The sequence below is a fragment of the Streptomyces sp. NBC_01551 genome, assembly GCF_026339935.1.
Lineage (GTDB): Bacteria > Actinomycetota > Actinomycetes > Streptomycetales > Streptomycetaceae > Streptomyces.
On the sequence record NZ_JAPEPX010000001.1, the window covers coordinates 6,014,019 to 6,070,930 of the forward strand.

General features: G+C 73.3%; 47 protein-coding genes (2 of these 47 cut by a window edge). 25 read left to right on the plus strand and 22 right to left on the minus strand.

What is annotated here, in order from left to right; genetic code table 11:
- Positions 1 to 302, minus strand: partial view of a TIGR02677 family protein gene (locus tag OG982_RS27155; RefSeq protein WP_266949514.1) — the start only. Its footprint begins 1,267 nt before the window's first position; the window shows 302 of its 1,569 coding nt (coding positions 1-302); its start codon is at positions 300 to 302; its stop codon lies beyond the left edge, outside the window.
- 1,394 nt (positions 303 to 1,696) lie between these two features.
- Between OG982_RS27155 and OG982_RS27160 the strand changes: the two genes are divergently transcribed.
- Together OG982_RS27160 and OG982_RS27165 are read left to right on the plus strand one after the other, a co-directional pair.
- Entirely contained in the window at positions 1,697 to 1,894 is a 198-nt protein-coding gene (locus tag OG982_RS27160) for an AlpA family transcriptional regulator (RefSeq protein ID WP_266949515.1), read from the plus strand.
- Positions 1,885 to 3,279 carry an integrase gene (locus tag OG982_RS27165; protein WP_266949517.1) on the plus strand — a complete coding sequence of 465 codons (1,395 nt, stop codon included), beginning with the start codon at positions 1,885 to 1,887 and terminating at the stop codon, positions 3,277 to 3,279. The genes OG982_RS27160 and OG982_RS27165 overlap by 10 nt, the downstream gene beginning before the upstream one ends.
- Positions 3,280 to 3,439: 160 nt before the next feature.
- On the opposite strand, the gene OG982_RS27170 is transcribed toward OG982_RS27165, so the two are convergent.
- From OG982_RS27170 to OG982_RS27185, 4 genes are all read right to left on the minus strand, one after another.
- Positions 3,440 to 4,963 (minus strand): aldehyde dehydrogenase family protein, encoded by a 1,524-nt coding sequence (locus tag OG982_RS27170; RefSeq protein ID WP_266949519.1) that lies wholly within the window; start codon positions 4,961 to 4,963, stop codon positions 3,440 to 3,442.
- A gap of 55 nt (positions 4,964 to 5,018) precedes the next feature.
- Positions 5,019 to 6,359 (minus strand): GAF domain-containing protein, encoded by a 1,341-nt coding sequence (locus OG982_RS27175; RefSeq protein ID WP_266949520.1) that lies wholly within the window; start codon positions 6,357 to 6,359, stop codon positions 5,019 to 5,021.
- Positions 6,360 to 6,466: 107 nt separating this feature from the next.
- Positions 6,467 to 7,864, minus strand: a complete 1,398-nt coding sequence (locus OG982_RS27180; protein WP_266949521.1) for an SWF or SNF family helicase — start codon at positions 7,862 to 7,864, stop codon at positions 6,467 to 6,469.
- A 5-nt stretch (positions 7,865 to 7,869) separates the two neighbouring features.
- Positions 7,870 to 10,257 carry a DEAD/DEAH box helicase gene (locus OG982_RS27185; RefSeq protein WP_323139284.1) on the minus strand — a complete coding sequence of 796 codons (2,388 nt, stop codon included), beginning with the start codon at positions 10,255 to 10,257 and terminating at the stop codon, positions 7,870 to 7,872.
- Positions 10,258 to 11,202: 945 nt separating this feature from the next.
- Here OG982_RS27185 and OG982_RS27195 point away from each other — a divergent pair.
- Positions 11,203 to 11,385 (plus strand): hypothetical protein, encoded by a 183-nt coding sequence (locus OG982_RS27195; protein WP_266949523.1) that lies wholly within the window; start codon positions 11,203 to 11,205, stop codon positions 11,383 to 11,385.
- A gap of 23 nt (positions 11,386 to 11,408) precedes the next feature.
- Positions 11,409 to 11,954 carry an MOSC domain-containing protein gene (locus OG982_RS27200; protein WP_266782455.1) on the plus strand — a complete coding sequence of 182 codons (546 nt, stop codon included), beginning with the start codon at positions 11,409 to 11,411 and terminating at the stop codon, positions 11,952 to 11,954.
- Positions 11,955 to 11,989: 35 nt separating this feature from the next.
- Here the strand turns inward: OG982_RS27200 and OG982_RS27205 are convergent, their stop codons facing one another.
- Together OG982_RS27205 and OG982_RS27210 are read right to left on the minus strand one after the other, a co-directional pair.
- Positions 11,990 to 12,454: an SAM-dependent methyltransferase gene (locus OG982_RS27205; RefSeq protein ID WP_266949524.1), complete on the minus strand. Its 465-nt coding sequence runs from the start codon at positions 12,452 to 12,454 to the stop codon at positions 11,990 to 11,992.
- Between the two features lie 58 nt (positions 12,455 to 12,512).
- The gene (locus OG982_RS27210; protein WP_266949526.1) at positions 12,513 to 13,301 is read right to left on the minus strand and encodes a hypothetical protein; all 789 of its coding nucleotides are present in this window, start codon (positions 13,299 to 13,301) and stop codon (positions 12,513 to 12,515) included.
- A gap of 135 nt (positions 13,302 to 13,436) precedes the next feature.
- Here OG982_RS27210 and OG982_RS27215 point away from each other — a divergent pair, with 135 nt between their 5' ends.
- On the plus strand, positions 13,437 to 14,345 hold the full coding sequence (locus OG982_RS27215) for an oxygenase MpaB family protein (RefSeq protein ID WP_266782449.1): 909 nt from the start codon (positions 13,437 to 13,439) through the stop codon (positions 14,343 to 14,345).
- Positions 14,346 to 14,445: 100 nt separating this feature from the next.
- Here the strand turns inward: OG982_RS27215 and OG982_RS27220 are convergent, their stop codons facing one another.
- Complete coding sequence (locus OG982_RS27220; protein ID WP_266782447.1) at positions 14,446 to 15,045, minus strand: class I SAM-dependent methyltransferase; 600 nt, start codon at positions 15,043 to 15,045, stop codon at positions 14,446 to 14,448.
- A gap of 160 nt (positions 15,046 to 15,205) precedes the next feature.
- On the opposite strand from OG982_RS27220, the gene OG982_RS27225 reads away from it, so the two are divergent.
- From OG982_RS27225 to OG982_RS27245, 5 genes are all read left to right on the plus strand, one after another.
- The gene (locus OG982_RS27225) at positions 15,206 to 15,985 is read left to right on the plus strand and encodes an MHYT domain-containing protein (RefSeq protein WP_266782445.1); all 780 of its coding nucleotides are present in this window, start codon (positions 15,206 to 15,208) and stop codon (positions 15,983 to 15,985) included.
- 178 nt (positions 15,986 to 16,163) lie between these two features.
- A complete protein-coding gene (locus OG982_RS27230; RefSeq protein ID WP_266949528.1) occupies positions 16,164 to 18,872 on the plus strand; it encodes a nitrate- and nitrite sensing domain-containing protein in 2,709 nt (902 codons plus the stop codon).
- Positions 18,869 to 19,312, plus strand: coding sequence for a roadblock/LC7 domain-containing protein (locus OG982_RS27235; RefSeq protein WP_266782441.1), 444 nt, complete (start codon positions 18,869 to 18,871; stop codon positions 19,310 to 19,312). The genes OG982_RS27230 and OG982_RS27235 overlap by 4 nt, the downstream gene beginning before the upstream one ends.
- Positions 19,313 to 19,329: 17 nt before the next feature.
- Positions 19,330 to 19,722, plus strand: a complete 393-nt coding sequence (locus OG982_RS27240; protein ID WP_266782439.1) for a DUF742 domain-containing protein — start codon at positions 19,330 to 19,332, stop codon at positions 19,720 to 19,722.
- Positions 19,722 to 20,366: an ATP/GTP-binding protein gene (locus OG982_RS27245; protein WP_266782437.1), complete on the plus strand. Its 645-nt coding sequence runs from the start codon at positions 19,722 to 19,724 to the stop codon at positions 20,364 to 20,366. The genes OG982_RS27240 and OG982_RS27245 overlap by 1 nt, the downstream gene beginning before the upstream one ends.
- Before the next feature lie 19 nt (positions 20,367 to 20,385).
- Here OG982_RS27245 and OG982_RS27250 read toward each other — a convergent pair whose 3' ends face one another.
- Entirely contained in the window at positions 20,386 to 20,823 is a 438-nt protein-coding gene (locus OG982_RS27250) for a PPOX class F420-dependent oxidoreductase (protein ID WP_266949530.1), read from the minus strand.
- A gap of 106 nt (positions 20,824 to 20,929) precedes the next feature.
- Between OG982_RS27250 and OG982_RS27255 the strand changes: the two genes are divergently transcribed.
- Complete coding sequence (locus OG982_RS27255) at positions 20,930 to 21,328, plus strand: roadblock/LC7 domain-containing protein (protein ID WP_266782433.1); 399 nt, start codon at positions 20,930 to 20,932, stop codon at positions 21,326 to 21,328.
- A gap of 93 nt (positions 21,329 to 21,421) precedes the next feature.
- Entirely contained in the window at positions 21,422 to 22,297 is an 876-nt protein-coding gene (locus OG982_RS27260) for a DUF6397 family protein (protein WP_266949532.1), read from the plus strand.
- Here OG982_RS27260 and OG982_RS27265 read toward each other — a convergent pair.
- From OG982_RS27265 to OG982_RS27275, 3 genes are all read right to left on the minus strand, one after another.
- Positions 22,261 to 22,662 (minus strand): YchJ family protein, encoded by a 402-nt coding sequence (locus OG982_RS27265; RefSeq protein WP_266782429.1) that lies wholly within the window; start codon positions 22,660 to 22,662, stop codon positions 22,261 to 22,263. The genes OG982_RS27260 and OG982_RS27265 overlap by 37 nt on opposite strands.
- 175 nt (positions 22,663 to 22,837) lie before the next feature.
- A complete protein-coding gene (locus OG982_RS27270) occupies positions 22,838 to 23,740 on the minus strand; it encodes an acyl-CoA thioesterase II (protein ID WP_266782427.1) in 903 nt (300 codons plus the stop codon).
- A 52-nt stretch (positions 23,741 to 23,792) separates the two neighbouring features.
- Positions 23,793 to 26,315: an RNA helicase gene (locus OG982_RS27275; protein WP_266782425.1), complete on the minus strand. Its 2,523-nt coding sequence runs from the start codon at positions 26,313 to 26,315 to the stop codon at positions 23,793 to 23,795.
- Positions 26,316 to 26,459: 144 nt separating this feature from the next.
- Here OG982_RS27275 and OG982_RS27280 point away from each other — a divergent pair, with 144 nt between their 5' ends.
- The gene (locus tag OG982_RS27280) at positions 26,460 to 27,251 is read left to right on the plus strand and encodes a metal-dependent hydrolase (protein WP_266782423.1); all 792 of its coding nucleotides are present in this window, start codon (positions 26,460 to 26,462) and stop codon (positions 27,249 to 27,251) included.
- 103 nt (positions 27,252 to 27,354) lie between these two features.
- Here the strand turns inward: OG982_RS27280 and OG982_RS27285 are convergent, their stop codons facing one another.
- The 4 genes from OG982_RS27285 to OG982_RS27300 all read right to left on the minus strand — a co-directional run bounded on the left by OG982_RS27285 (position 27,355) and on the right by OG982_RS27300 (position 34,600).
- A complete protein-coding gene (locus tag OG982_RS27285; protein WP_266949534.1) occupies positions 27,355 to 29,136 on the minus strand; it encodes an ABC transporter ATP-binding protein in 1,782 nt (593 codons plus the stop codon).
- On the minus strand, positions 29,133 to 31,001 hold the full coding sequence (locus OG982_RS27290) for an ABC transporter ATP-binding protein (RefSeq protein ID WP_266949536.1): 1,869 nt from the start codon (positions 30,999 to 31,001) through the stop codon (positions 29,133 to 29,135). The genes OG982_RS27285 and OG982_RS27290 overlap by 4 nt, the downstream gene beginning before the upstream one ends.
- Positions 31,002 to 31,158: 157 nt before the next feature.
- Positions 31,159 to 34,095, minus strand: coding sequence for an FAD-binding and (Fe-S)-binding domain-containing protein (locus OG982_RS27295; protein WP_266949538.1), 2,937 nt, complete (start codon positions 34,093 to 34,095; stop codon positions 31,159 to 31,161).
- 28 nt (positions 34,096 to 34,123) lie between these two features.
- Positions 34,124 to 34,600, minus strand: a complete 477-nt coding sequence (locus OG982_RS27300) for a MarR family winged helix-turn-helix transcriptional regulator (protein ID WP_266791684.1) — start codon at positions 34,598 to 34,600, stop codon at positions 34,124 to 34,126.
- A 142-nt stretch (positions 34,601 to 34,742) separates the two neighbouring features.
- Here OG982_RS27300 and OG982_RS27305 point away from each other — a divergent pair, with 142 nt between their 5' ends.
- Positions 34,743 to 36,614 carry an ABC transporter ATP-binding protein gene (locus OG982_RS27305; RefSeq protein ID WP_266949539.1) on the plus strand — a complete coding sequence of 624 codons (1,872 nt, stop codon included), beginning with the start codon at positions 34,743 to 34,745 and terminating at the stop codon, positions 36,612 to 36,614.
- 63 nt (positions 36,615 to 36,677) lie between these two features.
- Positions 36,678 to 37,538, plus strand: a complete 861-nt coding sequence (gene mltG / locus OG982_RS27310) for an endolytic transglycosylase MltG (RefSeq protein WP_266949540.1) — start codon at positions 36,678 to 36,680, stop codon at positions 37,536 to 37,538.
- A gap of 13 nt (positions 37,539 to 37,551) precedes the next feature.
- Here the strand turns inward: mltG and OG982_RS27315 are convergent, their stop codons facing one another.
- Complete coding sequence (locus tag OG982_RS27315; RefSeq protein ID WP_266949542.1) at positions 37,552 to 38,700, minus strand: NAD(P)-binding domain-containing protein; 1,149 nt, start codon at positions 38,698 to 38,700, stop codon at positions 37,552 to 37,554.
- A 148-nt stretch (positions 38,701 to 38,848) separates the two neighbouring features.
- Between OG982_RS27315 and OG982_RS27320 the strand changes: the two genes are divergently transcribed.
- Both OG982_RS27320 and OG982_RS27325 read left to right on the plus strand, forming a co-directional pair.
- The gene (locus OG982_RS27320) at positions 38,849 to 44,047 is read left to right on the plus strand and encodes a caspase family protein (protein WP_266949543.1); all 5,199 of its coding nucleotides are present in this window, start codon (positions 38,849 to 38,851) and stop codon (positions 44,045 to 44,047) included.
- Positions 44,044 to 44,910, plus strand: a complete 867-nt coding sequence (locus tag OG982_RS27325) for a hypothetical protein (RefSeq protein WP_266949545.1) — start codon at positions 44,044 to 44,046, stop codon at positions 44,908 to 44,910. Before OG982_RS27320 ends, OG982_RS27325 begins: the two co-directional genes overlap by 4 nt.
- A gap of 1 nt (position 44,911) precedes the next feature.
- Here the strand turns inward: OG982_RS27325 and OG982_RS27330 are convergent, their stop codons facing one another.
- Positions 44,912 to 45,589 (minus strand): HAD family phosphatase, encoded by a 678-nt coding sequence (locus OG982_RS27330; RefSeq protein ID WP_266782405.1) that lies wholly within the window; start codon positions 45,587 to 45,589, stop codon positions 44,912 to 44,914.
- A gap of 46 nt (positions 45,590 to 45,635) precedes the next feature.
- Positions 45,636 to 46,115 (minus strand): Lrp/AsnC family transcriptional regulator, encoded by a 480-nt coding sequence (locus OG982_RS27335; RefSeq protein WP_266782403.1) that lies wholly within the window; start codon positions 46,113 to 46,115, stop codon positions 45,636 to 45,638.
- 74 nt (positions 46,116 to 46,189) lie between these two features.
- On the opposite strand from OG982_RS27335, the gene OG982_RS27340 reads away from it, so the two are divergent.
- The 3 genes from OG982_RS27340 (at position 46,190) to OG982_RS27350 (ending at position 50,526) form a co-directional block, all read left to right on the plus strand.
- Positions 46,190 to 47,737, plus strand: a complete 1,548-nt coding sequence (locus OG982_RS27340; protein WP_266949546.1) for an SDR family oxidoreductase — start codon at positions 46,190 to 46,192, stop codon at positions 47,735 to 47,737.
- A gap of 288 nt (positions 47,738 to 48,025) precedes the next feature.
- Positions 48,026 to 49,402 (plus strand): deoxyribodipyrimidine photo-lyase, encoded by a 1,377-nt coding sequence (locus tag OG982_RS27345; RefSeq protein ID WP_266949547.1) that lies wholly within the window; start codon positions 48,026 to 48,028, stop codon positions 49,400 to 49,402.
- 65 nt (positions 49,403 to 49,467) lie between these two features.
- On the plus strand, positions 49,468 to 50,526 hold the full coding sequence (locus tag OG982_RS27350; RefSeq protein ID WP_266949548.1) for a MerR family transcriptional regulator: 1,059 nt from the start codon (positions 49,468 to 49,470) through the stop codon (positions 50,524 to 50,526).
- On the opposite strand, the gene OG982_RS27355 is transcribed toward OG982_RS27350, so the two are convergent.
- From OG982_RS27355 to OG982_RS27365, 3 genes are all read right to left on the minus strand, one after another.
- Complete coding sequence (locus OG982_RS27355; RefSeq protein WP_266949549.1) at positions 50,408 to 51,154, minus strand: RNA polymerase sigma factor; 747 nt, start codon at positions 51,152 to 51,154, stop codon at positions 50,408 to 50,410. The two genes, OG982_RS27350 and OG982_RS27355, sit on opposite strands and share 119 nt — an antisense overlap.
- A 203-nt stretch (positions 51,155 to 51,357) precedes the next feature.
- The gene (locus tag OG982_RS27360) at positions 51,358 to 51,981 is read right to left on the minus strand and encodes a YoaK family protein (protein ID WP_266949550.1); all 624 of its coding nucleotides are present in this window, start codon (positions 51,979 to 51,981) and stop codon (positions 51,358 to 51,360) included.
- Between the two features lies 1 nt (position 51,982).
- Positions 51,983 to 52,477: a hypothetical protein gene (locus OG982_RS27365; protein ID WP_266782391.1), complete on the minus strand. Its 495-nt coding sequence runs from the start codon at positions 52,475 to 52,477 to the stop codon at positions 51,983 to 51,985.
- 70 nt (positions 52,478 to 52,547) lie between these two features.
- Here OG982_RS27365 and OG982_RS27370 point away from each other — a divergent pair, with 70 nt between their 5' ends.
- From OG982_RS27370 to OG982_RS27390, 5 genes are all read left to right on the plus strand, one after another.
- The gene (locus OG982_RS27370; RefSeq protein ID WP_266782389.1) at positions 52,548 to 53,141 is read left to right on the plus strand and encodes a histidine phosphatase family protein; all 594 of its coding nucleotides are present in this window, start codon (positions 52,548 to 52,550) and stop codon (positions 53,139 to 53,141) included.
- 84 nt (positions 53,142 to 53,225) lie between these two features.
- A complete protein-coding gene (locus OG982_RS27375; RefSeq protein ID WP_266782387.1) occupies positions 53,226 to 54,737 on the plus strand; it encodes an APC family permease in 1,512 nt (503 codons plus the stop codon).
- Between the two features lie 24 nt (positions 54,738 to 54,761).
- The gene (locus tag OG982_RS27380; RefSeq protein ID WP_266782385.1) at positions 54,762 to 55,190 is read left to right on the plus strand and encodes a universal stress protein; all 429 of its coding nucleotides are present in this window, start codon (positions 54,762 to 54,764) and stop codon (positions 55,188 to 55,190) included.
- Positions 55,191 to 55,442: 252 nt separating this feature from the next.
- The gene (locus OG982_RS27385; RefSeq protein WP_266782383.1) at positions 55,443 to 56,105 is read left to right on the plus strand and encodes a DUF4142 domain-containing protein; all 663 of its coding nucleotides are present in this window, start codon (positions 55,443 to 55,445) and stop codon (positions 56,103 to 56,105) included.
- A 9-nt stretch (positions 56,106 to 56,114) separates the two neighbouring features.
- Positions 56,115 to 56,912, plus strand: partial view of a DUF1996 domain-containing protein gene (locus tag OG982_RS27390; RefSeq protein WP_266949551.1) — the 5' portion only. It continues 594 nt past the right edge of the window; only the first 798 of its 1,392 coding nucleotides appear in the window; the start codon lies at positions 56,115 to 56,117; its stop codon lies off the right edge, out of view.

The following is a 56,912-nucleotide window of genomic DNA, read 5'->3' on the forward strand; positions in this document are numbered from 1 at the left end:
ACCCGGTAGAGGACCTGCTCGTTGTCCGAGGAGAGGTTGTCGAGCATGGCCCGCAGGTTCAAGTCCGCGGCGGACGGCACCTCGACGTGCGCTGTCGCGAGCTCCTTCAGTGCGTTCGCCACGTCGTCGGGATGGACCTGCAACTGGTGTACGCCCCGCAGCACGTTCATGGCCCGCAGTACCCACAAATACGCCACATGCTCATCACGCTGAGTAAAGTTGAACAGTCGCAGGCGGTCGCCCACCGTCAATGAATCAAGATCGAATAACTCGGAGACTCCAGAGTCACCACGCTGGAACACCTATACCGCCCCTCGTCCCGCCACACATTGCGCATACCCTGACAGACGCCACTGACAATCGCCCCGCAGTTGGGAGAAGGAGCCGCCTCCACCCCTCTTCAGCGCTCTCGGGAGTGATACCTGTGCCGCACACTTCGTGAAGACGGGTCCTCGCCGGCGCATGCGTGCCGCCGCCCCTCGGGGGCTGGGTGGCGACCGTCACGCCTGACCATCGGCCGTAACAGGGTGGGGCCTTTGACGCCGCCTGCGCCGATTCCGGACCCACGTGCGGGCCCGGCCTGTCGCCGCACTGGCATAGGTTCAGGAAACGGAGCGTGACTCCCCCTGAAGGCCGGGCGGCGGCCGGCCCGAGTGGTTGAGGTAATTGCGCTTCATTGCCCCGGTTGGTCTGTGCACGCCGAGGTGCACGGTCGCAGTCCAGCGCGAGCCGGACTCGGAACGAGCGCACCCCCCGTCCCGTCCTTGAGCTCCACATGGGTAGTGGGTAGATGAGGTGAGATGGCCCTGGCGGCGGAGGGTGGACACGGCAACCTAGCCTCGGTATCCGCCTCCCACCAACCGGTCCAGGGACGGCCCTGCAACGACGACACTCTCCGAATTTGGCTGTGGCAGGGCGAAGGCTTCCACATGTGCACCAGGCCTACTGCCGCGGCCAGCCGATGGTCCTGATCCAGCTAGGTCCTGGAGAGGCTGCGAAGGTCCGCCCGCAGGTGCACACGAACGGTTCAACTGGCCCATGGTGAGGCGGCGGGGCCGCGTCAGCGGACGGCGCGTCAGACGTCGTGGTGGAGGCCCTGGGGATCCCGGGTGCCGAGCTGTCAGGGCTCGATCGCTCACGGCAGACAGCAAGCCCCTTGAAACAACTGGAACATCTCGTGGGGGCATGTCAACCTACAACACCCCTGATCAGAGGGGCGTACGCGAACTGCCTAACGCCCCCAGTACCCCAAGGAGTATGGCCGGCCAAGACGCTGTGGGACATGGGCCGTGACGAGTGCGTCCCGGCGTCTGTCGGTAACGCACCGGATCGCCATGCGAGCAGAGCTGCATGCAGCCTTGTGAGCGGGCCTCGTGTGATCGTCGGCAGCACTGAACGGCTTGCCAAGGAGGGGTTCGTGGAGTCGAAGGGCGACGGCATAACTCGGCCCGGCCCCTGGTTCCTCGGCTGACGGGCCCGGAGCTGCTGGGGGATATATAGCCGACGATCCCCGGTTTCCGAAACCGGGGATCGTCCGGACCATTGCTGGTGTTCGCGTCGCTGTACTTGGCGGTGGAGTGAAGCGAACGCAATGGTTCTTCGCCGAGAGGGTTGGTGGCTGGGGGCTGCGCCTCCATTAAGAGACGGCGTCCCCTGTCGAATCAGTCATGCTCGGCACCGCAATGAGAGGGAAGAAATGGCGCGTCCGCCCGCTTTGAAGCTAGCGGAAGTTCTGGCAGAAATACGCATGAGTCCGTCGGCGTTCTATCGCCTGCGCTCGCGGGGGATGGCGCCCCACATGGTCAAGCTTCCGAATGGTGAACTTAGGTGCCGTCGTGCCGATCTGGATGCCTGGTGGGAGGCGTGCGAAAGGGATTCTGACAATTGGCGCTGAGTTACAACGTCCGCTTCTGGGAGATACGTGAGCGTCCTGGACGGCGAAAGCCGTTCATGGTGCGGTGGACGGTAAGTGGACTCGAAAAATCTGAGTCCTTCATGACTTTCGGCCTTGCTGAGAGTCGGCGGTCGAAGCTGATGACAGCGGCTCGGGAAGGTGAAGCCTTTGACGAGGCGAGCGGGCTGCCGACGTCGGAGCTGCGAGCGCAGAAGCAGCGGACTACATGGTACGACCTCGCCCACGAGTACCTTGACCAGCGGTGGGCTCGAACGCCAGGGAACACGCGCCGCACCATTGCCGATGCACTTGCTACCGTCACGCCATCCTTGGTCCGGCCGGGCGCTTCCTACCCGGAGCCACGGGTGCTCCGGAGGGCGCTTTACTCCCATGCGTTCAACAAGAACGCATGGGGTCAGGAGCCGTCCGAGGAGTGGCGGAAAGCGCTGGACTGGATCAAGCGAAACTCTCTGCCTATTGGTTCACTCGCCGAGGCGGTCGTTGTGCGTCGTGCATTGGACGCTTTGTGTCTCAAGCTGGACGGCAAGCCTGCTGCCGCCAAGACTGCGCGCCGTAAGAGATCTGCCTTCAGTGAGGTGCTGAACATGGCGGTGGAGAATGGCTACTTCGTGGACAATCCCCTTGCGGGGATCAAGTGGACCGCCCCCTCGGTGGAGGACGAAGTAGACCCAGCTTCCGTGCCGAATCCACTTCAGATCGGTCGCTTGCTGTCAGGGGTGGCGCAGCAACCGGGCCGGGGCCCTCATTTGGAGGCGTTCTTCGGCTGTATGTACTACGCAGCCATGCGGCCGGCAGAGGTGATCCACCTTCGGCTCGAACAGTGCCACCTCCCCGAGGCGGGGTGGGGGTTGCTCAACCTGACCGGTGGCGTGGTCACCGCTGGCAAGGAGTGGACGGACGACGGTGAGGTCTACGAAGTCCATTCGCTCAAGCGTCGTGCCGCAACGGCGACCCGGCCTGTACCCATTCCGCCGCAGTTCGTGAGCATGCTTCGTACGCACATCGAGCGCTTCGGCGTTGCCCCGGACGGCAGGTTGTTCCGGAATCAGGCGGGCAATTACGTTGAGGCGGCGGCCTACGGAACAACATGGTCGCGGGCTAGGGAGTACGTGCTCACGCGCACCGAGCTTGCCGCCGGTCTGGCCAAACGGCCATACGACCTCCGGCATGCTGGGATCTCGTTCTGGCTCCACTCCGGCGTTGACCCCGCGGAGTGCGCACGGCGTGCCGGTCACAGCATCCATGTGCTGTTCAAGTACTACGCGAAATTCCTCGACGGCGTGCAGGAGCAGGCGAACCGTCTGATCGAGCAGTCCATGGACGAGTGGAACCGCGTCAACCAGGGCGGCATGCCTGCGCGGTGAGGTCAGTTTGGTCCGTGACTGGTCCGGAAGAGTCGGTCAGGATCGGGATACGGGTGGGAGGAACTGGGAGTAACGGTGTAAATCTAGAACCGCTTCGAGCGGGTCGAGTCGACGGCGCCTGACGGGCAAAAGCCCAGGTCAGGTGCCGTTTCTCGTGCTCCTAGAAGAAGCCGAGCCGCTTCGGGGAGTACGAGACCAGGAGATTCTTCGTCTGCTGGTAGTGCTCCAGCATCATCTTGTGGGTCTCGCGGCCGATGCCCGACTGCTTGTAACCGCCGAAGGCGGCGTGGGCCGGGTAGGCGTGGTAGCAGTTCGTCCAGACGCGGCCCGCTTGGATCGCGCGGCCCGCGCGGTAGGCGGTGTTGATGTCGCGGGTCCAGACGCCGGCGCCCAGGCCGTACGCCGTGTCGTTGGCGATGCGGACGGCGTCGTCGAAGTCCTGGAAGGACGTCACCGACACGACCGGGCCGAAGATCTCCTCCTGGAAGATCCGCATGCGGTTGTCGCCCTCGAAGATGGTCGGCTGGACGTAGAAGCCGCCGGCCAGCTCGCCGCCCAGGTCCTGCTTCTGGCCGCCCGTCAGGATCTTCGCGCCCTCCTGCTGGCCTATCTCCACGTACGACAGCACCTTCTTGAGCTGCTCCTCGGAGGCCTGTGCCCCGATCATCGTGTCCGTGTCCAACGGGTGCCCGGGCACGATCAGTTCGGTGCGCGCGACCGCCGCGTCGAGGAAGTCGCCGTAACGGCCCCGCTCGATCAGGGCGCGCGACGGGCTGGTGCAGACCTCGCCCTGGTTCAGGGCGAACATCGTGAAGCCCTCCAGGGCCTTGTCGCGCAGGTCGTCGTCGGTGGTCCAGATGTCGTCGAAGAAGAGGTTGGGGCTCTTGCCGCCGAGCTCGAGGGTGACCGGCTTCAGGTGCTCCGCCGCGTACTGCATGATCAGCCGCCCGGTGGAGGTCTCGCCGGTGAAGGCGACCTTCGCCACGCGCGGGCTGGAGGCCAGCGGCTTGCCTGCCTCCTCGCCGAAGCCGTTGACGACGTTCACCACGCCCGGCGGCAGCAGGTCCGCCACCAGACTCAGCCAGTAGTGCACCGACGCCGGGGTCTGCTCGGCCGGCTTGAGCACCACCGTGTTGCCCGCCGCCAGGGCCGGCGCAAGCTTCCACACCGCCATCAGGATCGGGAAGTTCCACGGGATGATCTGGGCGACCACACCCAGCGGCTCGTGGAAGTGGTAGGCGACCGTGTCGTCGTCGATCTGGCTCAGCGCGCCCTCCTGCGCGCGCAGGGCGCCCGCGAAGTAGCGGAACTGGTCGATCGCGAGCGGCATGTCGGCGGCGAGGGTCTCGCGGACCGGCTTGCCGTTCTCCCAGGTCTCGGCGACTGCCAGGGCTTCGAGGTTCTGCTCCATCCGGTCCGCGATCCGCAGGAGGACGGACGACCGCTCGGCGGCCGAGGTACGTCCCCAGGCGGGCGCGGCGGCGTGCGCCGCGTCCAGCGCCCGCTCCACGTCCTCGGCCGTGCCGCGCGCGACCTCGGTGAAGGTCTGCCCGTTGACCGGGGAGGGGTTGGCGAAGTACTGGCCCCGGGCGGGCTCGACGTACTCACCGCCGATGAAGTGGCCGTACCGGGACGCGTACGTCATCAGCGAGCCCTCGGTACCGGGCGCGGCGTAACGGGTCATGGTGTCCTCCCAGGTGGCGGGCGCCGGCCGCCGTCGGACAGCGCTCGCCAGGAGGCTAGGAGCAGGCAGGTTGCGGGGACGTTGCACGTCGCCTGGGCGTGGGTGCGGGCGCCGGTTTGGGCGTGGGTGTGGGCGTGGGTGTGGGCGTGCCGAGTTCGAGGTCCAGGGAGCGTACGCGCGCCAGCGCGGCCGATCGCGCCTCCGGCGGGAGCGCGGCGGCCAGGGCCCGCCACACCTCCGGGTCGTCCGCGCCCCACGGGCCGCACACCCAGTCGCTCAGCAGCCCCGCGTCCGCCCGGGCGATCACGGCGGCTCGCGCCTGGTCCTCGATCCGGCGGCGCAGCCGGGCGATCCCGGGCGCCGTCGACGCGGGCAGCAGCGGCCCCGGGTAGCGGTTCAGCGCGGCCGAGACGGCGCCCGCCGCCAGGTGCCGGGTCACGGCGGTGAAGTCCGCCTCCAGCGGGGCGGCGGTCCGGTACGGGCGGGAGAGCAGGTGCCGCCCGCCCAGCAGCCCGCGCAGCCGCGAGATCTCAGCCCGCAGCGTCACCGGGCAGACCGACTCGTCCTCGTACAGGGCGATCGCCAGCTCCTCGCCCGACAGCCCCTCCGGATGGTGCGCGAGCAGCACCATGATCTCGCTGTGCCGCCGCCCGAGCGCGATCTCCCGGCCCCCGACCACCAGCAGCGCCTCGTCGCGGCCGAGCACGGTCAGGGTGTCGCGGGCCGCCGCCGGGGCCGGGTCGAGCAGGGCCAGCTGGGCTTCGGCCGCCCGCGCCACCGCCTGGACGAAGGCGAGCGAGTGGGGGTGGGCCAGGCCGTCGCCGCCGGTGATGTCCACCGCGCCGAGCACCCCGCCGGTCCGGGGATCGCGGACCGGGGCCGCCGCGCAGGTCCACGGATGCACCCGGCGGCTGAAGTGCTCCGCCCCGAAGACCTGTACGGGCTGTCCGAGCGCGACCGCCGTACCGGGCGCGTTGGTTCCCATAGCCGTCTCCGCCCAGCGCGCGCCCGGCACGAAGCCGAGCCGGTCCGCCCGCCGCAGCGTCGCCGGTTCGCCCTCGACCCAGAGCAGGCTGCCCCGCGCGTCGCACACCGCCAGCAGGTGCGCCCCGCTCGCCGCGAACGCCCCGACCAGCTCCCGGAACACCGGCATCACCCGGGCCAGCGGATGCTGCTCCCGGTACTCCCGCAGCTCCGGCTCCGCCCGATCCACCCGGGGCGCGCACTCCGGGCTGACCCGGGCCCGGGCGCAGCGCCGCCAGGACTTCGCGATCACCGCCCGGACCGGTGCCTCGACCAGCCCGTCCCGCGTGAACGCCGCGTGCGCCCGCCGCAGTTCGCGCGTGCGCTCGGCGGGATCCGCCCCGCCCGGCAGCGCCAACGACGGATCGACCATGTCACCCTCCCGTGGTGCCGCGGTACCGGAGCGCCCCATCGTCGTGCCGGGTACGGGTCCCGGCAAGCGGTACGTCGGCCAGAGCGCGGCGAAACCCCGTCAGGGCGTCAGGTGCCGTTGGCCGGGTCCGGCTCCGCCAGCGCCGACGCCGGGTCCGGGGCGCCCGGGCCCGCCGGGAGCCACCGGCCGGCCTCGCGGCGGTACGGCCACCAGCGGCCCTCCCGGCCCAGCCGGAGCTGGCGGTCCGTGCCCGCGACCGTCCAGCGGGCGCGGACCCGGCGCAGCGGCGGGGCCGGGTCGGCGGCGGTGGCTGCGGGGTCGGTGGTTCGGGGTCCGGTGGGTTCGGGGTCGGTGGGGTCGGTGGCTGCGGGGTCGGTCGCGTCCGACCAGGCCGTGGCGAGGGCCGCGCGGGCGCGGGCCAGGGTGGCGCGGTCCGGCGTCCAGTCGTCCTCCAGCACCGCGAGGGCCGGGGCCCCGCCGAAGCCCCAGGCCCGTACGGCCAGGTCCAGCGCGGCCCGGTCCCTGTCGCCAGACGCGGCCAGGCGGGAACGGACCCGGACGTCACAGGCCTCGGCTGCCAGTCGTACGGCATCTTCGGCAGCGGTCAGCGGGGGCCGCGGCGGGCGGTCGGCGTGCCCCGGAGACAGCGCCCGCGCCAACCGCCGGTACGCCTCGGACGCCGCCGCCTGCGCGAGGAACTCCACCGCGTCCACGTCGAGTTCCGGTTCGGACTCCGTGTCCAGCGTCGGCGGCTGCCCCGGCCCGTCCGGCAGGATCGCCGGCGCGGGCAGCGGCGGCAGGGCGCGCCCGGCGGCGAACGCCTCGGCGGCCGGAACGCCTGCGTCGGCGAGGGGGCGAAGGGAGCCCCCTTGCCCCTGGCCCAGGCCTTGCCCTTGCCCTTCCGCTTCGGCCGAGTTGCGTCGCTCCAGTTCGTCCACCAGCTCCCGCTCCCCGCGCCCGCGCAGCAGCAACAGCACGAACGGGTCCCGGTCCAGCAGCCGCGCCACCTGGTAGCAGAGCGCCGCCGTGTGCGAGCAGTGGTCCCACTCCCCGCAGTCGCAGCGCGGGTCCAGATCCCCTATTCCGGGCAGCAGTTCCACCCCGGCCGCCGCCGCGTCCTCGGCCAGCTCCGGCGGCACCTCCCGGTCCAGCAGCGCCGCGATGTGGCCCGCCTCGGAGGCCGCCAGCCCCAGCAGCCGGTCCCATTCCGCTTCGGTGAACTCCTGCACCAGCACATCGGTGCGGTGCGCCGTCCCGTCCGGGCCGCGCACCACCGCCGTCAGCCGTCCCGGCCGCACCGAGACCGCGCCGACCACGCCCGCGCGGGCGTACCGGCGGCCCTGCTTGACCTGCCGGCCGTCGAGCGCGCTGTCCTCCAGCGCGCGCAGCCAGGCATGGCCCCACCAGGTGTCGGCGAATCCCCGGCCGGGGGCGGGCGGCAAGGCCGGGAAGGTCTTCTCGCTCCGGTCGCTCCGGTCCATGCGGTTCATGCGGTCGCGGTCCATCCGGTTCACTCCCCGGGGGCGGGGCGGAGGGCCACCAGCTCCGCCAGCTCGGCGTCGGTCAGTTCGGTCAGCGCGCCCTCACCCGCCGCGAGAACGGAGTCCGCGAGGGCCCGTTTGCGCTCCAGCAGCCGCGCGATCCGGTCCTCCACGGTGCCCTCGGCGATCAGCCGGTGCACCTGCACCGGCCGGGTCTGGCCGATCCGGTACGCGCGGTCGGTGGCCTGCTCCTCGACGGCCGGGTTCCACCAGCGGTCGTAGTGGATGACATGGCCGGCCCGGGTCAGGTTCAGCCCGGTGCCCGCAGCCTTCAGGGACAGCAGGAAGACGGGCACCTCGCCGGACTGGAAGCGTTCCACGAGCTCCTCGCGGCGGGCGACGGGCGTGCCGCCGTGCAGGAGCCGGGAGGGGATCCCGCGGCCGGCCAGGTGCTTCTCCAGTATCCGGGCCATCGCCACGTACTGGGTGAAGACGAGCACCGAGCCGCCCGACTCGCCCTCCGCGAGGATGGTGTCGAGGAGTTCGTCCAGCAGCTCCAGCTTGCCGGAGCGGGCGCCGGTGTCCTCCTTGAGGTACTGCGCCGGATGGTTGCAGATCTGCTTCAGGGAGGTCAGCAGCTTGACCACCAGTCCGCGCCGCTCCATGCCGTCCGCCTGCGAGATCGCGGCGAGCGTCTCGCGGACGACCGCCTCGTACAGCGCGGCCTGTTCGCTGCTGAGGGAGACGGGGTGGTCGGTCTCGGTCTTCGGCGGCAGCTCGGGTGCGATGCCGGGGTCGGACTTCTTGCGCCGCAGAAGGAACGGTCGTACGAGCGCGGCGAGGCGGGCCGCCGCCTGGGGGTCGCGGCCGGATTCGACGGGCTCGGCGTAGCGGGCGCGGAAGGTGCCGAGCCGGCCGAGCAGGCCGGGCGTGGTCCAGTCGAGGACGGCCCACAGCTCGGAGAGGTTGTTCTCGACCGGGGTGCCGGTGAGGGCGACGCGGGCCGGGGCGGGGATGGTGCGCAGGGCCCTGGCGGTGGCGGAGCGCGGGTTCTTGACGTGCTGGGCCTCGTCGGCGACGACCATGCCCCAGCGGACGGCGGCGAGTTCGGGCGCGTCGAGGCGCATGGTGCCGTAGGTGGTGAGGACGAAGCCTGCGGCGGGGTCGTGGGCGCCGTGTGGGCTGTGGGGATGTGGGCCGGGCAGGGCGCGGCCGGCGCCGTGGAAGCGGCGCACCGGGGTGCCGGGTGCGAACTTCTCGATCTCCCGCTGCCAGTTGCCGAGGAGGGAGGCCGGGCAGACGACGAGCGTCGGGCCGGCGGTCGCGGGGTCGCCCTGGCGGTGCAGGTGTAGCGCGATGAGGGTGACGGTCTTGCCGAGGCCCATGTCGTCGGCCAGGCAGGCGCCGAGGCCGAGTGAGGTCATCCGGGACAGCCAGCGCAGGCCGCGCAGCTGGTAGTCGCGCAGGATGGCGCGCAGCTCGGCGGGAGCCTGGAAGTCCTGTGCCGTGTCCTTCTCGGGATCGGCGGCGAGCAGGGCCCGCAGCCGCTCCAGGTGACCGGTCGCCTGTACGTCGATCCGCGCGCCGTCGATTTCGGCCGACCCGGTGAGTACGGCGGCCAGCGCGTCCGCGGCCGCCACCTCGTGGTCCCGGCGGGCGCGGGCCCGGCGGGCTTCGGCCGGGTCGATCAGCACCCACTCGTCGCGCAGCCGGACCAGGGGCCGGGTCGCCTCGGCGAGGCGGTCGAGTTCGGCGCGCGTCAGGTCGTCGCCCTCGCCGAGGGCGTGGTGCCAGGAGAAGGAGAGCAGGGCGCCGGGGGAGAGGAGGCCGGGGAGGGCGGAACCGGCGGAGGCTGCCGTGCTCGGGCCGCCGACCACGGCGCGGGTGGTGAGGGTACGGGCGAGCCCGCGCGGCCAGTGCACCTGCACCCCGTCGGCGGCCAGGGCCCGCCCGGCCTCTCCGAGCAGCTCCGCGACCTCCTCGTCGGCGAGCGGGACGGCGTCGGGGACGGCCGCGCCCAGCAGGGGGTTCAGCGGCGGCCAGAGCCCGGCGGCCCGGCGCAGCGCCCGGAGGGCGTCCATCCGGGTGCGCGGAGGGAACCCGGCCGCGGCGGCTCCGGCACCGGCCCAGACGTCTGCGGCGTCGGCGACCAGGGCGGCGTCGGCCAGGCTGTGCAGCTGGAGCACGGCGCGGAAGGTGGCGGTCTCGGGGGCTCGGTCGGCCCGGTCGGCTCGGTCGGCCCGGTCGGTGCCGTCGGCTTCGTCGGTTGCGCCGGCGGCCTTGTCGACCTCGGCGATGCCGTCGACCCTGCTGATGCCGGCGACCTCGGAGACTCCGCTGACTCCGTCGACCCCGGCGATGCCGTCGAGCTCGATACGGAGCGAGAGGCGGACGCCCGCGTCGTGGCCGGCGGCCACCTCGGCGGCCCAGTCGCGCAGCCCGGGGTACGGGCGGGGCGCGCGGCCGGCGTAGGCCTCGCCGTCCGCGGCGGCGGGTGCGGCGGGGAGCGCGGCAGGGTGTCGGCGACGGCGTCGAGGAAGGCGCGCAGCAGCGGCTCCGGCGCGGGGAGGCGGAGGGCGAGGTCGGGGCCGCAGTCGCGTCCGGGGCCCGGGCCGGCACCGGGGCCCGGTGCGGCGCTGTCGCCGAGCGGCCCGGCGAGCGGTACGCAGTGCGCCCCGGGCGGCATCGCGGCCGCCAGCTCTCGGATCTCCGCCAGGTCGGCGGCCTCCAGGGGGCCGATCCGCCACGCGTCCTGGTCGGTCGGACTCAGCCCGGGCAGCAGGAGGCCGCGGGCCGCGAACCGGAGCGCGAGCAGCGCGGCGGCGCCCCAGAAGGCGGTGGGGCCGGTGGGGGCGGCGGCCCGGGCGCGGGTGAGGAAGGGGAGGGCGGCGTCGACGGGCAGCGCGAGCGCGCGGACGGATTCCCTGCGCAGGGCGGGCGTGACGACGGTGATGTCCTCGGTGGTGCCGTGCGGCGCGAGGGCGCAGAGGGCGGCGAGGGCCGCCAAGGCGGTCGGGGCGGTCGCGGCCGTCAGGGCTGCTTGAGCTGCCGAAGCCTCGCCGAGGCCCGGGGCGTCCTTCCCGGTGTCCGGCGGCCAGAAGGCGATTCGGCCGTCGCGGGGCGGGTCCGCGGGCAGGAAGACGGCGGAGCAGTGGATGAGGCCGGAGATCTCGGGGAGCACGCATTCCTCAAACTTGACTACCGGATGCAGAGTGGCCGAGGGTACCCCACGGGAGGGGCCGGGGGCCGCGAGCGGGCCCGTGAGGCGGGTCACTTCGAGACCCGTCCGAGTCACGGGGAACGCGCGGCCGGGACGGCACGTTGTGAGGAGTAGTGGCCGACGCAGGAGGAGGTGTCCGCAGATGTCCACACGCGGAAAAGTCGCGGTTGCCGGAGTCGTGGCAGCCATCGTGTTGTTCTGGGCGGTCGGGTTCTGGGCAGGGCTGCTGGTCCTGATCGGCGTGCCGACGGCGGCCTACTTTCTCCTGGACTCCTCGCAGCGGCGTCGGATCCGGGGCATGTCAAGGAAGCAGATCGGCCGCTGACGGCGGCCTTGGGGGGAAGTCCGATGGGCACCGCACAGGTCGCGGCGGTCAGCAGCAACGGCGTGTACTCGTTCACCAAGCCCAACCGCGAGAGCATCACGCTGATCGCCGGGCTCGGCGTCGAGGGAGACGTGCACGCGGGAGTGACGGTCAAGCACCGCTCGCGCGTCGCGCAGGATCCGACCCAGCCGAACCTGCGCCAAGTACATCTGATTCACCGCGAGCTGTTCGACGAGGTGGCCCTGGCCGGGTTCAGCGTCGAGCCGGGGCAGCTCGGCGAGAACGTGACCACGGAAGGCATCGATCTGCTCGGCCTGCCGACCGGCACGCTGCTGAGCCTCGGCGAGGAGGCGGTGGTCGAGGTGACCGGGTTGCGCAACCCGTGTCTCCAGATCGACAACTTCCAGGACGGGCTGCTCAAGCAGGTCGTCCTGCGGGACGACGAGGGCCGGCTGATACGCAAGGCCGGAATCATGGGCGTGGTCCGCCAGGGCGGCACCATCCAACCCGGCGACCCCATAGCCGTGACCCTGCCCCCGACCCCGCACACCCCGCTCGACCGCGTCTGACACCCCGGAGCCGGGCGGCGGCGTCCTGCGCGAGGTCAGTAGTAGTCGCGCATCAGGGTCGTCGCCCACTCGGGCTGTCGGACCTCGCCACGCGGGCCGAACTCCTCCATGTACGGCTTGATGTCGAGCACCGGGGTGCCCTCCACCGCGTCCAGGCCCTCCACGTGGAGGGCCAGGCCGTCCACCTTCACCACCCGGCAGCGCGAGACGCCCAGCCGGTTGGGCCGGTTCTTGCCGCGCTGGGCGAAGATGCCCACCAGCGGCCACTCCGGGTTGCCCCGGGGATGCCGCGCACCCGTCTCGATCTTGTCGGCCGGCACCCGGTCGAAGTGGTAGACCACCTCGACGTGCGAGAAGTCCGCCAGCCCGTACAGGGCCTCGGGCCCGAACCGCGTGCCGTCCAGCCGGATCACGGCCGTCTCCCGGCCCCAGTCGTCGTCGACGACCTCCGCGCGGCCGCCCACGACCACCGCCACCGCTTCCGACTCCACCCGCACCATGTCCCCCTCGTGTTTCGGCCCGGACCGAGGCCCCGGATTCCCGACCGCGGTCAGTCTCTCAGGCCGGCCGTACCGCGACGCGGTCCAGCGCTGCCAGCAGGTCCAGCAGCTCCGGCAGGTCCGCGAGCCCGTCGTGGGGGACCGCCAGCACCTCGCTCGGCTCCTCGTCGAGCAGCACGAACGCCGTGTCGTCCGTCCGTGCCACCAGCGACCAGCCCGGCCCGTCCACGCGCAGCGTCCGCGCACCCTCGCCCGCGAACGAGGACCGTACCCGGCCGGGCGGCGGCGGCTTCTCCGTGTACTCCTGGGCCTCCTTGAGCGCCCGCGCCAGCCCGGGGTGCGCGGCGGCCGCCGCGCCGCCGTCCGTCGCGACGCGCTCGCGCCATTCGCCCCACTCCCGGGCGATCTGGTCCGCGCCCATCCGCCGCTGCACCGGCCCCCACGCCTCCGCCGAGGGCGGCGCCAGCGGCACCCGACCCGTGCCGTCCGCGCCCTGTTCCGGATCGTGCGGCTCCGGGATCCCCGTGGCCGAGACGGTCAGCTCCAGCGGCCAGCCCGCCAGCGAGACCACGATCGTCCGCTCGTCCGGCGACAGGTCGTACTCCATCCCGCAGTCCCAGGAGGCGATGGCCGCGGCCACGAGCGAGACGTCGTCCACGACGACCGTCCAGCGCGCGCCCTCCTCGTCCTGGCCGAGCACCAGCCCGTAGCCCTCCGGGGCCGCCGGCACGCCCAGCAGCGAGCAGGCCTCCGGAAAGTCGTCGCCCAGCACGCCCGGGAACTGCGCGGGGGTCATCAGTACGGCGGTCAGCACGTACAGGGACCCGCCGTCCTCCTCGTCGGACACGTAGCCTCCCGGTCGCTCTCTCGTCGGCGCACCCTAACCAGCGGGTAACCGTCGCGTCGAGAGGCGGCGGGACGCGATTTTCAAGCCCGCTACCTGCACGTAGAGTTGGGAACCCGCCACAGAAAGGGACACCCGGTGCAGCGTTACGACCGGCTGAGGGAGATCCTCCGGCTCGATCCCGACCAAGACTTCCTCGCCATCTACCGGCTCACCGCCACTTACGAGTTCCCCTGGGACTTCGCCCGGGCCCTGGAGCTCGCGCTGTTCCGTACGTACGCCGTTCCCGCCATCGGGGGCCTGCTGGCCGAGACCGCCGAGTTCACCGAGCGCGCCCAGAAGCGCTACGACGACACGGCGCTCCTCCTCGACGCGGTCGTCGAGCACGGCTTCGACAGCGACACCGCCCGCACCGCGATCCGCCGCGTCAACCAGATGCACCGCAGCTACGACATCGGCAACGAGGACATGCGCTACGTCCTGTGCACGTTCGTGGTGATTCCGGCGCGCTGGCTGGACGCCTACGGCTGGCGACCGCTGACCCACCACGAGCGCCGGGCCTGCGCGAACTACTACGCCACTCTCGGCCGCCACCTGGGCATCACGGACATCCCGGGCTCCTACGAGGAGTTCGAGACCACCCTGGACGCCTACGAGGAGGCCCACTTCGGCTGGGACGAGGGCGGCCGCAAGGTCGCCGACTCCACCATCGAACTGATGGCCTCCTGGTACCCGGCCCCGCTCGCCCCGGCCGTACGGGCCCTGAGCCTCTCCCTCCTCGACGAGTCGCTGCTCTCCGCCTTCCGCTACGAGCCCCCGCGGGAGCCGGTCCGGCAGCTGTTCCGGGGCGCCCTGCGGCTGCGCGGCCGCGCGGTACGGCTGCTGCCCCCGCGCAAGGCCCCGCACTACGCCCGGCAGAATCCGGAGATCAAGGGCTACCCGCACGGCTACGACGTCGGCGAGCTCGGCACCTTCCCGGTGCCCGGCCTCGGCGGCTGCCCCGTACCGCACCCGCGCCGCCCGGCCGGCGCGGACGCCCAGCCCTGACCTGACGGCCCTCGACCCGGCAGCCCTCGGCCTGACGGCGCCCGACGGGACCGCCCCGGCCCCACCGGACACCCCGGCCCGAGCGGCGGCCCCGGCCGGTTCAGGCGCGGCGTACCGCGAGCACAAGGAAGCGCTCGTCCTCGTCGGCGTACGAGGTCATGTCCCAGCCCGACGCGGACAGCAGCGGGCCGAGGTTGTGCTCGGCCCGCAGGTCGTCCGGGGTCAGCTCGCGCCCGTGGCGCGCGGCCAGGGCGGCGCGCCCGATCGGGTGGAACAGTGCCAGCCCGCCTCCCGGGCGCACCACCCGGGCCAGCTCGCGCAGGTTCGCCTCCGGATCCGGCAGGTGCGCGATGAGCCCGGCGGCGAACACGGCGTCCAGTACCGCGTCACGCAACGGCAGCCGGGCCACGTCCGTGAGCAGCAGCGTGCCGTCGGCGGCCCGCCCGGCCTGCCGTGCGGAGGCCAGCATCTGCGGGGTGACGTCGGCGCCGAGTACCGTTCCGCCGGGTCCGACGGCCGCCCGCAGCGGGGTCAGCGCCCGCCCGGTCCCGCAGCCCGCGTCGAGCACCCGGTCGCCGGGCCGCAGCCCGAACTCGGCCACGGCGGTCGCGAAGGCGGGCTCGTCGTCCGGGAACTTCCGGTCCCAGTCGGCTGCACGCGCTCCGAAGAACTCCTGCACGTGTGTGTGGTCTTCGCTCATGTGGACATGATCCCCCACCGGCACACTCCTGCGGTCCGTGTGCAAGGTGGTACGCGGTGTGATCGAAGAAGAACGTAGCTCTGTCATATTCCAGCAGTTCCAGCTGCTTTCGAAATGCTCCCCTTGTTCGCGCCCTCACCCGCACTAGCGTCCCGTGGCCATGGGACACCTGGACCACGCCGCTTACGGCTTGTTGACACCCGTGCTGTCATACGTGATGGCATCCATAGGCGCCGCCCTCGGGCTGCGCTGCACCGTGCGCGCGCTCGCCGCGACCGGACCCTCCCGCCGCAACTGGCTCATCACCGCGGCTTCCGCGATCGGCTCGGGCATCTGGACGATGCACTTCGTCGCGATGCTCGGCTTCAACGTCACCGGCACCGAAGTCCACTTCAACGTGCCGCTGACCGTCCTCAGCCTGCTCGTCGCCATGCTCGTCGTCGGCGCCGGAGTCTTCGCCGTCGGCTACGGCAAGGCGCGCGGCCGCTCGCTCCTCCTCGGCGGACTGACCACCGGGCTGGGCGTCGCCAGCATGCACTACCTCGGCATGGCGGCCCTGCGACTGCACGGCGAGGTCACGTACGACCCGCTCACCGTCACGCTGTCCGTCGCCATCGCCGTCGTCGCGGCCACCGCCGCGCTCTGGGCGGCCCTCAACATCAAGGCCCCGGTGGCCGTCGCGATCGCCTCGCTCGTCATGGGAGCCGCCGTCACGAGCATGCACTACACCGGGATGATGGCCGTCGCCGTCCGGGTCACGCCCTCGGACGCCGCGTTGCCCGGGGTCACCGCCATGCAGTTCATCTTCCCGCTCGCCGTCGGGCTCGGGTCCTACCTCTTCATCACCTCCGCCTTCGTCGCGCTCTCCCCGACCGCCGACGAACTCGCCGCCTCGGCCTCGGTCCGGCACCTGGGCGGACGCGCGGCGGCGCAGCACTGAGCGGGACGCGCTACCCGCGCGGCGGCCCCCTCGTAGGACCGCACCCTCACCCCGCAGCTGCACGGCCCCCCGCACCCCTCGCACAGCCCCCGCCCCGCACCCACCGCGTATCGACGTACAGCCGAACCGCCGAACCGCCGTACTCCGAACCGCCGTACCTCCCCGGAACGAGGAGCCCATGCGCACACCCCGCAGAAAACCGGAAGCAGCGGCGCCGCGGCTGCCCGCGCCCCCGGCGCGCGGCCGCCGGGCCCACGCGGGGCCGCCCGCCGAGGAGCCGGCCGACGACCGTGAGGCCTCCCACCCCGCCCCGGCCGGCGCATCCGACGGCAGACCGCCCCGCCCACGGCTCCGGCTGCGTCCCCGTACCGTCCGCGCGAAGATCGTCTCGCTGCTGATGGTCCCGGTGGTCTCCCTGCTCGCCCTCTGGGGCTTCGCCACGGTCAGCACCGCCCAGGACATCTCCCGCCTCAGCCGCGTCCAGCGCGCCGACGAGCAGATCCGCACCCCCCTCGCCGCCGCCGTCACCGAACTTCAGGCCGAACGCCGCGCGGCCGTCCGGCTGCTGGCCGACCCCGCCGCCGACCCGGCCGCCGCCCTGGAACAACAGGCCGGGCGTACGGACGCCGCCGTCCGCCGGCTCCGCCTCGGCGACAGCCACACCGTGGCGGACTCGGGGGACTACCCCGCCGAGGTGGGCGTCCGCCTCGACGCCTTCGTCGCTGCCGCCGAGGCGCTCGGATCCGCCCGCAAGGACATCACCGGCCGCCGGCTCAGCCCGTCGGCCGCCTACGAGGTGTACGGCAAGGTGGTCGATGCCGCGTTCGTCGTGGACGGCGCCCTCACCGGTGGCCGGCACGCCGAACTCGGCCCCGACGCCCGCATCCTGCTGGAATTCGCCCAGGCCAGGGAACTGCTCGCCCGCGAGGACGCCCTGCTCGCCTTCCCCGGCCCGCGCAACGCCGAAACGCTTCGCCGGCTCTCCGGCGCCGTCGAGGCCCGCCGCGCCCTGACGGCCGCCGCCACCGGTGACCTGCCCGCAGCCCAGCACGACACCTGGCAGTCCGTCGCCAAGAGCGCCGCCTACGCCGACCTCACCGGGGCCGAGGACAAAGCCCTCGCTGTCGGCACCGGCCGCGACTCGGCCACCGCCCCCGCAGGCTGGGACGCCGCGTACACCGGCATCGCCGCCTCGATGCGGGAGATCGACGGCGCCGTGCGCGCCGCGGCCGCCGACCGCGCCGACCCCTTCTCCGAAGGCGCCCTGAGCCCGGCCGGAGCCGCCGTACTGCTCGGCCTGGCCGCCGTCGCCGCCTCGCTCGTCATCTCCGTCCGCATCGGCCGCACCCTGGTCGTCGAACTGGTCTCGCTGCGCAACACCGCCCTGGCGATCGCGCACCGCAAACTCCCCGACGCCATGGAACGGCTGCGCGCCGGGCAGGACATCGACGTCGACGCCGAGACCCCGCCCGGACCGCCCGCCGAGGACGAGGTCACCCAGGTGGGCCAGGCCCTCTCCACCGTCCACCGGGCCGCGCTCGGCGCCGCCGTCGAACGCGCCGAACTCGCCAGCGGGGTGAGCGGCGTGTTCGTCAACCTCGCCCGCCGCAGCCAGGTCCTCGTGCACAAGCAGCTCACCCTGCTCGACTCGATGGAGCGGCGCGCCGACGACCCGGGCGAGCTCGGCGACCTCTTCCGGCTCGACCACCTCACCACCCGCATGCGGCGGCACGCGGAGAGCCTGATCATCCTGTCGGGCGCCGCTCCGGGCCGCGCCTGGCGGACCCCGATCCCGCTCACCAACGTCGTACGGGCCGCCGTCTCCGAGATCGAGGACTACCCGCGCGTCGAGGTCCGCCAGCTCGCCGAGGCCGCCGTCGCGGGCGCCGCGGTCGCGGACCTGACGCACCTGCTCGCCGAACTCATCGAGAACGCGACCCAGTTCTCCCCGCCGCACACCAAGGTCCGCGTCAGCGGCGAGCCCGTCGGCGCCGGCTACGTCCTGGAAGTCGAGGACCGCGGGCTCGGCATGGGCCGCGAAACCCTCGACGACGCCAACCGCCGCATCGAACAGTCCGAGGCGCTCGACCTCTTCGACAGCGACCGGCTCGGGCTCTTCGTGGTCAGCCGGCTCTCCGCCCGCCACGGGGTGAAGGTGCACCTGCGCACCTCGCCCTACGGGGGCACCACCGCCGTGGTGCTGCTGCCGAACTCCCTGCTCCAGGGCGCGATCACGGCCGGCCCGGCCGAGCCCGCGCGCACGGCTCACGATGCGCGGATGGCTCCCGAAGCGCGCACGGCCCCGGTACGGCGCCCCGCACCGCGCCCCGCACCCCACTCCGAACCGCAGCCCCAGCCCCGCCCCGAGCCCCGTCCCGGGCCGGAACGGCCGGCCCGAGCGATCCGGCAACCCGCCATCAGCGTCGTACGGGAGGACGCGCGGGCGATCCAGCCCGCGGCCCCGGCGGCGCCGGCGGCCTCGGCCCCCACCCCGGGCCAGGCCGCTCGGAGCCCCGAACCGGAGGATCCGCGTCCCGCCCCGGTGGCCCCGCTCCGGCCTCGCGGCCCCGGCGGCACGGTCACCCGTACCCAGGCGGCACCGGCCGCCGCCCCCGCCGCTCCCGTCAGCACCAGCAGCCCCAACGGCACCGCCCACCCCGCCGCCCCGGTGGCCGACCTGCCCCGCCGGGTACGCCAGGCCAGCCTCGTCCCGCAGCTGCGCGAGGCCCCCGCCCCCACGGAGCCGGCCGGGGCGCGCGGCCCCGAGGACCCGCCGGGCCGCAGTCCGGAGCAGGCCCGGGACCGGATGGCGGCCTACCGGGCCGGCTGGGCCCGGGGTTCGCAGGAGAACTCCCCCCACGCAGGCAGCGAAGGAGAACAGCGATGATCGAGCACCACCGCATCGACCTCGACGGCGTCCGCAGGTCCGGCGAGCTGGACTGGCTGCTGGACGACCTGGTGGTCCGGGTCCGCGAGGTCCGCCACGCCGTGGTCCTGTCCAACGACGGGCTGGCCGTGGGCGCTTCCAGCGCGCTCAGCCGGGAGGACGCGGAGCACCTGGCCGCCGTGGCCTCCGGGTTCCACAGCCTCGCCAAGGGCGCGGGCCGGCATTTCCACTCCGGGGGCGTGCGCCAGACGATGGTGGAGATGGACGACGGGTTCCTCTTCGTCGCGGCCGCCGGGGACGGATCCTGCCTGGCCGTCCTCAGCGCCGCCAGCGCGGACATCGGCCTGATCGCCTACGAGATGGCCCGGCTGGTCAAGCGGGTCGGGGAGCACCTGTACACCCCGCCCCGGTTCGCGGCGCGCCCGCCGGCCGCCGGTTGAGCGGGGCGGACCGGCACATGAACGGCCAGTGGTACGACGCCGAGGCGGGCCCGCTCGTCCGCCCGTACGCCATGACCGGCGGGCGCACGAAACCGGGACCGCACGGGGTCCGGTTCGACCTGATCGCGCTGGTGGTCGTGGCCCCCGACGGCAGCGGTGACGGCGCCGACGGGGCGGCCGAGTCGCTGCTCGGGCCGGAGCACCGGGCGCTGCTCGGGCTGTGCCGGTCCGAGACCCAGTCGGTGGCGGAGCTGGCCGCCGACGCGGACCTGCCCGTGGGGGTGGTGCGGGTCCTGCTGGGGGACCTGCTGGAGGCCGGGCACGTCAGGGTCAGTCGCCCCGTGCCGCCCGCGCAGTTGCCGGACGAGCGGATTCTGCGGGAAGTCATCGAGGGATTGCGAGCGCTGTGATGGGACTGGACGACAACGGAACGGACGGATCCGGGGTGGAGGCGGACGACGACGAACTCGCACCGCTCGCCCTGAAGATCCTCGTGGCGGGCGGCTTCGGCGTCGGGAAGACCACGCTGGTGGGCGCCGTCAGCGAGATCCGCCCGCTGCGGACGGAGGAACTCCTCAGCCAGGCGGGTGAACTCGTCGACGACACCGGCGGGGTGGACCAGAAGACCACCACGACCGTCGCCATGGACTTCGGGCGGATCACCATCCGGTCCGGGCTGTCCCTCTATCTGTTCGGCACGCCGGGGCAGGACCGCTTCTGGTTCCTGTGGGACGAGCTCTCGCAGGGCGCGCTGGGCGCGGTGGTGCTCGCCGACACCCGGCGGCTGGAGGACTGTTTCCCGGCGGTGGACTACTTCGAGCACCGGCGGATCCCGTTCGTGGTGGCCGTCAACTGCTTCACGGACGCCCGGCGTTACGGGGCGCACGAGGTGTCGCGGGCGCTGGACCTGGACCAGGGGACGCCGGTGGTGCTGTGTGACGCCCGCGACAAGGACTCGGGGAAGGAAGTGCTGATCAGGCTGGTCGAATACGCCGGGCGGGTGCACACCGCCCGGCTGCTCGACTCGGTGGGACCGCAGGCGGGTTCCGTGTGAGAGGGGCGCGGCGGGCCGGTCAGTCGGCCACGCCGGCCACCGAGACCACCTTGTCGATCCGGACCCGGACGAGGAGCTCGCCGGGCACGCCGTTGCGGCGGCCGAAGGACTCGGCGAGCTCCTCGCCCATGTAGCGGGCGGCGATCCGCGTCGCCCAGTGGACCATCGCGTCGCTGTCGTCGGCGTACTCGCTGATCTCGGCGCGGCCCTGGAGGACCACGTAGGAGAAGGGCGGGGTGTCCACGTCCACGCACAGGGCGACCCGCCCGTCACGGGCCAGATTGCGCCCCTTGACGGTGTCCTTGCCGGTGTTGAACACGAAGGAATCGCCGTCCAGGACGAACCAGATGGGGGCGATGTGCGGGCTTCCGTCCGCGCGGACGGTGGAGAGCTTTCCGGTGCGGGTGGAATGCGAGACGAACGCCCGCCATTCCTCTTGAGTCATCTTCTTCGCCATGGGGACATCCTCCTTGCCCGAAACCGGCTGGTGGGCAAGGCTTGCCGCACGACTACGCGGGGTGGGGCGCGGCCACGGGGGCCGGGTCAACGGGGAGGGGCTCAAAATGGCACTGGACAAGCAGCTGGACTGGCTGCTGGACGATCTGACGCGCAGGGTGCAGCAGGTCCGGCACGCGGTGGTGCTGTCCAACGACGGCCTGGTGACGGGCGCGAGCGCCGGGCTGGTGCGGGAGGACGCGGAGCATCTCGCGGCCGTCGCCGCCGGGTTGCAGAGCCTGGCGAAGGGCTCGGGCCGGCATTTCCGCGCCGGTGAGGTGCGGCAGACCATGGTCGAGTACGACGAGGGCGTGCTGTTCGTGCTGGCGGCGGGCGCGGGCAGCTGCCTGTGCGTGCTGAGCGGCGCCGAGGCCGACATCGGCCAGATCGGGTACGAGATGACGCTGCTGGTCAACCGGGTGGGGGAGCATCTGGGTGTGGCCGAGCGCCGGATCACCGGCGGCTGACCTCCCGAAGTTATCCACAGGCCCAACCCCTGCGCGTCACTCTGAGTTACGGTCTTCACAGGGAGTGATCGTCGCTCGCGGGGGAGGACTGTGATGAAGGTCGAGACGAAGGCGCGGCCGCAGCGGCAGCCGCAGCCGCATCCGGCGGAAGGCGTGTCCGAGGCGGAGGCCACCGTCCCGGACAAGGACGTACGAGGGGAAACACCGCCGGTATGGATCGGCGGCGTCCGGGCAGCCGGTGAACTGGGCCTGCGCCGGGCCGAATTCGCCCGGGCCGTACAACTCGGCATGGTGCGCGCCGGCCCCCGGTCTCCCGGTGGGGCGGCGCGCTTCGCACGGGCCGAACTGGACCGGGTCAAGGCGGCCGACGGCTTCCCGGAAGCACTGCGCAGGCGGGTCGAGACCGTGGCCGGCGCCGATGCCGCGGCGGAGGTGCTGTCCATCAGCCCGAGCCGCTTCACCCGGCTCGCCCGCTGCGGGCACGTCACCCCGGTCGGGTACCGCGTCAACCGCTACCGGGCGGTGGTCTGGCTCTATCTGGCGGTGGAGCTCAGGGAGTTCGCCGCCCGGGAACCCGGAGCGCTGCGCGACGCCGCGCCGCCGAAGGACCGGGAGCTGATGGCGGCCAAGGCGGACCTGCGGCCCCGCCAATGGCGGGCGCGGCATGTGGGGCTCCTGCTGAGACGAACCGCCGACCCCTGGGAGCGGGCGGCCGTCCTGGCGTCCGTCCTGCCCGAGGCGGAGGTGCGGGAGGCCGCGGCGGACCCGGCGGAGCGGATCGTCCTCGCGGCGCTCGCCCCGCCCCCGCCGTACGGGCATCCGCAGGTCCCGGCGGCCGCGGCCGTGGCTCTCCGGCTGCTGAGCGCGCAAGCACCGGACGAGATCCACTGGTACCGCACCAGCCTGGACTTCGCGCTGACCGGCGCCCGGGGTCAGTCGAAGTCGACGGGGGACAGGGGGCCGACGTAGACCCAGGCGCCGCCCTCGCGGGAAAAGGCGCTGTGCTCGCGCAGCGAACCGGTGTGCCCGCCCTCGCGGTAGTGCGCCCGGAACCGCACCGAGCCCTCCGTCTCGAACATCCCGCCGCGCTCGGTGGCGAGGATCTCCAGCCGCTCCCAACGCTGCCCGGGATCCAGGTCGAGGCGGCCCGGGCGGGTGCTGGAGTGCCAGGACCGCAGCAGGTAGGCGGTGTCGCCGACGGCGAACGCGCTGAACCGGGAGCGCATCAACAGCTCGGCGGTGGGTGCCTGCTGGGCCCCGGAGTGGAAGCGGCCGCAGCACTCCGGATAGGCGGCGGGCAGCCCGCAGGGACAGGGGAGGGCCGGGGTGGGCATGGTGCGCTCAGCCTTCGGTATCGGGTCGGGTGAGGTGGACAGGTATGAGCAGACGAACCCGGTCAGACGAAGCCGGTCAGGCGAACCGGGTCAGGTCCGGGCCGACTCTGGATCGACCGGGTCCGGGCCGGGTCCGGGCCGGACCCGGTCGGGCCCGTTCGGCCGGCCCGGTCGGCTACTGCGGAGAGACGGGCGGCCTGGACGCCTTGGCGCCGTAGGGGCGGAAGAGCCCCTCCTGCACCACCGAGACCAGGAGCCTGCCCTCCAGGTCGTAGATCCGGCCGCGGGCCAGGCCCCGGCCGCCGTGCGCGATGGGTGACTCCTGGTCGTACAGGAACCACTCGTCCGCCCGGAACGGCCGGTGGAACCACATGGCGTGGTCGAGCGAGGCCATGTCGAAACCGCGCATGCCCCACAGGGGCTCCACGGGGATGCGCACGGCATCGAGGAGGGTCATGTCACTGGCGTAGGTGAGGGCGCAGGTGTGCACGAGCGGGTCGTCGCCCAGCGGGCCGACCGCCCGCATCCACACCGCGCTGCGCGGATCGGCGTCCTTGAGCTCCTCAGGAGACCAGCGGAGCCGGTCCGTGTACCGGATGTCGAAGGGCTGGCGGCGGGCCATCCGCTCCAGTGCCTCGGGCAGCGCGCCCAGGTGCTCGCGGATCTCGTCCGCGACCTTCGGGAGCGTGTCCGGGTGAGGGAAGTCGAGGCGGGGAGGCAGCTGGTGCTCGATGCTGCCCTCCTCCGGGTGATGGAAGGAGGCGGTCAGATTGAAGATGGTCTTGCCCTGCTGGACCGCGGTGACCCGGCGCGTGGTGAAGGAACGCCCGTCGCGCACCCGCTCCACCTGGTACACGATCGGCACGCCGGGGATGCCGGGGCGCAGGAAGTACGCGTGCAGCGAATGGACCGGGCGGTCGCTCTCGGTGGTGCGGCCCGCGGCCACCAGCGCCTGGCCGGCGACCTGCCCGCCGAAGACGCGCTGGAGGGACTCCTGCGGGCTGGCGCCGCGGAAGATGTTGACCTCGATCTGCTCCAGGTCGAGCAGATCCACGAGTCTCTCGGCGGGATTCGTCATCAGAGCTTCTCCACTGTCGGGTCCGGCGGGTCGGGTCGCTTGCGGGGGTCGGTCAGAGCGCGCCGAGTTCGCCGACCGAGGTGACGCGGATGACCGCGCGGCCCTCCTCGTCGGAGGCGGCGAGGTCGACCTCGGCGCTGATGCCCCAACCATGGTCCCCGTTGGGGTCGGCGAAGGTCTGGCGGACGCGCCACAGGCCGTGCGCCGCGTCCTCCTCGATCATCAGCAGCTTCGGGCCGCGCGCGTCGGGGCCGGTGCCCAGGTCGTCGTACTCGTCCCAGTAGCCGTCCATGGCCTCGCCCCAGGCGTCGGCGTCCCAGCCCGACTCGCCGTCCAGCTCGCCCAGCACGTTGACGTGGTCGAGGGCCGCCAGCTCCACGCGGCGGAACATCGCGTTGCGGACCAGGACCCGGAAGGCGCGGGCGTTCGCGGTGACCGGCTTGACCTGGTCGGCCTTCTCCTGGGCCTGCTCCGCCGTCTCCACCTCCGGGTTCGCCAGCTGCTCCCACTCGTCCAGCAGGCTGGAGTCGACCTGGCGGACCAGCTCGCCCAGCCAGGCGATGAGGTCCTGGAGGTCCTCCGACTTGAGGTCGTCGGGGATGGTGTGGTCCAGCGCCTTGTACGCGCTCGCCAGGTAGCGGAGCACGATGCCCTCGGTGCGGGCCAGCTCGTAGAAGGAGGTGAACTCGGTGAAGGTCATCGCGCGCTCGTACATGTCGCGGATGATCGACTTCGGGGAGACCGGGTGGTCCCGGACCCACGGATGGCTCTTGCTGTACACGTCGTAGGCGTGCAGGAGGAGCTCTTCGAGCGGCTTGGGATAGGTGACGTCCTGGAGCCGCTCCATCCGCTCCTCGTACTCGATCCCGTCGGCCTTCATCGCGCCCACGGCAATGCCGCGTTCCTTGTTCTGCTGGGCGGCCAGGATCTGGCGCGGGTCGTCCAGCGTGGACTCGACGACGGAGACCATGTCCAGCGCGTAGGAGGGGGACTCGGGGTCCAGCAGGTCGAAGGAGGCCAGCGCGAAGGTGGACAGGGGCTGGTTCAGCGCGAAGTCCTGCTGGAGGTCGACGGTGAGCCGGATGGTGCGGCCCTCCGCGTCCGGGGTGTCGAGCTTCTCCACGACACCGCCGTCCAGCAGGGAGCGGTAGATCGCGATGGCGCGTCGGATGTGCCGCAGCTGGGCCTTGCGCGGCTCGTGGTTGTCCTCAAGGAGGTGGCGCATCGCCTGGAAGGCGTCGCCCGGCCGGGCGATGACCGACAGCAGCATGATGTTGGTGACCTTGAACCGCGAGGTCAGCGGCTCCGGGTCGGCGGCGATCAGCTTCTCGAAGGTGGTGTCGGACCATGCGACGAAGCCTTCGGGGGCCTTCTTGCGGACCACCTTGCGGCGCTTCTTCGGGTCGTCGCCCGCCTTCGCCAGGGCCTTCTCGTTCTCGATGACGTGCTCCGGCGCCTGGGCGACCACGAAGCCCGCGGTGTCGAAGCCGGCTCGGCCGGCCCGGCCGGCGATCTGGTGGAACTCGCGGGCGCGCAGCGTGCGGACCCGGTTGCCGTCGTACTTGGTGAGCGCGGTGAACAGCACCGTGCGGATGGGGACGTTGACGCCGACGCCCAGGGTGTCGGTACCGCAGATCACCTTCAGCAGACCGGCCTGCGCGAGCTTCTCCACCAGGCGGCGGTACTTGGGCAGCATGCCGGCGTGGTGCACGCCGATGCCGTGCCGCACGTAGCGGGAGAGGTTCTGGCCGAACTTCGTGGTGAAGCGGAAGTTGCCGATCAGCTCGGCGATCTTGTCCTTCTCCTCGCGGGTGCACATGTTGATGCTCATCAGCGACTGTGCCCGCTCGACCGCCTGCGCCTGCGTGAAGTGCACGATGTACACCGGGGCCTGCCGGGTCTCCAGCAGCTCGGTGATGGTGTCCGTGATCGGCGTCGTGACGTACTCGTACGACAGCGGGACGGGCCGGGACGCCGAGCGGACCACGGAGGTCGGCCGGCCGGTGCGCCGGGTCAGGTCCTCCTCGAACCGCTTCACGTCGCCGAGGGTCGCCGACATCAGGATGAACTGCGCCTGCGGCAGCTCCAGCAGCGGGATCTGCCAGGCCCAGCCGCGGTCCGGCTCGGCATAGAAGTGGAACTCGTCCATCACGACCTGGCCGATGTCGGCGTACTTGCCGTCACGCAGGGCGATGGAGGCCAGCACCTCGGCCGTGCAGCAGATCACCGGGGCGTCCGCGTTCACGGAGGCGTCGCCGGTCAGCATGCCGACGTTCTCGGTGCCGAACAGCTTGCAGAGGTCGAAGAACTTCTCCGACACCAGCGCCTTGATCGGGGCGGTGTAGAAGGTGACCTTGTCCTGGGCCAGGGCGGTGAAGTGCGCGCCCGCGGCGACCAGGCTCTTTCCGGAGCCGGTCGGGGTGGAAAGGATCACGTTGGCCCCGGAGACGACCTCGATCAGGGCCTCCTCCTGCGCCGGGTACAGGGTGATGCCCTGGTCCTCCGCCCACGAGGAGAAAGCCTCGAAGAGGGCGTCGGGGTCGGCGTTCGGCGGGAGCTGATCAATGAGGGTCACACCCCCCATCTTGCCTGGCTTCCCCCCGGATGAGGGAACCGGCGGACGGAAGGAAGATCACCGACGGTACGCTGTGCCGTCGAGCGGGCCCGAACGAAACCGTCGGCGGGGCCCGAACACACAGGACTGGGGCGGGAACGAAGCATGATGGGTCCGGCGCACTCACTGTCCGGGGCGGCGGCCTGGCTGGGGGTGGGAGCGGCCACCGCGGCCGCCGGGCACCCGATGCCGTGGCCGGTCCTCGTCGTCGGCGCGCTCATCTGCGCGGGCGCAGCCCTCGCCCCCGACCTCGACCACAAGTCGGCGACGATCTCGCGCGCCTTCGGCCCGCTCTCCCGCGGGCTGTGCGAGGTGGTGGACAAGATCTCGTACGCGGTCTACAAGGCGACCCGCGCCCCGCGCGACGCCCGCCGCACCGGGGGACACCGCACGCTGACGCACACCTGGCTCTGGGCGGTCCTGATCGGCGCCGGCTCCTCCGCGCTCGCCGTCACCGCCGACCGCTGGGGCGTGCTCACGCTGCTCTTCGTCCACCTGGTCCTGGCCGTCGAGGGCCTGCTGTGGCGGGCCGCCCGGATGTCCAGCGACATCCTGGTCTGGCTGCTCGGCGCCACCAGCGCCTGGATACTGGCCGGCGTCCTCGACCAGCCCGGCAACGGCTCGGACTGGCTGTTCACCGGCCCCGGCCAGGAGTACCTGTGGCTCGGCCTGCCGATCCTGCTGGGCGCCCTCGTCCACGACATCGGCGACGCCCTGACCGTCTCCGGCTGCCCGATCCTGTGGCCCCTGCCCATCGCCGGCAAGCGCTGGTACCCGATCGGCCCGCCGAAGGGCATGCGCTTCCGGGCCGGCAGCTGGGTGGAGCTCAAGGTGCTCATGCCGGTGTTCATGCTGCTCGGCGGCGTCGGCGGGGCCTCCGCCCTCGGGGTGTTCTAGGTCCGGTCGTCAAAGTGGCGCCTGGCCCGGGGCGGATCGCGATCGGGCTCGACCGCGATCCGTGCCGTCCGTCAGCCGTGCTGCCCGTCAGCGGCGCCGTCCGTCAGCCGTGCCAGGAGCGCCACAGGGCCGCGTACGCGCCGTCGGCCGCGACGAGGTCGTCGTGTGAGCCGAGTTCGCTGATGCGGCCGTCCTCGACCACCGCGATCACGTCCGCGTCGTGCGCGGTGTGCAGCCGGTGGGCGATCGCGATGACCGTGCGGCCGTCCAGCACCCGGGCCAGCGAGCGCTCCAGGTGCCGGGCCGCCCGGGGGTCCAGCAGCGAGGTGGCCTCGTCCAGGACCAGCGTGTGCGGGTCCGCCAGCACCAGCCGGGCCAGCGCGATCTGCTGGGCCTGCGCGGGCGTCAGCGCGCTGCCGCCGGAGCCGACCTCGGTGTCCAGACCGGACTCCAGGGCGCGGGCCCAGCCGTCCGCGTCGACCGCGCCCAGCGCCGCCCACAACTCGGCGTCCGCCGCGCCCGTCCGGGCGAGCCGCAGATTGTCCCGCAGCGAGCCCACGAACACGTGGTGCTCCTGGTTGACCAGCGCCACGTGCTCGCGCACCCGCTCCGCCGGCATGTGCGCCAGCCGGGCCCCGCCGAGGGTGATCTCGCCGGTCCGGGGGGCGTAGATGCCCGCCAGCAGTCGGCCCAGCGTGGACTTGCCCGCGCCCGAGGGACCCACCAGCGCCATCCGGGTCCCCGGCGGCACGGACATCGACACCTGGTGCAGGACGTCCACGCCCTCCCGGTAGCCGAACCGCACCTCGTCGGCCCGCACGGCCCGCCCGTCGGGCGAGACGGCGGCGTCGCCCGCGGCCGGCTCGATCTCCCGGACGCCCACCAGCCGGGCCAGCGACACCTGGGCGATCTGGAGCTCGTCGTACCAGCGCAGGATCAGCCCGATCGGGTCGACCATCATCTGCGCCAGCAGCGCGCCCGTGGTCAGCTGCCCCACCGACATCCAGCCCCGCAGCACGCAGTAGCCGCCGATCATCAGCACGGCGCCGAGGATCGTCACGTAGGTGACGTTGATGACGGGGAAGAGGACCGTCCGCAGGAACAGCGTGTACCGCTCCCACTCCGTCCAGGACTTGATCCGCCGCTCCGACAGCGCGATCCGGCCCGGCCCCAGCCGGTGCGCCTCGACCGTACGGCCCGCGTCCACCGTCTCGGTGAGCACCGCCGCGACCGCCGCGTACCCGGCCGCCTCCGAGCGGTACGCCGAGGGCGCCCGCCTGAAGTACCAGCGGCAGCCGATCACCAGCACCGGCAGCGCCAGCAGCGCGGCCAGCGCCAGCTGGGGCGCGGTCACCGCGAGCGCCCCGTACAGCAGCCCGGCCCACACCACGCCGATGGCCAGCTGCGGCACCGCCTCCCGCATGGCGTTGGCGAGCCGGTCGATGTCGGTGGTGATCCGCGACAGCAGGTCACCGGTGCCCGCCCGCTCCAGGACACCCGGAGGCAGTCCCACCGAGCGCACCAGGAAGTCCTCGCGCAGGTCGGCCAGCATCTCCTCGCCGAGCATCGCCCCGCGCAGCCGGACCAGCCGGACGAAGAACGTCTGCACCGCGAGTGCCAGCGCGAACAGCAGCGCCACCCGCCCCAGATGGAGCTCGCGCCCCCCCGCCGCGAGCTCGTCCACGACCTGGCCCAGCAGGTACGGGCCGACCATGGAGGCGATCACCGCGACCGAGTTCACCGTCACCAGCACCACGAAGGCCCGCCGGTGCCGGCGCAACAGGCCGCGCACATATCCCCGTACGGTCGCTCCCGTGCCCACGGGCAGGGTCGCGGCCGACTCGGGGGCCGCCGGATCGTGCTCCGGGGGCGCCACGCCGATCATGCGGATTCCTCGATCTCTGTGAGTGCGTGCTCGGTGTGTGCGTGCTCGGTGAGTGCCTGCTCCGTGAGCGCGTGTTCCAGTCGCGCGAGCCGCTGTTCCTCGTCGGTCTCGCGGGTGACGACCGCCCGGTAGCGCCGGTCGTCGCGCAGCAGTTCCCGGTGCGTGCCGGCCGCCAGGGCCGCGCCCTCGTGGATCAGGACGACCCGGTCCGCCCGGTCCAGCAGCAGTGGCGAGGACGCCAGTACCACCGTGGTGCGCCCCGCGCGCAGGCCCGCGAGCCCGTCCGCGATGCGCGCCTCGGTGTGCGAGTCGACCGCCGAGGTCGGCTCGTCCAGCACCAGCACCTCCGGGTCGGTGACCAGCGACCGCGCCAGCGCGAGCCGCTGGCGCTGCCCGCCGGACAGCGACCGGCCGCGCTCGGTGATCCGGGCGTCCATCGGGTCGCTCACCCCGTCCGGCGCCGACTGGAGCAGCGCGTCCAGGACGTCCGCGCACTGCGCCGCCGCCAGCGCCGCCCCGGCCTCGACCGCGCCGGAAGCCGGTACGCCGAGCAGCTCGCGCAGGGTTCCGGACAGCAGGACCGGATCCTTGTCCTGTACGAGGACCAGCCCGCGCGCCGTGTCCAGCGCGAGCGCGTCCAGCTCGACCCCGCCCAGCAGCGCCGAGGCACCGCCGTCCAGCTCCATGGGATGCCCGCCGAGCCGGTCCGCGAGCCGCCCCGCCAGATCGGGGTCCCCGCACACGACGGCCGTGAACCGCCCCGCCGGAGCCAGCAGCCCCGTCTGCGGGTCGTACAGGTCCCCGCCGGGAGCCGGCGCCTCCGGGGCCGCGCCGCGCTCGCGCTCCGCCTCGGCCGGGGCCTCGGCGCCGCTCCGGGTCAGGGACAGCACCCGGGCCGCCCGCTTGGCGGAGGGCCGCGAGAAGGAGTACGCCATGGCGATCTCCTCGAAGTGCCGCAGCGGGTAGAGCATCGTGGCCACCGCGCTGAAGGCGGCGACGAGTTGCCCGACCGCCAGCCGGCCGTCCAGCACGAGCGCCGAGCCGTACCAGACCACCGTGACCATCAGGGCGCCCGGGAGCAGCACCTGGATCGCGGAGATCAGCGCCCACATCCGGGCGCTGCGCACCGCCGCCTCGCGGACCTCCTGCGAGGCCTCGCGGTAGCGGCCCAGGAACAGCTCCTCGCCGCCGATGCCGCGCAGTACCCGCAGGCCCGCCACGGTGTCGGAGGCCAGCTCGGTGGCCCGGCCCGCCTTCTCGCGCTGGACGTCGGCGCGCTGGGTGGCGCGCGGCAGCAGCGGCAGCACGGCCAGCGCGACCACCGGGACGCCGATCGCCACGACGACGCCGATGGCGGGCGCGTAGAAGAGCAGGCCGACGCAGACGAGGACGACGGCGAAGGCGGCGGCCAGGAAGCGGGAGACCGCCTCGACGAACCAGCCGATCTTCTCCACGTCGCCCGTGGAGACCGCGACCACCTCGCCGGCCGCGACCCGCCGGGTCAGGGCGGAGCCCAGCTCGGCGGTCTTGCGGGCGAGCAGTTGCTGGACGCGCGCGGCAGCGGTGATCCAGTTGGTGACGGCGGTCCGGTGGAGCATGGCGTCGCCGACCGAGATCGCGACGCCGAGGAGCGCCAGCAGCGCGCCGACCAGCAGCAGCCGGGTGCCGTCGCCCTCGACGACGGCCTCGACGCCCAAGCCCACCGCGTAGGGCAGTCCGGCGATGCCGCCGAAGTGCACCAGGCCCCAGCACAGGCTCGCCAGCTGGCCGCCGAGTTGTCCCCGCCCCAGCCACACGAGGAACCGCGGACCGGAGCGAGCATCGGGTACCCCTGGGTCCGGATACGGAAGATCGCTGATCTGCATGACGCCCCATGACTCGATGAGTGGTCCAAACCGTGCAAGGTTCGCCTTCCTGACCGGACCGGGGCAATCGATTTTGCGTTGGCCATGGCATCACGCGACCGGGTTTGCGGCCGCGCGGACCGGCTCAGCGCCCCGCGCGCTCCGACGTAACGCCCGGTCAGGGGCGGGTCGCCCGCTCCAGTTCGAGCAGCGCCGAGGAGTAGACCCGCCCCGTCGCCCGGTCCATGCCCACCTCGCACATCCGGTTCGCCGACAGGTGCGCGTCGAACTCCCGCGCCGTCACCTCCGCCGCCTCGCGCTCCGTCGCCGAGGCCGTCAGCTCCGGGTGCAGCATGCCCCGGTCGCCCGCGAAGGCGCAGCAGCCCGCGTCCCGGGGCACCACCACCTCCTCGGCGCAGGCCTCCGCTACCGCCCGCAGCTGCGCCTCGTCGCCCAAGTGCCGCATGGAGCAGGTGGGGTGGAGCACCGCGGAACCGACCCTGCGCAGCACCTCCAGGTGCGGCAGCAGCTCCTCGGCCGCCCACACGACCGAGTCGACGATCGTGAGCTCGGCGTGCAGCGCCCGGTTGTCGTCGGTCAGGTACGGGACCACCTCGCGGGCCAGGCCCAGGGTGCACGAGGACGCGTCGACCACCAGCGGCAGTCGTCCGCCCGCCGTCCAGCCCCAGGCGGACTCCACCACCGTGTTGGCCATCAGCCGGGCGCCGTCCTCGTACCCCTTGGAGTGCCAGATCGTCGCGCAGCAGGTGCCGGTCACGTCGCGCGGGATCCACACCGGCTTCCCGGCCCGCTCGGACAGCGCGACCACCGCCTCTTGCAGGGAGGGCCCGGGACGGCCGGCCGGGCCGCCGAAGATCCGGTTGACGCAGGACGGGTAGTACACCGCGGCCGCGCCCACCCGCCGGGTCGCGGGGGGCTTGCGGGCCGCGGCGCCGGGGATCTGCGGCAGCCACTCCGGCACCAGGTCGGGGCGTACGGCCTTGCGCGCCGCCCCGGTGACCGCCTCCAGCACCCGCTCCCCGACCCGGTCGCCGATCGCGTCGGCGGCGGCCACCGCCAGCCGGGCGGCGGCCTCGACGGTACGGAACTGCCGGGCCGCCAGCGCCGCGGCCCGCTCTTCGCGCGGGCTGTGCCGGCGGTGGCGGAAGTCCTTCATCAGCGCGCCCGTGTCGATCCCGACCGGGCAGGCGAGCTTGCAGGTGGAGTCGCCCGCGCAGGTGTCCACGGCGTCGTAGCCGTAGTCCTCCAGCAGCCGGTCCAGGACGGGGGAGCCCGGCTGCTGGCGCATCATCTCGCGCCGCAGCAGAATCCGTTGCCGGGGCGTGGTCGTCAGGTCCTTGCTCGGGCAGGTAGGTTCGCAGAAACCGCACTCGATGCACGGGTCGGCCACCGCCTCCACCCGGGGGATCGTCTTGAGGCCGCGCAGGTGCCCGCGCGGGTCCCGGTCGAGGAGGATCCGGGGGGCGAGCAGCCCGTCCGGGTCGACGACCCGCTTGGTGCGCCACATCAGTTCGGTCGCCGCGGGCCCCCACTCCAGCTCCAGGAACGGGGCCATGTTGCGGCCCGTGGAGTGCTCGGCCTTCAGGGAGCCGTCGAACCGCTCCACGGTCAGCCGGCAGAACGCGTCCATGAAGGCCGCGTACCGCTCGACGTCGGCGGGCCTGGCCGCGTCGAACGCCAGCAGGAAGTGCAGGTTGCCGTGGGCCGCGTGACCGGCCACCGCCGCGTCGAAGCCGTGTTCCGCCTGGAGCGCGAGCAGCGCCTCGCAGGCCTCGGCCAGCCGGGAGGGCGGTACCGCGAAGTCCTCGGTGATCAGGGTGGTGCCGGGGGCGCGGGCGCCGCCCACGGCGGTGACGAACGCCTTGCGGGCCTTCCAGTACCCGGCGATGGCTCCCGGATCGCGGGTGAAGGCGTTGGTGACCGAGGCCACCGGCGCCACGAGGTCGAGCCCGGCCAGCACCCCGGCCGCCCGGCGCTCGTACTCCGCGCGGCCGGCCTCGTCCGGCGCGCGGAACTCCACCAGCAGTGCGGTGGTGTCCCTGGGCAGCTCCGCCCAGTCGGCGGGCACGCCCTCGACGCTGACGGAGGCGCGCAGCGTGTTGCCGTCCATCACCTCGACGGCGAGGGCGCCGGCCTCGTTGAAGAGCGGTACGGCGGCCGCCGCGGCGGGCAGGGACGGGAAGAACAGCAGGGCGCTCGCCACCTCGCGGTCCAGCGGCAGCGTGTCGAAGACGACCTCGGCGATGAAGCCGAGGGTGCCCTCCGAGCCGACCATCAGGCCGCGCAGGATCTCGACGGGGGTGGTGCCGTCGAGGTAGGCGTCGAGCCGGTACCCGGTGGTGTTCTTGATCTCGTACTTCGCGCGGATCCGGGCGACCAGCCCCGGATCGGCCTCGATCTCCCGCTTGATGTCCATCAGCCCCCGGCACAGGGCCGGTTCGGCGCGCGCCAGCTCCTCGTCGGCCAGCGGGTCGGCGGTGTCCACGACGGTGCCGCTCGGCAGCACCAGGATGAGCGAGGAGAGCGTGCGGTACGCGTTCCTCGTGGTCCCGGCGGTCATGCCGGAGGAGTTGTTCGCGACGACCCCGCCGAGGGTGCAGGCGATGGCGCTGGCCGGGTCGGGGCCGAGGATCCGGCCGTGCCGGGCGAGGGCGGCGTTGGCCCGCAAGACGGTGGTGCCCGGCCGGATCCGGGCGCGGCGCCCGTCCTCCAGGACCTCGACGCCGGCCCAGTGGCGGCGGACGTCGACGAGGATGTCCTCGCCCTGCGCCTGCCCGTTGAGGGAGGTCCCGGCGGCGCGGAAGACGATCCCGCGCCCGCGCCCGTGGGCGTAGGAGAGGACCGCGGAGACGTCGTCGATGTCCTCGGCGATCACCACGACCTGCGGGACGAACCGGTACGGGGAGGCGTCGGAGGCGTAGCGGACCAGGTCGGAGACCTTCCACAGCACCTTCTCGGCGCCCAGCAGCGCGGTCAGCTCGGTGCGCAGCACCTCCGGGGTGCCGGACGCCAGCCGCTCGGGCACCCGGTCGGGGGCGGGACCGGCGATGCCGCGCGGGCGCAGGGTCCCCGGCTTCGGTTCCAGCAGCGGCATCGGTGCCCCCTCGGCCAGGCGGGTGGTCTCAGCAGCGGCGCTCCGCCGGGGCGTCCGCCAGAGTGTTGAGCAGGCCGCCGAGCACGTCGCGCTGCGCGGCGGTCAATGGAGCCAGGATCTCCTCTGCCGCGTCGGTTCGCGCGTTGCGCAGCCGCCGCAGCGTGGCGCGGCCGGTGTCGGTGAGCTCGATGCGGATGACGCGCCGGTTCGCCGGGTCGGGGGCGCGGCGAACGCAGTCGGCCGCCTCCAGGCCGTCCACCAGCGTGGTCACGGCGCGCGGGACGACCTCCAGGCGGGCCGCGAGATCCGCCATCCGGGGCGACTGCCCGCCGTCGTAGGCCGCGACGACACGGAGCAGCCGCGACTGGGCCGGGGTGATCCCGAGGGGCTCCAGATGGCGCTTCTGGATGCGGTGGAGCCGCCGGGTCAGCCGCAGCAGCTGCTCGGCGAGCACGCCGTTGGTGCTGTCGGCGCCGCCGCTGCCGGCGCCGGTGCCCTCGCCTATGCCGCCGCCGTCCGCGCGGTCGCTCTCGGAGGCGGTGTTCACACTGCTGTCCTCATAATGGGGAACAGTACCAGGACCAGATTCATTGTGAGCATAGGTAACAATGAGCTATGCTCATGTGAGTCTTGTCAAAAGGAGGCTCATGCGCCCCGAAGAACCGAAGTGGACGCCATCGAAGGATCCCCTGGACCCCAGTCGCCCGGCCCCGGCGGAACAGCCGCGTGAACTGCGCCGCATCGTCGGGCTCTTCCGGCCCTACCGCGGCCGGCTCGCCGTCGTCGGCGTGCTGGTCTGCGCCTCCTCGCTGGTCGGCGTCGCCTCGCCGTTCCTGCTGAAGGAGATACTCGACGTCGCGATCCCGCAGGGCCGTACGGGGCTGCTCAGCCTGCTCGCGCTCGGCATGATCCTCATAGCCGTCGTCACCAGCGTGTTCGGCGTCCTGCAGACCTTCATCTCCACCACGGTCGGCCAGCGCGTCATGCACGACCTGCGCACCGCCGTGTACGCCCAGCTCCAGCGGATGCCGCTGGCCTTCTTCACCCGCACCCGCACCGGCGAGGTGCAGTCCCGCATAGCCAACGACATCGGCGGCATGCAGGCCACCGTCACCTCCACCGCGACCTCGCTGGTCTCCAACCTCACGGCCGTCATCGCCTCCGTCGTCGCGATGCTCGCGCTCGACTGGCGGCTCACGCTCGTCTCCCTGTTGCTGCTCCCCGTGTTCGTGTGGATCAGCCGCCGGGTCGGCCGCGAGCGCAAGAAGATCACCTTCCAGCGGCAGAAGCAGATGGCCGCCATGGCCGCGACCGTCACCGAGTCGCTGTCGGTCAGCGGCATCCTGCTCGGCCGCACCATGGGCCGTGCCGATTCGCTGACCACGTCCTTCGCCGCGGAGTCCGAGAAGCTCGTCGATCTCGAAGTGCGCTCCAGCATGGCCGGGCGCTGGCGGATGTCCACCATCGGCATCGTCATGGCCGCCATGCCCGCGCTCATCTACTGGGCGGCGGGCTTCGCCCTGCAGACCGGCGCCCCGTCCCTCTCCGTCGGCACCCTCGTCGCCTTCGTCACCCTCCAGACGGGTCTGTTCCGGCCCGCCGTGAGCCTGCTGTCGACCGGTGTGCAGATCCAGACCTCGCTCGCCCTGTTCGCCCGCATCTTCGAGTACCTCGACCTGCCGGTGGACATCACCGAGCGCGAGGACCCCGTCCGCCTCGACCGCGCCAGGGGCGAGGTCCGGCTGGAGGACGTCCACTTCGAGTACGACGCGAAGAGCGGCCCGACCCTGTCGGGCATCGACATCACCATCCCGGCCGGCGGCTCCCTCGCCGTGGTCGGCCCCACCGGCTCCGGCAAGAGCACCCTCAGCTACCTCGTGCCCCGGCTCTACGACGTCACCGACGGCCGCGTCGCCCTCGACGGCGTGGACGTGCGCGACCTCGACTTCGACTCCCTCGCCCGCTCCATCGGCGTGGTCTCGCAGGAGACGTACCTCTTCCACGCCTCGGTCGCCGACAACCTGCGCTTCGCCAAGCCCGACGCCACCGACGAGGAGATAGCCGAGGCGGCGCGCGCGGCCCAGATCCACGAGCACATCTCCTCGCTGCCCGACGGGTACGACACCCTCGTGGGCGAGCGCGGCTACCGCTTCTCCGGAGGCGAGAAGCAGCGCCTCGCCATCGCCCGCACCATCCTGCGCGACCCGCCGGTGCTGATCCTGGACGAGGCCACCAGTGCCCTGGACACCCGTACGGAACATGCGGTGCAGCGGGCCATCGACAACCTGTCCCAGGGGCGCACCACCATCACCATCGCGCACCGCCTCTCCACCGTCCGGGACGCCGACCAGATCGTGGTCCTGGACAAGGGACGCATAGCCGAGCGCGGTACGCACGAGGAGCTGCTGGCCATAGGCGGCCGGTATGCGGCCCTGGTCCGACGCGACCGGGACGCGACGCTGACGCCGGAGACCGTACGGACCACCCGGTTCGACGAGCCCACCCCGGTGAAAGTGTGACGGTATGACCGGTTAGCGGGTCGGCTGCCCGGATCGGGAGGCCCCGCGGGTTAGCGTGCCCGCATGCCTCATGAGTACCGGCTGCCATCCCAGCGCCGTACCCGGCTCACCCGCCGGGGCCGGCTGGCGCTCCTCTTCGGCACCATGGCCGCGATCGCCGCGGCCGTCCAGGTCACGCTGCTGCCAGGCGAGGAAGCGCCCGAGAAGCCGCGCATGCTGCTGATCCCCGAGGGCTGGCGCGCCCCGCAGGTCTACGCCGCCGTCGATCGCGAGCTGAAGCTCCCGGCGGGCTCGACCAAGGCGGCCCTCGCTACCGCCGCGCTGCCCCTGCCCGAGGAGGCGAAGGGCAATCCGGAGGGGTTCCTCTTCCCCGCCACGTACCCGGTGACCTCGAAGACGACCCCGGGCGAACTCATCGCCTACATGGTGCGGACGGCGAACGCGAAGCTCGCCGCGCCGGCCGTCGCGAGCGGCGGCAAGGCGCAGGGCATGACCCCGTACCAGACGGCCACCCTCGCCAGCATCATCGAGGCGGAGGCCGACACCCGCGCCGACATGGGCAGGGTCGCCCGGGTGGTGTACAACCGGCTGGCGAAGTCGATGCCCCTCCAGATGGACTCCACCCTCAACTACGCGCTGAACCGCAGCACCCTGGACGTCACGCTGAGCGACACGCGCATCGACCACCCCTTCAACACCTACGAGCGCCAGGGGCTGCCGCCCACGCCGATCGACAGTCCGGGACTGGACGCCATGACGGCGGCGGTCGCGCCGCCGCCCGGGGACTGGCTGTTCTTCGTCACCGTGAAGCCGGGGGACACCCGGTTCTCGGCGACGTACGAGGAGCACAAGAAGCACGTCGCCGAGTTCAACCGGATCCGCGCGGGCGCCGGGCGCGCCCATGCGGGGCCCCGCGCGGGCTGATGCCGTGACCGCTCTAGCTGGCGGCGGCGGTGGCGAGCGCCGCCGACGAGGCGCCGCCTTCGGGGGCGTCTCCCGGGGAGCCGTCCCTGGCGTCTCCCCGGGCCAGGAGGCGGCGGATCTCGCGGACGGCGGCGCCGCCCGCGCGGTTGGCGCCGATGGTCGAGGCCGACGGGCCGTAGCCCACCAGGTGGACCCGCTCGTCGCGGACCGCCCGGGTCCCCTCCACCCGGATGCCGCCGCCCGGCTCGCGCAGGCGCAGCGGGGCCAGGTGGTCGACGGCCGCGCGGAATCCGGTGGCCCACAGGATCACGTCGGCCTCCACCCGTGATCCGTCGGCCCAGACGGCTCCGGTCGGGGTGATCCGCTCGAACATGGCCCGCCGGTCCAGCACCCCGGAGTCCAGTCCGGCGCGGACGGCCTCGTTCAGCGGGAGCCCGGTCACGCTGACCACGCTCTGCGGCGGCAGACCCCGCCGGACCCGCTCGTCCACCAGCGCCACCGCAGCCCGGCCCTCTGCTTCGCCGAAGCTCCCGTCACGGAACACCGGGGGCCGCCGCGTCACCCAGGTGGTCTCCGCCGCCACCTCGGACACCTCCAGCAGGTGCTGCACGGCCGAGGTGCCGCCGCCCACCACGATCACCCGGGCCCCGGCGAACGCGGCCGGCCCCGGGTAGTTCGCGGTGTGCGACTGGCGGCCCCGGAAGCTCTCCTGACCCGGGTAGCGCGGCCAGAACGGCCGGTCCCAGGTCCCGGTGGCGTTGATCAGGGCCCGCGCCGACCAGGCTCCGGCCGAGGATTCCACCAGCAGCCGCCCGTCGGCCCCGTCCCGCACGGCCGAGACGTCCACGGGCCGCCGTACGCGCAGGCCGAAGCGCTCCTCGTAGGCGGCGAAGTACTCCCCGATCACCTCCGACGAGGGCCGCAGCGGGTCGGCGCCGGTGAGCTCCATGCCCGGCAGCGCGTGCATGCCGTGCACCTTGCCGTACGTGAGCGAGGGCCAGCGGTACTGCCAGGCCCCGCCCGGGCGGGGCGCGTGGTCCAGGACCACGTGCCCGATCCCGGCCCTGGCCAGGTGGTAGGCGCCGGACAGGCCCGCCTGCCCGGCCCCGACGACCACCACGTCCACGTACCCGTCCGCCGCGCCCCGCACGAAATCGTTCACGGTTCTACCAACTCGCCGGCCCGGCGAGATCTTCCCGCCCGCCCGATGGCGCTGCGCGAGCGCGGGGCGCTCGCTAAGGTCGGGGAACGGCAGGGGCGGGTGCGCGAGCGGCGGGGGCGGCTGGGTGGGGCGACGATTCTTCATCGGCATGGGCAGCGGCAGGTACCTGCACCTTCCCCCCGACGAACAACTCGCCTCCGTCCCCTGCGACATCCGAGACGTGTCGGCGCTCTTCGGGTCCTTCGGCTACACCCCGGTCCTTACCGGACTCGGCGAGTACGACGGCGCCGAGCAGCTGCGCCAAAAGCTCCGCCACTGGTCCGCCGACACGGCGCTGACCGGCGAGGACGTCGTCGTGGTCTACTTCGCGGGCCACGGCGCCGTCGAGGAACGCGACCGGCACTACCTGCTCTGCTGGGACTCGCAGGACGCCGACCTCGCCGCCACCGCCCTGGCCACCGAGGACCTCGTCCGCGTCCTGTGCAAGGGCGGCCTGCGCCACCTGCTGCTGATCCTCGACACCTGTTCCGCCGGCGCGGGCAGCGCGGACGCCTCCGCCGTCGCGCTGCAGAGCATCGTCTACCGGGGCGCGGCCGCCGACGCTTCCGCCGGCCTCTGGTTCCTGGCCTCCGCCCGCCGCAAGGACGTCGCCGACGACGGCGCCTTCGTGGCCGCGCTCGGCGACGCGATCGCGACCACGACCGGACGCACCGGTCAGCGCCAGCAGTACCTCGACCTGACCGAGCTCGTGAAGGCCGTCAACGAACGCTTCGAGGCCGACGGCCGCGGCCAGCGCGCCGAACTGGCCAGTGGCCTGGTCACCGGCCTCGCCCCGTTCCTCGCCAACGCCGGCTACCGCGAGGAGTTACCGCCGCTCGGCACCGACCTGGAGGTCCAGCGCCGCGTCGTCGCCCGCGACCTCACCGAGCACTTCGGCCCCCGCTCGCGCGGCGTGGAGTTCGAGTCCGAGCAGGGCCTCTACTTCAGCGGCCGGGTGAGCGTGCTGTCCGAGCTGGTGGGCTGGCTGACAGCCCCCGACGGCGACGGCCGGGGCCGGGTCGTCACCGGCAGCCCGGGATGCGGCAAGTCCGCCGTCCTCGGCCGGATCGTGGCCCTGTCCGATCCGGCGTACCGGGCCCGGCTGGACCTGACGGGCGGGGATCCGCGCACCGTCGTCCCCGAGGGCTGTGTCACCGCCGCCGTGCACGCCCGCCACAAACGCCTCGAGGAGATCGTCGACCGGATCGCCGCCGCCCTCGCCGCCGAGGCCGACGGCGCGGCCGCCCTGCTCCAGGAACTCACCCGGCGCGGCCGCCACGGGCCGCCGCTGATCATCGTCGTCGACGCCGTGGACGAGGCGGGATCCGACACCGCCGCGGACGCCGGGGGCCACGGCGAGCCCCGCCGGATCACCCGCGAGCTGCTGCGCCCCATGTCGGAGATCCAGGGCGTGCGCCTCCTCGTCGGCACCCGGCACGAGCTCGTCACCCCGCTCGGCCCCACCTTCGTCTGCATGGACCTGGACCACGAGGAGTACCGGGCCGGGCGCGAGGACGTCACCGGGTACGTGGCCCGCGTCCTGCTCGCCGCCGAGGAGGCCGACGTACGCACGCCCTACCGCGACCGTCCCGAACTGGCCCGGGCGGTGGCCTGCGGAGTGGCCGACAAGGCCGCCGGGGTCTACCTGTACGCCCGCACCACCGCCCGTACGCTGCGCTCCGACGAGACCGCTGTCGACATCACCAGGCCGGGCTGGGCCGAGGCACTGCCCAGCGAGGTCGGCGAGGCCTTCGACGACTACCTGGCCCGCTTCGGGCCCGACGAGCCCCGGGTCAGGCGGATGCTGCTGGCGCTCGCCTTCTCGGAGGGCAAGGGGCTGCCGCGCGGCCGGGTGTGGACCGCGCTGAGCTCGGTGATCTCCGGGGTGCCCTGCGAGGAACAGGACGTCAGCTGGCTGCTCGACGTCGCCGAGGCCTACATCGCGGAGGTCGTGGACGACGACCGGCGCTCGGTGTACCGGCTCTACCACAAGGCCCTGGCCGAGCACCTGCGCGCCACCGCCGACCGGCCGCCCGCCGAGATCCAGCAGTCGGTGGTCGAGGCCCTGCGGTCGCTGGTGCCCGGGGCGGCCGAGGGGCACCCGGACTGGTTCGCCGCGGTCGCTTACGTACGCCAGCACCTGGCCACGCACGCCGCGGAGGCGGGCCGGCTCGCCGAACTGGTCGAGGACCCCGGCTTCCTGCTGGCCTGCGAACCCCTGTCGCTGCTGCGGGCCTTCGCCACCATCGAGGGCGAGGGGGCCCGCCGGATCCGGGGCGCCTACGAGCAGGTCGCCCACCGGCTCACCGCCGACCGCCCGCTCGGCGAACGCGCCGCCGACCTCCAGCTGTCGGCCCGGCGCTGCGGGGCGGACCGGCTCGCCGACCGGGTGGAGGAACTCGCCGTCATCCGGCCCTGGTCGGCGCGCTGGGCCTGGTGGTCGACGAGCGGGGTCCACCGGCTGCTGGCCGGGCACACCCGTACGGTGGCCTGCGTGGCGGTGGGCCTCCTCGACGGCCGCCCGATCGCCGTCACCGGGAGCGTGGACCGCACGGCGCTGGTCTGGGACCTCCAGGCACAGCGCCAGATCGGCGAACCGCTGCCCGTCGGCATCGCGGTGAGCGCCATCGCCATCGGCGAACTGGGCGACTACACGGTGGCGCTGACGGGAGGCGACGACGGAGTCGTCCGCGTCTGGGACCTCTCCGCCGGCCAGGAGTACGGTGCGCCGCTCACGGGCCACACCAACCGCGTCGAGTCCATCGTGCTCGGCGCGGTGCGCGGGCACCCGGTGGTGCTCACCGCGAGCGCGGACGGCACCGCCCGGGTCTGGGACCTGGTCGAACGCCGTCAGCTCGGCCGTGACCTCAGCGCCCACCGGCGCTCCGTGCGCGCGGCGGACCTGGGCGAGCTCGACGGCCGCCCGATCGCCGTCACCGGGGGCGAGGACAAGGCCGTCCACGTGTGGGACCTCTCCGGCGTCCTCGACGGCGGCGACGCCCGCCTCGACGGCAGCCCGCTGATCGGCCCCGCCATGGCGGTCACGGCGGTCTGCGCGACGAAGCTGGACGGCCGGACCGTGGCGCTGGTCGGCGACGAGGCGGGCATGCTCAGCCGCTGGGACCTGGCCGAGCGCCGCCAGATCGGCGAGCCGGTCATGGCGCACGTCCACATCACCCGCAGCGGGGTGTTCTCCGCTTCGGTCGGCGTGCTCCGGGGCAGGCCGGTGGCGTTGACCAGCGGCACCCGCAGCGCCCGCCTGTGGGACCTGCGCACGCTGCAACCCCTCGCCCACCAGCTGCGCGGCCATGTGGAGGACATCAGGGCGGCGGCGCTCGCCCACCACGGCGAGGCCGCGCTCGCCGTCACGGTGGGCGACGACCGGACGGCGCGGATCTGGGACCTGACGGCGGACCAGCCACGGGAGGGCCACACCCAGCCCGTCTGCGCGGTCGCCTTCTGCGCCGGCCCCGGCCGGCCGATGGCCGTCACCGGGAGCGAGGACGGCACGGCCCGCGTCTGGGACCTGCACACCCGGGAGCAGCTCGGCGCCCCGATGGAGGGCCACACGGGGCAGGTCACGGCGGTGGCCTGCGAGCTGGTCCACGCCCGCCCGAGGGTGGCCACGGGCGGCTCCGACACCACCGTCCGCCTGTGGGACCCGCTGCGCGGTCCCGGCGCGGGACTGGTGCTGGCCGGGCACACCAACGCGGTGCGCTGCCTGGCCTTCGGCGAGCTGGACGGCAGGTCCGTCGTGGTCAGCGGCAGTGAGGACGGCACGGCCCGGGTCTGGGACGCCGCCTCCGGTTCGCCCGTGGGCGTCCCGCTGGCCGGCCACGTGGGCGGTATCCGGCAGTTGGCCGTGCGCCGTGCGGGGCGCGGGATGGAGATCGTGCTCGCCACCTCCCTGGGCCACGCCTACCTGTGGCAGCTCACCGGTGACGGGGCCACCCCGGCCGCCCGGCGCGCGGCCCACTTCGAGGTCATGGACCTGACCCTGTCGGCCCGGAGCGTAGGGGTGGCCTTCCACCGCTCGCGCGCCGTCGTCCTGACCTCGCTCGCGGGGAACAACGTGCACGTCCACGACGTGGCCGACGGGAAGGCGGTCGCGGGACCGTTCCTCGGGCACACCGGTCTCGTGATGGCCGCCGCCCTCGGGCAGATCGGGGGACAGCCGGTCCTCGCCACCAGTGGCCTCGACAACGCGGTGCGGATCTGGAACGTGGAGACGGGGGAGCCGCTCGGACCGCCCCTGGAAGTGTTCTCCTCGCGGGGACCCATCGGCGCCGACACCCCTCCGGTCTTCGGCCGTGCGGACGGGGTGCCCGTCGTCATCACCGCCGGCTCCCTGGACGTGCGGGTCTGGGACCTGGCCGCCCTGCATCCGATCGGAGAGCCGCTCTGCGGAGTGGAACAGCACTTGGTGTCCGCCGACATCGTCCCCGGTGAGCACGGACGCGACCTCGTCGTGACGGGAGCGCTCGACGGCGCCGTCCGCGTGCACGACCTGGCGGACGGCCGGCAGGTGGCGCCGCAGCTCACGTTCGACACGCTGGCCCTCAGCCATGTCACCGCGGCCCGCCTGGGCGAGGACACCGTGGTGGTCCGCAGCAGTTGGCTGTACACCGACGTGTGGACCCTGGAGCCGCGCCGCCGGCTGGTGAAGCGGCCCGGTACCTCGCTGCGGGCCGACACCTACGCGCTGGGCGGCCGCCGGATCGTGGTCTCGGTCTCCGCCGACTTCACCCTGCACGCCTGGGACCTGGGGACCCAGTCGCCGCTCGGCGTTCCCATGACCGGTCACACCTCCCACATCACCGGGCTGCGGACCGGTCTCGTATGCGGGAGGCACACCGTCGCCAGCAGCTCCTACGACGGGACCGTCCGCCTCTGGGACCTGGAGACGGGACGCCCGCTCGCCGAGCCGCTCGGCGGCCACGACCTCGGCGCGACCGGGCTCGAACTGGCCCGGGTGGCGGGCGAGGACCTGGTCGTCACCGGCTCGGGAGACGGCAGCCTGCGCGTCCACACCCACCGGGGCGGCTGGCGGCTGCGCACCGAGCTGCCGCCGTTCTCGGCGCTGGTCGGTGCCGTCCGCGTCACCGACGTCCGGGGCGTCCCCACGCTCATCGCCGCCGACCAGCACGGTCTGATGCGGGTCTGGGACATGACCCGCCCCGGCAACTGGACGACGGAGATCCACATCGGCAGCGGCATCAACGGTTTCACCGTCGACCACGCCGGCCGCGTCTGCGTCGCCACCGACATGGGCGTCGTCGCCCTCAGCCTGACGGAGGTCCGCCCGTGAGCCGTATCGTCCTCGTCCACGGCATCGCCCAGGAGGTCCTGGGCCCCGAGATCCTGCTCACCGAGTGGTACCCGGCGCTCGCCGACGGCCTCGGCCTCGCCGGGCACCCGGGCGTCCCCCGCGAGGAGGTCGCGATGGCCTTCTACGGAGACCTCTTCCGGCCCACCGGCCACCGCGGCCTCGGCACGCCCGAGCTCGACGCGGGCGATGTCGAGGACGGCATCGAGCGCGAACTCCTGCTGCGGTGGTGGGAGCACACCGCCGCCCTGGAGACCCGGGTCTCCGGCCCGGGCGACCGCACCAGGCTGCGGACCCCGCACCTGGTCCAGCGGGCTCTGGACGCCCTCAGCCACTCCGCCTTCTTCGCCGGGATCGGCGAACGCCTGATGATCGGCGCCGCCCGCCAGGTGCGGCGCTACTTCACCGAGCCCGCGCTGCGCGGGGAGATCCAGGGGCGGCTCGCCGCGGTCGTCACCGACCGGACCGAGGTGATCGTCGCGCACTCCCTCGGTTCGGTCGTCGCGTACGAGACCCTGTGCGCGAGCCCGGACCGGCCGGGCGTGTCGCTGGTGACCCTGGGGTCCCCGCTCGGCGTGCGGAACCTGATCTTCGACCGGCTCCGGCCGGAGCCCGCCGAGGGCCGGGGCCACTGGCCCGCGCCTGTGCGGCAGTGGGTCAACGTCGCCGACCGCGGGGACGTCGTGGCGCTGGCCAAGGAGCTCGGGCCGCGCTTCGGGGAGCGGGTGCGGGACCTGCCGATCCACAACGGGGCCCGGGCGCACGACGTACGGCCGTACCTGACGGCGGCGCCGACGGGCGCCGCGATCGCCGAGGCGCTGGGCGGGCCCGGGCGCGCGGGGTGATTCAGGCGGCCGGGTGTTCGCTGACCCACTCGTAGGCCGTCTCCGCGCTGAAGTCCCGTTGGCCGCCGCGGAACAGCAGGCCCGCGCCGGTGAAGGCCGGGTCGCCGGAGGTGGCCGCCACGTACGGGACCGCCAGGCAGCCCATGCCGGCGGCGCGGGCGGCCGCGACGCCCGGGGCCGCGTCCTCGACGACCACGCAGTCGGCGGGGTCCGAGCCGAGGCGGCGGGCCGCCTCCAGGAACACGTCGGGGGCGGGCTTGCCGTGCGCGACCTCCTCGGCGGAGACCACCGTGGTCAGCAGCGCGTCCAGCCCCGTACCGGCGAGTACGGCGTCGATGGCCTCCCGCGAGGAGCCGGAGGCCACCGCCATCGGGACGCCCTCGGAGTACAGGCGCTCCACGAACTTCCGCATCTCGGGGAAGACCTCGGTCCGGGTGCGGGCCAGCTCCAGATAGGCGGCGTTCTGCTCGGCGAGCAGCTGCTCGACCGGGACCTGGATCCCGTACCGCTCCCGGAGGACCTCCAGCGTCTCCAGGGTGCCGATGCCGATGAAGCGGGAGTGTTCCTCCCACGTGAAATCGGGTACTCCGTGCCTTTCCAGCGTGCGGCGCCCGGACTCGTAGTAGTTCGGCTCGCTGTCCACGAGGGTGCCGTCGAGATCGAATATGACGGAAAGCATCCGTTGTGCCCGTTCTGCCGGTTAGATTCGTGTCTCTACCATCTTGTCAGGGTTTTGAGGCTGCTCTTCCCACCGCCTCGACAAGCGGCAGCAGCCGGTGCGGGACGCGCTCGCGCAGGGCCACCTCCGTACGGGTGCGGACCACGCCCGGAAGCCGGATCAGCCGCTGGATCACGTCCTCCAGGTGCGCGTTGTCCCGTGCCGCCACCCGGGTCAGCAGATCCCCGCCGCCGGTGATCGAGAAGGCCTCGATGATCTCGGGCACGGCCGCCAGCGCGTCGCCGACCTCGTCCAGATGCCCCTGGGTGACCTCGATGTGGACGAAGGCCAGCACCGGATGCCCGAGCGCGGCGGGGGACAGCACCGGACCCGTTGCGGTGATCACCCCGGTGCGCTCCAGCCGGTCCAGCCGGGCCTGGAGGGTGCCGCGCGCGACGCCGAGGATGCGGGCGTACTCGCGGACGCTGGTGCGCGGCTGCTCGATCAGCAGGCGCAGGATCCGGGTGTCGAGCTCATCCACCGCCATGCCGTGACTGTACCAATGGCCCAGTGGGACAACCCCCTGGTGAGGGGACCGGCCGGCGAGGAACGGAGACAGCCATGACGGATGCGGATGCGGATGCGGTGGATTCGGCGGACGCGGCGGACGCGGCGGGTGTGGCGGGTGTGGCGGGCGTGCGGTGTCTGGTCACCGGGGCCACCGGATACATCGGAGGACGGCTGGTGCCCGAGCTCCTCGACGCCGGGCACCGCGTCCGGTGCCTGGCCCGGTCCCCGGAAAAGCTGCGCGACCACCCCTGGGCCGGGCGCGCCGAGGTCGTGCGCGGCGACGCGAACGACGCGGAATCCGTCGCGGCCGCCATGCGGGGCATCGACGTCGCGTACTACCTCGTCCACGCGCTGGGCGGCGGACCCCGCTTCGAGGAGCGCGACCGCTCCGCCGCCCGGATCTTCGCCGAGCAGGCCGCCGCGGCCGGGGTCCGGCGCATCGTCTACCTCGGCGGGCTCACCCCGGCCGGGATCCCGGTCCGGGAGCTGTCCCCGCACCTGCGCTCCCGCGCCGAGGTAGGGGAGATCCTGCTCGCCTCGCAGGTGCCCGCCACCGTGCTGCGCGCCGCCGTCATCATCGGCTCCGGCTCGGCCTCGTTCGAGATGCTGCGCTACCTGACCGAGCGTCTGCCCGTCATGGTCACGCCGAGCTGGGTCGGCACCCGCTGCCAGCCGATCGCGGTGCGCGACGTGCTGCGCTACCTCGTCGGCAGCGCCGCCATGCCGCCCGAGGTGAACCGGGCCTTCGACATCTGTGGCCCGGACGTGGTCACGTACGAGGAGATGATGCGCCGCTACGCCGCCGTGGCGGACCTGCCCAAGCGGCTCATCCTGCGGGTCCCGATGCTCACCCCGGGGCTGTCCAGCCACTGGATCGGCCTGGTCACGCCGGTGCCGAGGGCGCTGGCGCGGCCGCTCGCGGAATCCCTGCGGCACGAAGTGGTCTGCGGTGAGCACGACATCGCCCACCACGTGCCGGACCCGCCGGGGGCGCCGATCGGCTTCGACGAGGCGCTCGCGCTGGCGCTGCGGCGGGTGCGCGACGCCCGGGTGACCACGCGGTGGTCCTCGGCGTCGGTGCCGGGCGCGCCGAGCGATCCGCTGCCGACGGACCCCGACTGGGCGGGCGGCAGCCTGTACACCGACCGGCGGGAGATCGACGTGGACGCGCCGCCCGACGCGCTGTGGCGGGTGGTCGAGGGCATCGGCGGCGAGAACGGCTGGTACTCGTTCCCGCTGGCCTGGGCGGTACGGGGCTGGCTCGACCGGCTCGTCGGCGGCGTCGGCATCCGCCGCGGCCGGCGGGACGCGGCGCGGCTGCGGGTCGGGGACTCGCTGGACTTCTGGCGGGTGGAGGAGATCGAACCGGGACGGCTGCTGCGGCTGCGCGCGGAGATGCGGCTGCCGGGGCTGGCGTGGCTGGAACTGCGCGCGGAGCCGGTGGCCGGGGACGGGCGCCGCTCGCGCTACCGCCAGCGGGCGGTGTTCCACCCGCGCGGGCTCCTGGGACACCTCTACTGGTGGAGCGTGTCCCCCTTCCACGCGGTGGTCTTCGGAGGCATGGCCCGCAACATCGCCCACGCCGCCGAAGACAGCTAGTGCCGCGCCCGCCGTGGTCGTACGCGCGAAGGCGCGGCGGATCCGAGGGCCCGGCGCGCGCCGCCCACCGCCGTACGGCACATCCGCGCGGCGGCGCCCACGAGCCCGGCGGTCCGCGGGCCGCGGGAATCCGGGCTTACTCCGGCCCGGCCGCCTCCGCCGGGTGGGGGCAGGCTGGGGACCGGCGGAGGGCGGGTTCGAGGAGCGGGGGCGATACCGCATCCGGGGGGAGGGCGGGGGGTGAAGTAGCCGGTGACAGACGTTTTCCGAGACGCGGAGCCAGAGCACATGAACATCGCGGTGGTCCTGTACACCTCCGACCTGCGCCTGCACGACCATCCGCCGTTGCGTGCGGCGCTGTCCTCCTGCGACCAGGTCGTGCCGCTGTTCGTCCGCGACCGGGGCGTCGAGGCCGCCGGATTCGCCGCGCCCAACCGGCGGGCGTTCCTCGCGGACTGCCTCGCCGACCTCGACGCCGGGCTCCGCGAGCGCGGCGGGCGGCTGGTGGTGCGCTCCGGGGACGTCGTCGCCGAGGTCTGCGCCCTCGTCCAGGAGGCCGACGCCGACGAGGTGCACATGGCCGCCGGGGTCAGCGCGTACGCCCATGCCCGCGAGGAACGGCTGCGCGTCGCCCTGGAGGCGGAGGGCCGGCGGCTGTACGTGCACGACATGGTGGTCACGGCGGTGGCCCCGGGAGCGGTGACCCCGGCCGGGGGGTCCGACCACTTCGCCGTGTTCACCCCGTACTTCCGCCGCTGGGCGGAACTGCCCCCGCGGGCCGTGGCGGCCGCGCCCCGCGCCGTGAGGGTGCCCGCCGGGCTCGGCTCAGAGCCGCTGCCCGCCCGCGCCGACGTCTCCGGGACCTCCCCGGGGCTGGCCCGCGGCGGCGAGGGCGAGGCCCGCCGGATGCTGACGCGCTGGCTGCGCGGCGGCCTCGCCGCGTACGAGGACACCCACGACGACCTCGCCGGCGACGCCACCTCCCACCTCTCCCCGCACTTCCACTTCGGCACCCTCTCGCCCGTCGAGGCCGTCGCCCGCGCCCGCTCCGCCGGCGGCCCCGGCGCCGACGCCTTCGTCCGGCAGCTGTGCTGGCGCGACTTCCACCACCAGGTGCTCGCCGCCCGGCCCGAGACCGCCGGCGCCGACTACCGCGGCCGCCAGGACCGCTGGCGCACCGGCAGGGCCGCCGAGGAGGAGACCGAGGCCTGGAAGGAGGGCCGCACCGGCTACCCCGTGGTCGACGCGGCCATGCGCCAGCTCCGCCACGAGGGCTGGATGCACAACCGGGGCCGGCTGCTCACCGCCAGTTTCCTGACCAAGACCCTGTACGTGGACTGGCGGACCGGGGCCGCCCACTTCCTGGACCTGCTCGTGGACGGCGACCTCGCCAACAACCAGCTCAACTGGCAGTGGGTGGCCGGCACGGGCACCGACACCCGGCCCAACCGGGTGCTCAACCCCGTCCGCCAGAGCCTGAGCCACGACCCCGACGGCCGGTACGTGCACCGCTGGGTGCCGGAGCTGGCCGGGCTCGCCGCGCCGTACGTCCACGAGCCGTGGCGGCTGCCGCCCGAGGAGCGCGCCCGGTACGACTATCCGGAGCGACTGGTGCAACTCACCGACGGGCTGGAGCGGTTCAGGCGGGGCCGGGGGGTCGAATGAGCCCGCGTTCGCTCCTCCGGGTGATCCACCGTCGCGCGCCCGGCCCGCGCCCTATCGTGGGCCGGATGGACCGCCGGACGCCCGAAACCCCGCAGGACGCCCCCGCCGCGGCGCTGAGCACCGGCGCCGTCGCCCGCCGGCTCGGGGTGTCGCCCACCACGCTGCGTTCCTGGGAGCGCCGGTACGCCATCGGCCCGCAGTGGCGTGAGGACGGGCGCCACCGCAGGTGGACCCCCGAGGACATCGCCCGGCTGGAGCTGATGTGCCGGCTCACCGGGCAAGGCGTGCCGACGGCCGAGGCGGCGAGGGTCGCGCGGGACGGAGAACCGGCCGCCCGCGCCGCCGGGCGGCCCGCGACCGCGACGCCGCCCGCGAACGACGGCCTCCCGCTGGGAAAGGTCCGCCCGGAGTGCCGAGGGCTCGCACGGGCAGCCGTACGACTGGACGCACCGGCCGTGCGGGAACTGCTCGACACCGCCCTTGCGGAACACGGGCTGGTCACCGCCTGGGAGGAGGTCATCGCGCCGACCCTGCACGCCGTCGGCCGCAAGTGGGCCTCGGCGGGGGAGCGTTACGTCGAGGTGGAGCACCTGCTGTCCTGGCAGGTCTCCTCCGTGCTGCACCGGGTCCGGCCCGCGCCCCGCACGGCGGGGGTGCCGCCCGTGCTGCTCGCCTGCGTTCCCGACGAGCAGCACAGCCTGCCCATCGAGGCGTTGGCCGCCGCGCTGGGTGAACACGCCCTCCCGGTACGGATGTTCGGTGCGGCCCTGCCCCCCGAGGCGCTGCACGACGCGGTGCGGCGGACGGGCCCGCGGGCCGTGGTGCTGTGGGCGCAGTCCCGGACCACCGCCGACCGCGCCCTCGCCCGCTCGGTTGCGGGCATCGAGTGGGGGCTGCGCGGCGCGCGCGAACGCTCGGCCCTGTTCCTGGCGGGACCCGGCTGGACCGGGCGCGCGCCCGCGGCGCACACCGGGCGGCTGTACGGGTTGCGGTCGGGGCTCGACGTCATCGCGGCGCTGGCGGGTGCGGGTGCGGGTGCGGGTGCGGGGGCGGCGGCGGCGGGCGCCGGTCCGGCTCCAGGGTCTGCCGGAGCGCGCCGAGCGCCCGCCGCATGTGGCTCTTGACGGTGCCCAGCGGCAGGCCGGTGCGGTCCGCGATCTGGGTCTGGGTCAGGTCCCCGTAGAAGGCGAGGCACAGCACCCGCCGCTGCGGCGAGGGCAGTCGGGCCAGCTCACCGAGGAGCAGCAGCCGGTCCAGGGCCTGGTCCGGGCCGGGGCCGGGGTGCGAGAGGGCTTCGAGGTGGCGGGCGGCCGCCTCGGCCGCGGCCTCGGCCGCGCGGATCCGCCGGGTTCGGGCCTCCAGGGCGTCGGCCACCTTGTGGCGGGTGATCCCGCTCAGCCACGCGGCGAGCCCGCCCGGCGCGGCGTCCGGCCGGTAGCCGCGCCGGCCGCGCCAGGCCGCGAGGAACACCTGCTGGGTGACGTCCTCGGCCTCCCGCTCGTCGCCGAGCGCCCGCCAGGCGAGGGCGTGCACGAGCGGCGCCCACCGCCGGTACACGGCGTCCACACAGGCCGCGTCACCGTGCGCGAACCCGGCCGCGAGGCGGTGATCGCGCCGCGGGTCGGGCTGTGGGGCGGGCCGTGCCTCGCGCCGCGGGTCGAGGGCCCGGGCCGCCGGCCCCTGGTCCGGCCCCGGGTGCGGCCCCTGGGCATGCGGTAGCTCGCGCCCCGCGGCGCGGTCTGCGTGGTCCATGGCGTGAGCGTCGCGAGCCGCGGGGTGCCGGGACAACGCGCAGCGTTTGCGCAGCGGTTCAGGGGGCCAGGGGGCCAGGAGGTCAGCGGGTCAGCGGGCCACGGGATGGTCCGGCGGGGCGGAGCCCGTGTACAGGCGGGGCTGGGTCAGGTACGTCGTGGCCACCGCCAGGACCAGTACGGCCGGCGCGAGCAGCAGCCACGTCACCGGCCACCCGGTCCGCACCAGCAGGGCCCCCGCCAGCCCGCCCGTGAACATCGCCAGCACCGCCAGCGCCCGCAGCTCCCACGCCGTCGTGCCGTACCCGAACGCGCTGTCCTGTCCCAGCGCCGAACCCCGAAGAAGGCGGTCATGGACCGGGTGACCAGCGTGGTCGGCACCCCCGGAAGGTTCACCCGCATGCTGGTGACGTTGCGGAACCCCATCGCCACCGCCAGGATCGCCGCCACCGCCAGGTGCCGGACGGTCGGGGATCCGTAGTGCGGCGCGACACCCCAGCCGGCGCCCGCCGCGGCCAGGATCAGCGTGCCCTCGACGAGCAGCCCGATGACGAACCACCGCCGCCCCCGCGCCTCGGTGGCGGACTCCAGCCGGGCCGCGCAGACCGCCCCGGCGGCGAAGGAGGCCAGCGAGACCGCGGGCGCCAGCGCCGGCAGGTTCCCCTCGACGGCCGCCCCGAAGGCGAGGTACAGCACGTTGCCCGTCTGCATCGCGGTGAACACCGGCCCGAGGGCGAGCAGGCTGACCGCCTCGATCATCCCCGTGGCCGTGGTCAGCACCAGCATCAGCGCGGCCAGTCGCGTCCGCTCCGCCCGCTCGGCCACCACCTCAGCCCGACTCCGCGGACCGGCCCTCGCCGGCCATGAACCGCCACACCAGGGCGTGCCCCAGCACCACCAGCAGGATCAGCAGCAGGGCCTCGGCCTGGATCGGGCGCAGGTTCACCACGTCCGCGATCTCGGGCGCCACGCCCACCACCGCGACCAGCGCGTACAGCACGGCCACCGCGATCCGGTGCCATCCCAGGCCGGATCCGCCGCCCTCGGCGCGCTCCCGGGTCAGCAGCCGCAGCGTGGACGCGCACCCGACGACGGCGGCCACGACGAACCCGGTCCGCCAGATCCCGGGCTGCTCGGTGCCACCCACCTGGGCGAACAGGCCCATCAGCGCGGGCAGCAGGAACGACAGGTAGATCCCGCCGACCACCCGCCGCAGGGCGGGTGCGCGCAGCCACTCCGGATGGCTCTGCACCACGTTCCACCAGAGCCCGACCAGGGTGAAGCAGGTGGCGGCGAACAGGGCGTAGAACGTGCTCACATCCATGACGCCCGACAGTGACACGCCGGTCCGGGGTCCTTCGGCAGCGACATGCCGGAGGGCTTATGGTCCGAACGTGAGCGACCTGCTGCTGGTGAGGCACGGCGAGACGGAATGGAGCGCCAACGGGCGCCACACCGGGCTCACCGACGTGCCGCTGACCCCGAACGGCGTAGAAGAGGCCATCTCGCTGGCTCCCTACTTCCAGGACCGGAACCCGGCACTGGTTCTGACCAGCCCGCTGCGCCGGGCCGTGGTCACGGCCCGGCTCGCCGGACTCCCCGGCGGCATCACCGACCCCGACCTGTGCGAGTGGGACTACGGCGGCTACGAGGGCATCACCACCGCGGAGATCCGGCGCACCCGGCCGCACTGGTCCCTGTGGACCGACGGCGTCCCGCCCGGCGACGCCGAGCACCCCGGCGAGAACGCCGCCCAGGTCGGCGCCCGCGCGGACCGGGCCCTGGCGCGGGTGGCGCCGGTGCTGCGCGCGGACGGGGGCGACGCCGTCGTCGTGGCGCACGGGCACTTCCTGCGCGTCCTGACCGCCCGCTACCTGGGGCTGGCGCCCGAGAACGGCCGGCTGTTCCTGCTGCGCACCGGCACGGTCAGCCTGCTGTCCACCGAGCACGGGCTCCCGGTCATCGCGGGCTGGAACACCCACCCCTGAGCCGCCCGGCCGCCCGGAGCACCGTGTCACCACACCGCCGGATCCTGAATCGCGCGCGGCCCCCGGCTGCGTGAGGATGCGTACATGGCCCACGACGGAGCCGGTGGCGGACCGGAGAGCACGATCGCGACGGACCCGGGGCTGAAGGCCAACGCGATCGGGTTCCTCGACGCACTCGTCATCGGCCTGAACTCCACCTCGCCCGCCTATTCGCTGGCCGCCGTCATCGGCCCGATCGTGGCGCTGGCCGGGATCTACGCGCCGGGCGTGATGCTGGCGTCGTTCGTGCCGATGCTGCTGATCGCCGCCGCCTTCTACTACCTCAACAAAGTCGACCAGGACTGCGGGACGACCTTCTCGTGGGTGACGCGGGCCATGGGCCCCTGGGCGGGCTGGCTCGGCGGCTGGGCGATCGCGATGACCGGCGTCCTGGTCATCGGCTCGCTGGCCGACGTCGCCGTCCACTTCGGGCTGCTCGCCGCCGGACTGGACGACCTGGCCGCCAACGCGTGGATCCGGCAGTCCCTCACCGTCGTGGTGATCCTGGCCATGACCGCCATCTGCGTGATCGGCACCGAACTGTCGGCCCACCTCCAGGACGTCCTGATCCTCGCCCAGGTGTTCTTCCTGCTGGCCTTCGCCGTGGTCGCCCTCTACCGCGTGTACGCGGACACCGGCACGCTCGACTCCATCGAACCGTCCATCACCTGGCTCAACCCCTTCGGCGCGGGTGGCTCCGCCCTCACCGGCGGGCTGCTGCTCGGCGTGTTCATCTACTGGGGCTGGGAGTCCGCGGTGAACCTCACCGAGGAGGTGGAGAACTCCGCCACCGCGCCGGGCAAGGCCGGCATCTGGTCGACCGTGGTGCTGCTGGTGACCTACGTGTCCGTCGGCTACGCCGTCGTCGCGTACGCCGGGATCGAGTACCTCTCCGCCAACGCGGGCGAGGAGGAGGCCATCTTCGCCGTGCTCGCCCACGAGGTGATGGGCGGCTGGGACTGGATGGTGCTCCTCGCCGTCTGCACCTCCGCGCTCGCCTCCACCCAGACCACCATCATCCCGGCCTCCCGCACGGCCCTGTCGATGGCCCGCCGGCACGCGCTGCCGCCGCCGCTCGCGCACATCCACCCGCGGTTCCGGACCCCGGACGTGAGCACCTGGTGGGTCGCCGGCATCGCCATCGCCTGGTACCTCGTCGTGAACCAGATCAGCGAGAACGCCCTCCTGGACTCGCTGACCGCGCTCTCCCTGCTCATCGCCTTCTACTACGCGCTCACCGGCCTGGCCTGCGTGATCTACTACCGCCGCCACCTGTTCGAGAGCCTGCACAACTTCCTGCTGATCGGGCTCGGGCCGCTGGTCGGCGCCGGCCTGCTGACCTGGCTGCTGGTGGAGTCGGTCAACGACATGTCCAACCCGGAGAACTCGGCCGGCGGGATCTCCTGGTTCGGGCTCGGCCCGCCGCTGGTCATCGGGATCGGGATCGCGGTCCTCGGCGTGCTGATCATGTGCTTCTGGCGGGTCCGGGACGGCAGGTTCTGGCTGGAGCGCCGCAGCGTCGCCGACCCGGACCTCGTCCACGGCAGGAAGTCCTGAACACCCCCCGGTAAGGAGCCCCCGATGTCCGTGGTCCTGGGGTACGACGAGTCGCCCGGCGCCGAACGCGCCCTGCACGTGGCGCTCGAAGTCGCCACCGCCTTCGGCGAGCCCCTCGTCCTCGTCTACGGTGCGGCCGCGCCCGGCGCCGCCGGGGAGGAGTACCGGGCGCACCGCGAGGCCGTCCTCCAGGCGGGGCGCAGCGCCCTCGCGCGGGCCGTCGCCGCCGCCGACGAGGCGGGCGTCCCCTCCACGGTCGAGGTCGTCGACGAGAAACCGGCCCAGGCCCTGCTCGACGCCGCGCAGCGCCACCGTGCCCGCGTCATCATCGTCGGCAGCTGGGGCGACAGCCCGATCCGGGGCGCCCTGCTGGGCTCGACCCCGCACAAGCTGCTGCACCTCTCGCCGATCCCCGTGCTGTGCGTGCCGACGGAGGGCGCGGGCACGCCGTAGGGGAGCCCCCGTACGGCGGCACCGGGCCCAAGGGCGGCACCGTACCAGCCTTTCGAGGTGTTGCCCGGATGTTTGTCCGTTCGTGATGGTGCTTCGGCACTGCCCCCACAACTGGCACTAGCGTCCCTTGCCACCCGGGAGCGCGGGTGGACACACGGCACGATTGTCGGAGCCTCCGACCCCGCAGCCCCCTCCCGGCCCAGGAGCCAAGGAGGCACAGTGCTGTCAATCCGCCGGTCGACCGTCGGGAGCTTGTCGCTCGCGTCGAGACATGTGATCGGCACGGGCATCGTCATCGGTGCCCTCGCCTTCACGCTGATCGCGTTGCTGATCCCCGTGCAGAAATTCGGCGGAACGACCGCCGCCGCCGCAACGGCCCCGGCCGGTACGGACGACGGCGCCGGGACCATCAGCACGGCCTTCGGGCCCCTGACAGCCCAGGACCGGGACTTCATCCGCAAGGTGAGGCTCGCCGGACTCTGGGAACTGCCCGCAGGACGTCAGGCCCTGCAGCGCGGGACGCGCCCCACGGTGCGTACCGCCGGGCAGCACCTGATCGAGGGTCATACCGAACTGGACCGGCGGGTCATCGAAGTGGGCCAGGCCCTCGGCGTCGATCTGCCCAACCAGCCCACCGACCAACAGCAGGACTGGCTCCGCCAGATGGACCAGGCCCAGGGAGCCCAGTACGAACGGCTCTTCGTCCAGCTGCTGCGCCGGGCCCACGGCAAGGTCTTCACGCTGGTGGCCCAAATCCGGGCGCAGACACGCAACTCCATGGTGCGGGCCCTGGCCAACGACGCCAACACCACCGTCCTGGACCACATCACGGTCCTGGAGGACAGCGGACTGGTCGATTTCGACGGCCTCGCGGACGCCTCCCCGGCCCCCTCCCCTTCCCGACCGACGAAGTGAAGTGATCGCATGAGCCAAAAGGGCCATAAACGCCGCCTCAAGCCCGCACACAAGGCCATCGCCGTGGTGTCCGCCCTCGTACTGGGCGGCGGCGGGGTCGTGATCATCGCCCAGGGCGCCTCCGCGGGGCAGGGATCCCGCAACGCCCCGGTGACCGCGACCATCGACTGCCCCGACGTGGGCGACCAGCTGCGCACCGTTCCCGACGCGGCGCGGGGCGACGTGGACGAGAACCTCGCCCAGCTCGACACCCAGATCGCCGACGCCTACCAGCGGCTGTCCACGGGCAAGGCCCGCGGCGACGCCCTGCTCGGCGAGCTGAAGCAGAAGCGGGGCCAGACCATCAACCGCCTCTCCGACTCGATAGGGAAGGCCGCCGAGCGCCCCAACGGCCTGGATTCGCTCAGTGCCTGCACGATGAAGCAGGCCGCGGCCGCCGATCCCGCGGACGAGGCCCCGGGCGGGAACGCCAACGCGAAGAACGCCGCCCCGCAGTCACAGCAGACCGCCCAGGCCAAGGGCGGCCCGGCGCGCAGCGACTTCGTCTCCATTTCCTCCATACGCCCCAATGTGAAGACACCCGGCAACCGGGCCGGCGCGTCCACCGGTTCGTTCTCAGTCCAGTGCGGCCGCAACGAGAACAACCACTTCAACCCGGACAACGTGATCGTGGCCCCCGGAGTGAGCAACGGCGCCCACCACATGCACGACTACGTCGGCAACAAGACCACCGACGCCTTCTCCACCAACAAGAGCCTCGCCGCCTCCGGCACCACCTGCACCAACGGCGACCAGTCCACTTACTAC

What these genes read in the sequence shown, in the direction of transcription:
- OG982_RS27260 (WP_266949532.1), top strand. Translation starts at nt 21,422, where the DNA reads ATGAAGGTCGAGACGAAGGCGCGGCCGCAGCGGCAGCCGCAGCCGCAT.
- OG982_RS27285 (WP_266949534.1), bottom strand. Translation starts at nt 29,136, where the DNA reads ATGATCGGCGTGGCGCCCCCGGAGCACGATCCGGCGGCCCCCGAGTCG.
- mltG (WP_266949540.1), top strand. Translation starts at nt 36,678, where the DNA reads ATGCCTCATGAGTACCGGCTGCCATCCCAGCGCCGTACCCGGCTCACC.
- OG982_RS27290 (WP_266949536.1), bottom strand. Translation starts at nt 31,001, where the DNA reads ATGCAGATCAGCGATCTTCCGTATCCGGACCCAGGGGTACCCGATGCT.
- OG982_RS27280 (WP_266782423.1), top strand. Translation starts at nt 26,460, where the DNA reads ATGATGGGTCCGGCGCACTCACTGTCCGGGGCGGCGGCCTGGCTGGGG.
- OG982_RS27200 (WP_266782455.1), top strand. Translation starts at nt 11,409, where the DNA reads ATGGGCACCGCACAGGTCGCGGCGGTCAGCAGCAACGGCGTGTACTCG.
- OG982_RS27160 (WP_266949515.1), top strand. Translation starts at nt 1,697, where the DNA reads ATGGCGCGTCCGCCCGCTTTGAAGCTAGCGGAAGTTCTGGCAGAAATA.
- OG982_RS27195 (WP_266949523.1), top strand. Translation starts at nt 11,203, where the DNA reads ATGTCCACACGCGGAAAAGTCGCGGTTGCCGGAGTCGTGGCAGCCATC.
- OG982_RS27340 (WP_266949546.1), top strand. Translation starts at nt 46,190, where the DNA reads ATGACGGATGCGGATGCGGATGCGGTGGATTCGGCGGACGCGGCGGAC.
- OG982_RS27335 (WP_266782403.1), bottom strand. Translation starts at nt 46,115, where the DNA reads ATGGCGGTGGATGAGCTCGACACCCGGATCCTGCGCCTGCTGATCGAG.
- OG982_RS27320 (WP_266949543.1), top strand. Translation starts at nt 38,849, where the DNA reads ATGGGCAGCGGCAGGTACCTGCACCTTCCCCCCGACGAACAACTCGCC.
- OG982_RS27330 (WP_266782405.1), bottom strand. Translation starts at nt 45,589, where the DNA reads ATGCTTTCCGTCATATTCGATCTCGACGGCACCCTCGTGGACAGCGAG.
- OG982_RS27255 (WP_266782433.1), top strand. Translation starts at nt 20,930, where the DNA reads ATGGCACTGGACAAGCAGCTGGACTGGCTGCTGGACGATCTGACGCGC.
- OG982_RS27365 (WP_266782391.1), bottom strand. Translation starts at nt 52,477, where the DNA reads ATGGATGTGAGCACGTTCTACGCCCTGTTCGCCGCCACCTGCTTCACC.
- OG982_RS27375 (WP_266782387.1), top strand. Translation starts at nt 53,226, where the DNA reads ATGGCCCACGACGGAGCCGGTGGCGGACCGGAGAGCACGATCGCGACG.
- OG982_RS27180 (WP_266949521.1), bottom strand. Translation starts at nt 7,864, where the DNA reads ATGGACCGCGACCGCATGAACCGCATGGACCGGAGCGACCGGAGCGAG.
- OG982_RS27305 (WP_266949539.1), top strand. Translation starts at nt 34,743, where the DNA reads ATGCGCCCCGAAGAACCGAAGTGGACGCCATCGAAGGATCCCCTGGAC.
- OG982_RS27170 (WP_266949519.1), bottom strand. Translation starts at nt 4,963, where the DNA reads ATGACCCGTTACGCCGCGCCCGGTACCGAGGGCTCGCTGATGACGTAC.
- OG982_RS27225 (WP_266782445.1), top strand. Translation starts at nt 15,206, where the DNA reads ATGGGACACCTGGACCACGCCGCTTACGGCTTGTTGACACCCGTGCTG.
- OG982_RS27355 (WP_266949549.1), bottom strand. Translation starts at nt 51,154, where the DNA reads ATGGACCACGCAGACCGCGCCGCGGGGCGCGAGCTACCGCATGCCCAG.
- OG982_RS27205 (WP_266949524.1), bottom strand. Translation starts at nt 12,454, where the DNA reads ATGGTGCGGGTGGAGTCGGAAGCGGTGGCGGTGGTCGTGGGCGGCCGC.
- OG982_RS27380 (WP_266782385.1), top strand. Translation starts at nt 54,762, where the DNA reads ATGTCCGTGGTCCTGGGGTACGACGAGTCGCCCGGCGCCGAACGCGCC.
- OG982_RS27250 (WP_266949530.1), bottom strand. Translation starts at nt 20,823, where the DNA reads ATGGCGAAGAAGATGACTCAAGAGGAATGGCGGGCGTTCGTCTCGCAT.
- OG982_RS27220 (WP_266782447.1), bottom strand. Translation starts at nt 15,045, where the DNA reads ATGAGCGAAGACCACACACACGTGCAGGAGTTCTTCGGAGCGCGTGCA.
- OG982_RS27345 (WP_266949547.1), top strand. Translation starts at nt 48,026, where the DNA reads ATGAACATCGCGGTGGTCCTGTACACCTCCGACCTGCGCCTGCACGAC.
- OG982_RS27175 (WP_266949520.1), bottom strand. Translation starts at nt 6,359, where the DNA reads ATGGTCGATCCGTCGTTGGCGCTGCCGGGCGGGGCGGATCCCGCCGAG.
- OG982_RS27235 (WP_266782441.1), top strand. Translation starts at nt 18,869, where the DNA reads ATGATCGAGCACCACCGCATCGACCTCGACGGCGTCCGCAGGTCCGGC.
- OG982_RS27350 (WP_266949548.1), top strand. Translation starts at nt 49,468, where the DNA reads ATGGACCGCCGGACGCCCGAAACCCCGCAGGACGCCCCCGCCGCGGCG.
- OG982_RS27240 (WP_266782439.1), top strand. Translation starts at nt 19,330, where the DNA reads ATGAACGGCCAGTGGTACGACGCCGAGGCGGGCCCGCTCGTCCGCCCG.
- OG982_RS27270 (WP_266782427.1), bottom strand. Translation starts at nt 23,740, where the DNA reads ATGACGAATCCCGCCGAGAGACTCGTGGATCTGCTCGACCTGGAGCAG.
- OG982_RS27245 (WP_266782437.1), top strand. Translation starts at nt 19,722, where the DNA reads ATGGGACTGGACGACAACGGAACGGACGGATCCGGGGTGGAGGCGGAC.
- OG982_RS27265 (WP_266782429.1), bottom strand. Translation starts at nt 22,662, where the DNA reads ATGCCCACCCCGGCCCTCCCCTGTCCCTGCGGGCTGCCCGCCGCCTAT.
- OG982_RS27230 (WP_266949528.1), top strand. Translation starts at nt 16,164, where the DNA reads ATGCGCACACCCCGCAGAAAACCGGAAGCAGCGGCGCCGCGGCTGCCC.
- OG982_RS27295 (WP_266949538.1), bottom strand. Translation starts at nt 34,095, where the DNA reads ATGCCGCTGCTGGAACCGAAGCCGGGGACCCTGCGCCCGCGCGGCATC.